The sequence below is a fragment of the Stenotrophomonas sp. CFBP8994 genome (assembly GCF_034044835.1).
GTDB lineage: Bacteria > Pseudomonadota > Gammaproteobacteria > Xanthomonadales > Xanthomonadaceae > Stenotrophomonas > Stenotrophomonas rhizophila_A.
The window spans coordinates 228,139-285,809 of record NZ_JAXCWT010000001.1 but is presented as its reverse complement, the minus strand read 5'-3'; the positions used below and the strand labels follow the sequence as shown (position 1 = coordinate 285,809).

The window sequence follows — 57,671 nt, the reverse complement described above, 5'->3', positions numbered from 1 at the left end:
CCGGGTGGCGGTGGTCGGCATGGGCGGGGTGGGCTCGTGGGTGGTGGAAGCACTGGCGCGCACGGCGGTGGGGCACCTGACCCTGATCGACGCCGACGACATCTGCGTGTCCAACACCAACCGCCAGCTGCCGGCGCTGGCCGGGCAGTACGGGCGCAACAAGGCCGAGGCAATGGCCGAGCGCTGCGTTGCGATCAACCCGGACATCAGCGTTGATGCGGTTGCCTCGTTCCTGACCGTGTCGAACATGGTCGAGCTGCTCGACCGCGACTTCGACCTGGTCATCGACGCCTGCGACAGCTTCCGGGTCAAGGTGGAAACCATTGCCTGGTGCCGCCGCCGCAAGCTGCCCATCCTCACCGTGGGCGCGGCCGGTGGCCGGACCGACCCGACCCTGGTGCGCATCCGTGACGTCTCGCGCACCGAGCACGACGCCATGCTGGCCCTGATCCGCAAGAAGCTGCGCAGCGATTTCAACTTCCCGAAGAACGCCTCGCGCTACTTCGGCGTACCGGCGGTGTACTCGCTGGAGAACGTGAAGTACCCGCAGGCCGATGGCAGCGTGTGCGGCGTGCGCCCGCAGCTGGGTGCCGATGCCGCGTTGAAGCTGGACTGCGGCGCCGGGCTGGGCGCGGCCACGCATATCACCGGCGCGTTCGCGTTCGCGGCGGTGGGCAAGGCGTTGGAGATGCTGTTGAAGAGCAAACCTGCACGGGTCTAGCGCATCGAGCTACTGCCTTGCGTTTTCGCCCCCGTATTCGCCTTACGAATTGGCGCGGCGATTCCTCACCTGTGTGCCCGGTTTTCGATGATGCAGGCAAACGATTCAAGCAGACACAATTGACGGCATTGGAAGCGATCTGGAGTCGCTTTATTTGTGGTCAAGGAGGGTCTGATGCGCGTCCTTTGCGCGGCATTGTTGTTGCTGGTGGGAAGTGGGGCCGGTTATCTCTGGCTCCGAGCCTCCGAATCAGTCGTGGATGCACCATTCAAGTCCGTGCGGATCGGCGCGGCTGCAGAAGCGACGCAGGTGCGCAACGGTTACCGCAGCAACCCGGCGTCCCCGGAGTCGGCAACGCGCAGGCAGTTGATCCAGGGTCGTGCCTATTACATCAAGTCCCCACCGATGGATCTTGAAGGTGATGCCTTGGAATTCGTCAGCCAGAGGCTGGCGGCAGCTCGAGGCGGAAGCGGTCTGGCCAGCTATGAAATTCACCTCCGCATTGATTCATGCAAGCGGGTAATGAAGCCTGGCGACCAGGGTGTCTATCTTGCCTATGCGCGGGAAGGCCTTGGTCAGCAATATATGCGCGGTGTGGAGAAGGAGCTTCAGAACTGCGCCAAGCTTCTATCCAGCGGCGATCTGCTGGATGAAAACTGGCTCGAACAGGCTGCCCAGCAAGGCGAAGTTGAAGCGCAGCTGCTATATGCCCAAGATCCCGCCGCAACGCTTGGGACCTTCGGTGATCTTCTGGCAGACCCCGAGCGAGCATTTGAGTACCGCAGCATGGCGGTCTCCCTGCTCCAGCGCGCGCTGCAGTCAGGAAGCCTGGATGCCCTCGATGCGCTTGGCGACATCTATCAGCGCGGCATCCTTGCACCCAAGGACCCTTCTGCCGCATACGCACACAAGCTCGCACTCCAGCAGACGGACGCCTTGCCGTCCCGCAGCACGGAGTTGGCTGAGCTCCGGAGCGTCCTTACTCCGGCTGAAATCTCGGCAGCGGAGGTTGCTGCGAAGGAACTCAAGAAAACCTGCTGCATCTAATGGAGAAATGTTGCATGAAGCGTTGGGAAATTGTGGAGAGGTCTGTACCACCTACGAGATGACCGGCAGCAGGGACTGGAATGCCATCGACCGAAAGAGTATTACGGGTGCAAGACCCGGTGGCGGCAATGGCACTGGTGGCGGAGGCTCCGGAGGCGGTGGTTACACCGGACCCATCGGCGGAGGCAGTTATGGTGGTGGCGGTTACACGGGCAGCGTCACCGTCGGAGGTCCAACCCCTGAAAAGCCGTCGCGTCCTACACATCAGGACTGAGTCTTCTTCGTGTCGTCGGCCTGGGTCAAAGCCACGCAGGGCGTGGCTCTACCTGAGGGCGAACAGCCGGCGTGCGTTGGCGGAAGTCTGGTCGGCAATTGCCTCCACCGTTTCTCCGCGCAACTTCGCTACGGTTTCTGCAATCACCGTCAGCCGCGCCGGCTCATTGCGCTGGCCGCGGATGCCGGCGTCCGGCTGGTCCGGCGCATCGGTTTCCAGCAGCAGCTGCTCCAGCGGCAGCTGTGCCACCAGTCGCTGCAGGCGCTGGGCGCGGTCATAGGTCAGCGGGCCGCCGAGGCCGACCAGGAAGCCAAGCTTGTGCAATTGCGTGGCCTGTTCCGGGCTGCCGGGAAAACTGTGGATCACCCCGCGCAGGCCGCCCACCTGTTTGATGGCGGCGATCACCGCATCCACCGCGCGCCGGGCATGCACGATCACCGGCAGGTCGAACTCGCGCGCGATCCGCAACTGCCCGTCGAAGTAAAACTGCTGCCGGTCGGCATCCAGGCCTTCCACGAAGAAATCCAGTCCGCATTCGCCCACCGCACACGGCTGCTCGCGGGCGATCCACTCGCGCAGCTGGTCCAGGTGCTCCGGGCGATGCTGGTCCAGGAACATGGGGTGCAGCCCATATGCCGGATACAGCCCGTCGGCCAACTGGCAGGTCTCACGCAGCTTGGGCCAGCTGGCGGCGGTCACGGCGGGCACCACCTGTGTTCGAACACCTGCCGCCTGAGCGCGCGCGATCACCTGGGCGCGGTCGTGGTCGAATTCGTCCGCGTCCAGGTGGCAGTGGCTGTCGATCAGGCTCACGCGTCGCGCCGGTCCAGGCGCGGCGGCAGGGTGTCGCTGCGGCGCTTCCAGTTGGCCAGCAGCAGCGTGCCCAGCCCGAACAGGATTTCATCCACGAACGGAATCGGGTCTGGAATGAACAGCGTTACCGCGAACAGCGCCGCGGTGATCTTGAACAGCGTGGGGTAACGCAGTCCGCGCGCCCATTTCATGACGGGTAGCAGCAGGGGACCGGGCATCGCACTCTCCTCGACAAGTGGTGTAAACGCTATCACGAGCCCTGCGACGACAGAACCTGAATGGGGAGGCGGGTCGTAAGCGTCATGTGGAGATACCGTTCAGGGTTCGCATGCTGGAATCCGCATCAAGAACGTTGCGGATCGCCCGCAGGGAGTCGGATATGAAAAGCACAACTACTACTGTCCTGGTCGCTGCAGGCGCCCTGCTGGTCGGGGGCATCGCCACCGCCGCCTTCATGAAAAGCGGTAGCTCCACCGACCCGGTTACCGCCGCGCAGACCCGCCCGAGCCTGGACACCACGCCGCTGGCCGACGATGGTGCGCGCACCGACGAACTCGCCGTGGACAAGGCCGGCCGGTTGGAATACGCCGACGTGGTCAAGGTCGATCCGCTGACCCAGAAGGAAAAGGCCTACGCCACCGTGATCGGCACCGAGCCGGTGCGTGAGACCTCCACCACCCAGACTCCGCACGAGGTCTGCAACGACGTGGTGGTGCAGGAACGCCTGCCCGAGCGCGACGGCAATGTCGGCGGCACCGTGGCCGGCGCCGTCATCGGCGGCCTGCTGGGCAACCAGGTGGGCGGCGGCAATGGCCGCAAGGCTGCCACCGCCGCCGGCGCCGTTGCTGGCGGCGTGATCGGCAACCAGGTGGACAAGCGCCATGTCGGTGGCCGCGTGGTCAACCGCACCGAGCGCCAGTGCCACACCGAGACGGCCACCTCCGAATCGACCAAGGTCACCGGCTACAACGTGACCTACCGCAATGAAGACGGCACCACTGGCACCATGCGCATGGCCAGCAAGCCGGGCAACCGCATCGCCATGGGCACCACCAGCAACGTCACCGGCTACAATGTGACCTACCGCTACGACGGCGTTGAAAAGACCGTCAAGATGGCCAACAAGCCCAGCAGCGACCGCCTGCCGGTCGTCGACGGCCAGCTGGTCACCCAGACCGCCGCGCTGGATACCGCCCGCCAGTAATCGGGGCGCTGTGCAGCAGGTACGAAGAGGCCGGCATCTTGCCGGCCTCTTTCGTTCTGCGAAGATGGCCCCCGGCTTACCAACGGGGTACCCCATGAGCATTTTCGATCTGCGCCTGGAAACCGACCGGCTGATCCTGCGCCCGCCACGCGCGGAGGACTTCGACGCCTTCCTGCAGTTCTGCACCGATCCGCAGGTGATGCAGCACCTGGGCGGGGTGCAGGCGCCGTCCCAGGCCTGGCGCAGTTTCAGCTGCCTGGCGGGCAGTTGGCACCTGTATGGCTTCTCGATGTTCTCGGTGATCGAGAAGAGCAGCGGCGACTGGGTGGGGCGCATGGGGCCGTGGCAACCGCTGGACTGGCCTGGGACCGAAGTCGGCTGGAGCATCCGCCACGCCAGCTGGGGCAAGGGCTACGCACCGGAGGCGGCGGTTGCCGCCATCGACTGGGCGTTCGACACGCTCGGCTGGGACGAGGTGATCCACACCATCGATGCGGCCAATGAGAACTCCAAGGCCGTCGCGCGCAAGCTCGGCAGCACGCTGCTGCGCATGGGCGAACTGCCGCCGCCGCACGATGGCAAGCCGATCGAGATCTGGGGGCAGTCGCGCCACCAGTGGCGTCGAACGGGGACGCAGGAGGTTAAGTCCACTTAACCACCTCAGTCCCCTTTTTGGGCCATGCTCGGCGCGGTCGTCCGTTCGGCCCAGCTGGAGGGTGTGCATGGTTGCCGTGGTTCCCGATCCGATTCCCGCGCGCATGAAGGGCCTGAACCGGGCCGAGATATGCGACGCCAACTTCATCGAATTCGTGCAGCACTGGGATGGCCCCGCCGCCCCACGCCCCGCCGGCGATGCGCCGATCCTGCCGGGCAGCACGCTGGACGCGCAGGGCTTCGATGCGCTGTTCGAGTCGCAGCTGGTCAGCCGCCATCTGGACCTGATGGCGCGCGTGCTGCGCGTGCAGAACAAGGTCTTCTACACCATCGGTTCGTCCGGCCACGAAGGCAATGCGCTGGTGGCGCGGCTGGCCCGGCACACTGATCCGGCGTTCCTGCATTACCGCTCCGGCGCGTTCATGGCCGAGCGCTTCCGCCAGCTGCCGGGCATGGACCCGGTGATGGACGCGGCGCTGTCCTTCGCTGCCAGCCGCGACGATCCGGCCAGCGGCGGGCGCCACAAGGTGTGGGGCAGCAAGCCGCTGTGGGTGCTGCCCCAGACCTCCACCATCGCCTCGCACCTGCCCAAGGCGCTGGGCACCGCGCTGGCCATTGAAACCGCGCGCCGCATCGGCCATGGCCTGCCGATTCCCGACGACAGCGTGGTGATCTGTTCCTTCGGCGATGCTTCGGCCAACCATGCCACCGCGCAGACCGCGTTCAACACCGCCGCCTGGGCCGCTTACCAGCGCCTGCCGGCACCAGTGTTGTTCGTCTGCGAGGACAATGGCATCGGCATTTCGGTGAAAACGCCGGACGGGTGGATTGCCGACAGCTTCAGTCACCGGCCCGGCCTGGACTACTTCTTCGCCGATGGTCTGGACCTGGCCAGCGGCCACGCGCAGGTGCAACACGCGCTGGAGCATTGCCGCCGCACCCGGCGCCCGACGTTCCTGCACCTGCGCACCACGCGGTTGATGGGCCACGCGGGGACGGATTTCGAGATCGAATGGCGGCCGCTGCCGGAGCTGTGCGCGGCAGAGGCGGCCGATCCACTGCTGCGCTCGGCGCAGATCGCGTTGGAGTCCGGTTGGATGACGCCCGCCCAGGTGCTGGCGCGTTACGAGGCGATGCGCGCGCGCTGCTTCGCTGCCGCCGACGCGGCCGACCAGCGGCCCAAGCTGGGCGAGCTGGCCGAGATCATGGCGCCGCTGGCGCCCTACACCCCCGCGGCCGTGCATGCCGAAGCCCGCCGCGTGCCGGCGGCGGAGGCGCGCGAGGCGATGTTCGGCGGCGCGGGGCAGTTGCCGGAACGGCAGCCACCGCGGCACCTGGCGATCCAGATCAACCAGGCCCTGCACGACCTGCTGTGCAAGTACCCTTCGTCACTGCTGTTCGGCGAGGACGTCGCGCAGAAGGGCGGGGTGTACACGGTCAGCAAGGGGCTGCTGAAAGCCTTCGGCCCGCGCCGGGTGTTCAACACGCTGCTGGATGAAACCATGATCCTGGGCATGGCCCAGGGCCTGGCCAATCTTGGCATGCTGCCGATCCCGGAAATCCAGTACCTGGCCTACCTGCACAACGCCGCCGACCAGCTGCGCGGCGAGGCCTGTTCGCTGCAGTTCTTTTCCAACGACCAGTACCGCAACCCGATGTTGGTGCGCATTGCCGGGCTGGGCTACCAGAAGGGCTTCGGCGGCCACTTCCACAACGACAACTCGATCGCCGCGCTGCGCGACATCCCCGGGCTGGTGGTGGGCTGCGCCTCGCGCGGTGATGACGCGGCGATGATGCTGCGCACGCTGGCGGCGCTGGCCCAGGTCGATGGGCGGGTGGCGGTGTTCCTGGAGCCCATCGCGCTGTACATGACCAAGGACCTGCACGCACCCGGTGATGGCCAATGGTTGTTTCCGTACCCTGCGCCGGACCAGGCGCTGGTGCTGGGCGAGGGGCGGGTATACGCAGCCGAGGCCAACGACCTGGTGATCTTCACCTACGGCAACGGGGTGCCGATGAGCCTGCGTGCGGCGCGCACCATTGAAGCCGAACTCGGCTGGCAGGTGCGGGTGGTCGACCTGCGCTGGCTGGTGCCGCTCAACGCCGGCTTCATTGCCGGGCAGGCTGCCGATGCCCGGCGGGTGATGGTGGTGGACGAGGGCCGGCACAGCGCGGGGGTGGGGGAGGGGGTGATCACCGCGCTGGTCGAGGCCGGCTTCGGCCACCTGCCGCTGCAGCGGGTGTGCGGGGCCGATACCTACACACCGCTCGCGGGGGCAGCAATGTGCGTGCTTCCAAGCGACAATGCAGTAACAAGCGCCGCGCGGGTGTTGGCGCAGGACCATTGACGCATGTGTGGACTGGCAGGAATGTTGCTGGCCGCCCCGGTACGGGAGCAGGCCGCGTTGGAACAGCAGGCGCGCCGCATGGGCGATGCGCTGGTGCACCGTGGTCCCGATGACAGCGGGGTGTGGGCCGACGCGGCCAGTGGCATCGCGCTGGCGCACCGCCGGCTGAGCATCCTGGACCTGTCGCCGCTGGGCCACCAGCCGATGGCGTCCGACGACGGCCGCTATGTGCTGGCCTACAACGGCGAGGTCTACAACTTCGCCGCGCTGCGGCTGGAGCTGGAGGCGCGCGGCCATGCTTTCCGTGGGCATTCCGACACCGAAGTGCTGCTGGCCGCGTTCGTGGCCTGGGGCCTGGACGAGACCCTGCAGCGTGCCAATGGCATGTTCGCCATCGCCCTGTGGGACCGCGCCGAGCAGTGCCTGTGGCTGGCCCGCGACCGGGTCGGCAAGAAGCCGCTGTACTACGGCTGGGCCGGCGACACGCTGGTGTTCGGCTCGGAGCTGAAGGCGCTGTGGCAGCACCCCGCGTTCGACAACGATATCGACCGCGACGCGCTGACCCTGCTGATGCGGTTGGACTATATTCCGGCCCCGCACTGCATCCACGAACGCTGCTTCAAGCTGATGCCGGGGCGTGTGCTGCGCCTGGATGCCGCCGCGGTGGCCGCCGGTGCGGCCGCGCACCGCCCCGACCAGCAGCAGCTGCCGTTCTGGAATGCGCGTGAGCGCATGCAGCAGGCGCTGGCCTCGCCGTTCGTGGGCAGCGACGAGGATGCCGAGAACCAGCTCGATGCCCTGCTGCGCGATGCGGTCGGGCTGCGCATGGTGGCCGACGTGCCAGTGGGCGTGTTCCTCTCTGGCGGTACCGATTCGTCGGTGGTGGCGGCACTGATGCAGTCGCAGTCGTCCACGCCGATCCACAGTTTCAGCATCGGGTTCCAGGGCTCCGACCACGATGAGGCGCCGCTGGCCAAGGCCCTGGCCACCCACCTGGGCACCGACCACACCGAGCTGTATGTCAGCGGCGCCGATGCGCTGGCGGTGGTGCCGACGCTGCCGGCAATGTTCGACGAGCCGTTCGCCGATGCCTCGCAGGTGCCGACCGCGCTGGTGGCACAGCTGGCGCGCAGCGCGGTGACCGTGGCGCTGTCCGGCGACGGCGGCGATGAGCTGTTCTTCGGCTACAGCCGCTACCAGCGCGCGCTGCGCAACTGGACGCTGCTGGGCCGGGTGCCGGCGCCGCTGCGGCGCTGGATGGCCGCCCATTCGCAGACCCAGGGCGAAGCCTCGCGCACCGGTGGCCTGGCTGCGCTGCTGGCCGAAACCGGGGCGCGCGGCATCGGCGATGTGTACCGCAACCGCATTTCGCGCTGGCGCGACCCGGTGTCCGCGGTGATCGGCGCGCGCGGCGCGGGCAGCTTCTATGACCTGGCCGACCCGCTGCACGGCGCCGGCTCGCCGGCCGACGCGATGATGCTGGCCGATTTCAGTACGTACCTGCCCGATGACCTGCTGTGCAAGGTGGACCGCACCAGCATGGCGGTCAGCCTGGAGGCGCGGGCGCCGCTGCTGGACTGGCGCGTGGCCGGGTTCGCCTGGTCGCTGCCGCTGTCGATGAAGCAGCGCGATGGGGTGAGCAAGTACATGCTGAAGCGGGTGCTGGGCCGTTACGTGCCGCAGGACATGGTGCACCGGCCCAAGCGCGGCTTTGGTGCGCCGGTCAGCGCATGGTTGAAGGGCGACCTGCGCGGCTGGGCCGACGAACTGCTGGATCCGGCGCGGTTGGCGGCCGAAGGCGTGTTCCATGTGGATGCCATTGTTCCCCTGTGGAAGCAGTTCCAGCAGGGCGAGCGCAAATGGCATACCCATCTGTGGAACGTGCTGATGTTCCAGGCCTGGCAGGCGCATTGGAAAGAGGCGAGGGCGGCGGTTCCGCGCGCGTGACCGGCACCGCGCCGGACACGCATGGCGTGTCCCTACGCCCGGGGATGGCAGCGTAGCGACACGCCATGCGTGTCCCACGGACGCCTTCACCGTGCGCAACACCTGTCATGCCTACGCTGGTCGTTCCCCCCCGAACGGAGCTCCTTCATGGCAACCCCCACCATCGCCGTGCTGGTCGGCAGCCTGCGCACCGGCTCGCACAACCAGGCCCTGGCCCATGCGCTGGAGAAGCTGGCCGCCGGCAAGGCCAGTTTCGAGTACGTGCAGATCGGCGACCTGCCGCTCTACAACCAGGACTTCGACAAGGCCTACCCGGCTGAAGGCCTGCGCCTGAAGGAGCAGATCAAGAAGGCCGACGCCGTGCTGTTCGTCACCCCCGAATACAACCGCTCGGTGCCGGGCGTGCTCAAGAACGCCATCGACATCGGCTCGCGGCCGTACGGCCACAGTGCCTTCGCCGGCAAACCCGCCGCGGTGATCGGTGCTTCGATCGGCGCCATAGGCACCGCACTGGCCCAGCAGCACCTGCGCAACATCCTGGCCTACCTGGACATGCCGGTGCTGGGCCAGCCCGAGGCGTTCGTCCACTTCAAGGAAGGGCTGATCGACCCGCAGGGCGGGATCAGCAACGAGGGCACCCGCGACTTCCTGCAGGGCTTCGTGGACAAGTTCCTGGCCTGGATCGCCACCCACGGCGGTCAGCATTGAACCCGGTGGTTCTGCGATAATGAGAGGCAAGGCGCACGACCCACGGTCGTGCGCTACCCGACAGGGTCGGCATCCGGCCGGTCACGCGGACCTGCAACCGGTAGGGCACGACCGTTGGTCGTGCCGTCTGCGCCCGATACGCACGGCTATCCACCGCTTATCCACAGGGTTGTGCATGGCTGTGGCGGCCGCTCCGTGCCTACCATGTCCCTCGCTCCACTCTGCAGGAAGAACACCCCCTCATGTCCGCCCGCTCCGGCTTCCGTTCCGACCGCAAAGACCGCGGTGACCGCTTTGATCGCGACGAGATGCGCATCGACGCGCTGCGCGTGCCTCCACATTCGATCGAGGCCGAACAGGCGGTGCTGGGCGGCTTGATGCTGGCCCCGGAAAGCTACGACCGGATCAACGACCAGCTGACCGAAACCGACTTCTACCGGCGCGACCACCAGACCATCTACCGGGCGATCCGCGAGCTGTCCGAGCGCGACCGCCCGTTCGATGCGGTGACCCTTGGCGAGTGGTTCGAATCGCAGGGCAAGATGGAACTGGTCGGCGATGGCGCCTACCTGATCGAACTGGCCAGCACCACGCCGTCGGCGGCCAACATCTCGGCCTATGCCGAGATCGTGCGCGACAAGGCGGTGCTGCGGCAACTGATCCAGGTCGGCACCGACATCGTCAACGATGGTTTCCAGCCGGAAGGCCGCGAGAGCAGCGAACTGCTGTCGGCGGCGGAAAAATCCGTGTTCGCCATCGCCGAGCAGGGCGCGCGTGGCCGCACCGATTTCGTGGCGATGCCCGGCGCGCTGAAGGACGCCTTCGAAGAGCTGCGCAACCGTTTCGAGAACGGCGGCAACATCACCGGCCTGCCCACCGGCTACGCCGACTTCGACGCGATGACCGCCGGCCTGCAGCCGACCGACCTGATCATCCTGGCCGCGCGACCGGCCATGGGCAAGACCACCTTCGCGCTGAACATCGCCGAGTACGCCGCCATCAAGTCCAAGAAGGGCGTGGCGGTGTTCTCGATGGAAATGTCGGCGTCGCAGCTGGCCATGCGCCTGATTTCTTCCAACGGCCGCATCAACGCCCAGCGCCTGCGTACCGGCCAGCTGGAAGACGAGGACTGGAGCCGGGTCACCGGCGCCATCCGCATGCTGAAGGAAACCAAAATTTTCATCGACGACACGCCGGGCGTGTCGCCGGAGATCCTGCGCTCCAAGTGCCGCCGCCTCAAGCGCGAGCATGACCTGGGGTTGATCGTGATCGACTACCTGCAGCTGATGAGCGTGCCGGGCAACAGCGAAAACCGCGCCACCGAAATCTCGGAAATCTCGCGTTCGCTCAAGGGCCTGGCCAAGGAACTGAACGTGCCGGTGATCGCGCTGTCCCAGCTCAACCGCTCGCTGGAAACCCGAACCGACAAACGCCCGGTGATGGCCGACCTTCGCGAATCCGGCGCAATCGAGCAGGACGCGGACATGATCGTGTTCATCTACCGCGACGATTACTACAACAAGGAAAATTCCCCGGACAAGGGGCTGGCCGAGATCATCATCGGCAAGCACCGAGGCGGCCCGACCGGCTCGTGCAAGCTCAAGTTCTTCGGCGAATACACCCGCTTCGACAACCTCTCGCACGATTCGGTGGGGTCGTTCGAATGATGACGGGCGCACGACCAACGGTCGTGCGCTACCGGGGGGGGGCCGGACGGACCCATGCCCGACCGGGTGTGCCGGACGGACCCGGTAGGTACCGACCGTTGGTCGGTACGCGTTTCGTCGGCGGATCCGGGGTTTCGTCGCAAACCGGTTGAACCCGGGCGGGCAGGGCGGCAACGTGGTCCTGCCGCGGCAAGGTGCCGCCCTGGAGACCCGTCATGAAGACCCTGTTCGCGCTCGGCGTATGGTGCCTGCTGTTCGTGCTGTGCTGGCCGCTGGCGATCCTGGCCCTGCTGGCCTGGCCGTTCGTGTGGCTGCTGAGCCTGCCGTTCCGGCTGGTCGGCGTCACCTTCTCGGCGCTGTTCGCGTTCCTGGGTGCACTGCTCATGCTGCCCGCACGCCTGCTGGGTGGCGGCCGCATGGCGACAGCACGGTAGAGCCGACTGTCAGTCGGCCATAGCACGGTAGAGCCGACTGTCAGTCGGCTATCGCGCGCAGCGCGATGTTCCGGGATCGCGCCTACGGCAGCCGACTGACAGTCGGCTCTACGCGGGGCAATGCGTCGAGTGGACGGCGTACGCCCACAAAAAACCCCGCCGAGGCGGGGTTTTTCATTGCATCACGACGGGGCCGGTCAGTTGGCCTTGTGGATCGCGCGCTTGCTCACGGCCATGGCGGCGTCGTGGACGACTTCCGACAGGGACGGGTGGGCGTGGCAGATGCGGGCCAGGTCGTCGGCCGAACCACTGAACTCCATGGTCAGCACGCCTTCGTGGACCAGCTCGGACACGTTCGCGCCGACCAGGTGCATGCCCAGGATGCGGTCGGTCTCGGCGTGGGCCAGGACCTTGACGAAGCCAGCCGGCTCGATCATCGCCACGGCACGGCCGTTGGCGGCGAACGGGAAGCTGCCGGCCTTGTACGGAATGCCTTCAGCCTTCAGCTGCTCTTCGGTCTTGCCTACCCAGGCCAGTTCCGGCTCGGTGTAGATGACCCACGGAATGGTGTCCATGTTGACGTGGCCCGGCAGGCCCGCGATCAGCTCGGCCACCGCGATGCCTTCCTCGAAGCCCTTGTGCGCCAGCATCGGGCCGCGCACGCAGTCGCCGACCGCCCACACGCCATCAACGCCGGTGTGGCAATGGTCGTCCACTTCGATCTGGCCACGCTCGTTGACCTTCACGCCGGTGCCTTCGGCCAGCAGGCCCTTGGTCGCGGCGCGGCGGCCGACGGCCACCAGCAGCTTGTCCACCACCAGGCTCTTTTCGCCTTCGGCGTCGGTGTAGGTCAGGGCGACTTCCTTCTTCTTGCCCTTGCCGGTCACTTCCGCCTTGGAAACCTTGGCACCCAGGCGGATGTCCAGGCCCTGCTTCTTGAATTCCTTGGCGGCAACCTTGCCCACTTCGGCATCGGCTGCGGCCAGGAAGGTCGGCAGCGCTTCCAGGATGGTCACTTCGGCGCCGAGGCGCTTCCACACGCTGCCCAGTTCCAGGCCGATCACGCCGGCGCCGATCACGGCCAGGCGCGCCGGCACTTCGGTGAAGTCCAGGCCGCCGACGTTGTCGACGATGGTCTCGCCGTCGAACTTGGCGAACGGCAGTTCGATCGAATCCGAACCGGCGGCGATGATCACGTTGGTGCCCTTGAGCTCGACGACTTCGCCGTCGTGCTGGGTGACCTTGACCACATTGCCCGGCTGCAGCTCACCGAAACCGTAGTAGGCGGTGACCTTGTTGGCCTTGAACAGCATGGCGATGCCGCCAGTGAACTGCTTGACGATCTTGTCCTTGCGGCCAACCATCGCCTCGACGTCCATCTTGGCGTCCTTGAAGCTGATGCCGTGGTCGCCAAAGATGTGGCCCATGTTCCAGAACTGGCGCGAGGAGTCCAGCAGCGCCTTGGATGGGATGCAGCCCACGCGCAGGCAGGTACCGCCCAGCGCCGGCTTGCCATCCTTGCCCAGGGCAGCGTCGATGCAGGCGGTCTTCAGACCCAGCTGCGCGGCGCGGATGGCGGCGTGGTAGCCGGCCGGACCGGCACCGATGACGACAACGTCGAATTGTTCAGCCATTGAAAATTCCTTGATGCTTTACCAGAACCCCTCCGCGCAGGCGCGGAGGGGCGGGAGGTCTTACAGGCCGAACAGCATGCGGCCCGGGTTTTCCAGCTGGTTCTTGATGTCCACCAGGAACTGCACCGAATCCTTGCCGTCGATGATGCGGTGGTCGTAGGACATCGCCAGGTACATCATCGGCGCGATCACGACCTGGCCGTTCTGGGCGATCGGACGCTCCTTGATGGCGTGCATGCCCAGGATGGCGCTCTGCGGCGGGTTGATGATCGGGGTGGACAGCAGCGAACCGAAGGTGCCGCCGTTGGTCACGGTGAAGGTGCCGCCCTGCAGTTCTTCCAGGCTCAGCTTGCCGTCACGGGCCTTCTTGGCGTAGTCGGCAATGGTCTTTTCGATGTCGGCGAACGACATGCGCTCGACGTTGCGCAGCACCGGCGTGACCAGGCCCTTCTCGGTCGAGACCGCGATGGAGATGTCCGAATAGCCGTGGTAGATGATGTCGTCGCCGTCGATCGAGGCGTTGACCAGCGGGAAGCGCTGCAGCGCGTTGGCGGCGGCCTTCACGAAGAAGCTCATGAAGCCCAGCTTGATGCCGTGCGCCTTGACGAATTCGTCCTGCAGGTCCTTGCGCGCGGCCGACACCTTGGACAGGTCGACTTCGTTGAAGGTGGTCAGCATGGCGGTGGAGTTCTTGGACTCCATCAGGCGTTCGGCGATGCGCTTGCGGATGCGGGTCATCGGCACGCGTTCTTCCGGACGTGCGCCACCGGCCTTGCCGGCGCCGCCGTTGCGGGCGAAGTTGACGATGTCTTCCTTGGTCACTGCGCCACGACGGCCGGTGCCGTCCACATCGGCCGGGTTCACGCCTTCGGTGATGGCGCTGAAGCGCGCACCCGGGGGCAGGGCATCGGCAGCGGACTTCGACGCCGGGGCCGGCGCGGCAGCAGCGGCCGGAGCAGCGGCAGCGGCCGGCGCAGCAGCGGCCGGCTTGGCTTCAGCAGCAGCCGGAGCCGGGGCAGCAGCCGCGGCACCTTCCTCGATGACCGCCACGACCTGGCTGGAGGTCACGGTGGCACCCACCTCGAACTTGATTTCCTTCAGCACGCCATCAACCGGCGACGGCACTTCCAGCACGACCTTGTCGGTTTCCAGGTCGAGCAGGTTTTCGTCACGCTTGACGGCGTCGCCGACCTTCTTGTGCCAGGTGGCGATGGTGCCGTCGGCGACGGATTCGGGCAGTACCGGGGCTTTGACTTCGGTGGCCATGCGGGGGCTTCCTGGTTTGTCTTTTCTGGAATGAGGGGAAAGTTATTCAGCGACCGCGTCGTTGAACGGGTTGACCAAGGCATCGGCGACCAGCTTCTGCTGTTCGATGATGTGGTCGGCCATGTGACCGGCAGCCGGGGAGGCCGAACGGGCGCGACCGGCGTAGTGCAGGCTCTGGCCATCGGCCAGGCAGAACTGCAGGTGGTGGCGGATCTGGTACCACGCGCCCTGGTTCTGCGGTTCTTCCTGCGTCCACACCACGTCGGTGGCCTTGCCGTACTTCTTCAGTTCGGCCGCCAGCAGCGCGCGCGGGAACGGGTACAGCTGTTCCACGCGGATGATGGCAACGTCGTCCTGGCCGCGCTTGGTCTGGTCTTCCAGCAGGTCGTAGTAGACCTTGCCCGAACACAGCACCACGCGCTTGACCTTCTTGGCTTCTGCGTTGGCATCGCCGATCAGGTGCTGGAACTCCCCGTTGGCCAGCTCGTCCAGGGTCGACACGGCCAGCTTGTGGCGCAGCAGCGACTTGGGCGACATCACCACCAGCGGCTTGCGGGTGGTCAGGTGCATCTGGCGGCGCAGCATGTGGAACGCCTGCGCGGGGGTCGACGGCACCACCACCAGCATGTTCTCCAGCGCGCACAGCTGCAGGAAGCGCTCCAGGCGCGCCGAGCTGTGTTCCGGGCCTTGCCCTTCATAACCGTGCGGCAGCAGCAGGGTCAGGCCGGTGATACGGCCCCACTTGGCTTCGCCGGCAGCGATGAACTGGTCGATCACCACCTGGGCGCCGTTGGCGAAATCACCGAACTGGCCTTCCCAGATGCACAGGGTGTTGGGATCGGTGGTCGAGAACCCGTACTCGTAGGCCATCACCGCTTCTTCGCTGAGCAGCGAATCGATGATGCTGGCCTTCTCCGGCGAATCCACCAGCTGCCGCAGCGGCAGGTAGTAGTTGTCGGTCTTCTGGTCGTGCAGGATCGCGTGGCGGTGGGTGAACGTACCGCGGCCCACGTCCTGGCCGACCAGGCGCAGTGCATGGCCTTCGTCGAGCAGGGTGGCGTAGGCCAGGTTCTCGGCAAAGCCCCAGTCGCCCGGGATCTCGCCGGCGGCCATCTTGCGGCGGTCGTCGTACACCTTGGCCACGCGCGAGTGCAGTTCCACTTCGGCCGGCACGGTGTTGATCAGGTCGGCCAGCTGCTTCAGCTTCGCCGGGTCCACCTTGGTGGAGACCGGGTCGGACAGCTTGCCTTCCAGCAGCTTGGGCCAATCCACGAACAGCGCGCTGCTCGGCGGGGTCTTTTCGACCTTGGCCAGCTCGGTGGTGACTTCACCGGCGTCCAGCTTCTCGCGGTAGGCATCGACCATCGCCTTGCCGGCACCGGCGGCGATCACGCCGGCCTGTTCCAGCTGCGCGGCGTACAGCTCGCGGGTGGTCTGGTGCTTACGGATGACCTGGTACATCAGCGGCTGGGTGATCGCCGGTTCGTCGGCCTCGTTGTGGCCCCAACGGCGGTAGCACATCAGGTCGATGACCACGTCCTTGGCGAACTTCTGGCGGAACTCGAAGGCCAGCCTGGCGGCGAACACCACCGCTTCCGGATCGTCACCGTTCACGTGCAGCACCGGGGCTGCGATCATCTTGGCCACGTCGGTGGCGTAACGGGTCGAGCGGGTGTCTTCCGGGTTCGACGTGGTGAAGCCAACCTGGTTGTTCACCACGATGTGCACGGTGCCACCGACGGCGAAGCCGCGGGCCTGCGACATCTGGAACAGTTCCATCACCACGCCCTGGCCGGAGAAGGCCGCGTCGCCGTGGATCAGGATCGGCATGACCTGCTTGCGGGCGGTGTCCTTGCGGCGCTCCTGGCGCGAACGCACGGAACCGGCCACGACCGGGTCGGCGATTTCCAGGTGCGACGGGTTGAACGCCAGCGCCAGGTGGACCGGGCCACCGTCGGTGGCCACGTCGGCCGAGAAGCCCATGTGGTACTTCACGTCGCCGGCGGAGGCGTGCTCGTCGTGCTCGAACTTGCCTTCGAACTCGTCGAACAGCTTGCGCGGGTTCTTGCCCAGGGTGTTGACCAGTACGTTGAGGCGGCCACGGTGGGCCATGCCGATCACCACGTCCTTGACCCCATCCTTGCCGGCGTCACGGATGATGGTGTCCATCATCGGGATCAGCGAATCGCCGCCTTCCAGCGAGAAGCGCTTCTGGCCGACGTATTTGGTGTGCAGGTAGCGTTCCAGGCCTTCGGCAGCGGTCAGGCGCTCCAGCGTGCGGCGCTGGGTGTCAGCGTCCAGGCTGTAGTTGCCACCGGCCAGTTCCAGGCGCTGGTAGATCCACTGGCGCTGCTCGACCTCGGAGATGTGCATGAATTCCGCACCGATCGAGCCGGTGTAGGTCTTCTTCAGGCGCTCCAGCAGGTCGCGCAGCTTCATGCGCGGCTGGCCACCGACACCGCCGGTGCTGAACTCCGCGTTGAGGTCACCCTCGGACAGGCTGTGGAACGGCAGGCCAAGGTCCGGCGAGTTGACGGCCTGGGCCAGGCCCAGCGGGTCCAGGCGGGCGTCCAGGTGGCCGCGCGACCGGTACGCCGTGATCAGGCGACCGACATTGCGCTCGCGTTCGTCGCTGGCACCGGAGTTGCCACCGCCCTTGACGGCGTTTTTGGCGGCGTCGGCGATATGGGCGATGACGGCCGAATGCGGAATGTCACCGGCTTCGCGGCCCTTGAAGCCGTCGAAGTAGGTCTTCCATTTGGGATCGACACTGTCCGGAGAAACGAGGTACTGCTCGTACAGATCCTCGATATAGGAGGCGTTGCCGCCGGCGAGCTGCGAAGACTGCGCAAACTGCTTCAGTAGATTGTCCACGATGGAGGGTCGGATTCGCTTGTGGGGTAAGGCTTCGATGATCCGGCAGGGAAAATGAATAGCCCTGCACGGGCGGTATCTAACGGTCCAAATTGTACCCCCATCGAGACAGGAAGGGGCACCGGAACGGCCTGTGGCGGGGCCGTGGTGTCATTCCCAGACAGGTTCAGGACCCGGAACGGGACTAGAAGCCGAGCGCGCGCAGCTCGCTGCAATCGCGCGAACGTTCCCATACGCGCTGCAAACCGTCCTGCAACGGCCGCGAACGTGCGGGCATGGCGAGCCCGGCTTCACCGTCGTAACGGAGCCCACTCAGACGAAAGTAGTAGTCGCCGGCATCGTTGAGCAGGCAGGCCGAGGCGAGGGCGCGGTCGATCGGGTCGGTCACCTGGCGCACCCGGAACACGGTGGGCAGGCGCTGGACCAGGCCCAGCAGGGGCGAGCCGGCCTGGGCAATGGCGGCCGCGTCGTGGACGATCAGCCGGACCTGCTTGTCGTGGCGGGCGGTGGCGAAGCGGCGCAGGGCCTCCAGCACCGGCGGTGCATCGAGCAGGCCGGGGTCGAGTACGCGGCTGTGCAGCCACAGCTGGCGGCGGGCGCGCTCGACCACGGCGGTGGTGATGGCCACCGCCTCTTCGGCGTTGTCGATGGCGACCGCGCCGCCCGGCAGGCGGCGCAGGTGCGGGTCGGCGCTGCCGGGCCCGCTCATGTCAGGCGCCGGCGCCGCCGTCGGGGGTGCCGACGGCCTGGTCGTCCTCGCTGTCGTCGGTGTCGTCGAAATCGACGATCACTTCGACGCCATCGTCGTGGATGGTCACTTCGTGCACGTTGGCTTCGACGTCTTCATCCTCGAGGACCTCGACGGTTTCGGCGGCGTCGATGATTTCGTATTCGCCCACCGCGTCCTCTTCGTACTCGTCTTCGTCGTCGAACGCGTCGCCGTCGAGCAGCTGATAGTAGCCACCGGCCACCAGCGCGTGCAGGGCGTCGCGGCCCTTGGCCGAGAGCTTCTGGTACAGGGCACCACCGATCTGTTCGGCGGCGGCCAGGGCCTGGGCATCCTTCACCGGCAGGGCGAATTCAAGGCCGCTGCAGTAAAGGCTGGCACCCCGCTTGGCCCGGCGCCAGGCCAGGCGGGCCCACGGGTGGCGGCCGAGCTCGATGCCTTCGGCCAGGGCGGCTTCGATGTGTTCGCGCGGGAGCGGTTCGCCGGAGGCGACCACGTCACCGGCGGCGCGGTAGGTGGTGATGAAACGGCCGAACCAGTCGCCGAGGCGGTCGGGGTCGTTCATGCGGATGGCGTTGAGCGCCTGGACCACGCGGCCCATGGCCACGGCGTCGATTTCGTTGGGGTCTTCGGGCACCTTCAGGTCCGGGTCCTGGTAACGGATGGCCTCGTCGGCATCCATGATCAGGGTGTCCAGGTAGTCGCTGATGAGCTCGGCGGAGGCGGGCGCGCGCATGCCGAAGGAGAAGGTCAGGCAGGGGTCTTCGGCCACGCCGTTGTGGGGGACGTTGGGCGGCAGGTACAGCATGTCGCCGGGCTCGAGCACCCAGTCGTGGGTGGGCTTGAAGCGGCGCAGCAGCTTGAGTTCGACGTCGTTGCGGAACTCCAGCGGGGGGCGCTTGCCCTTGGTGGATTCGCTTGCGTCGATCTGCCAGCGGCGGTGGCCATGGGCCTGCAGCAGGAACACGTCGTACTGATCGACGTGGGCGCCGACCGAGCCGCCGGTGGCGGCGAAGCTGATCATCACATCGTCCATGCGCCAGCGCGGCAGGAAGTCGAAGTGGCTGATCAGGGCGCGGACATCCGGGTCCCATTTGTCTACGTCCTGGACCAGCAGGGTCCAGTCGTGGTCGGGCATGCCGGGGAATTCTTCTTCCTGGAACGGGCCGGTGCGCACGGACCAGCCGTCGGTGGCGCGGTCGTGGCTGATCAGGCGGGCGAGGGCGGTCTCCTCGCAGGCCAGGCCGGCCAGATCTTCGGGCTGGAGCGGGGTTTCAAAATCGGGGAAGGCGCCGCGGATCAGCAGCGGGCGTTTCTGCCAGTAGTCGCGCAGGAACGTCGCGGCGGGCATGCCCAGCGGCAGGCCGGGGCGGGCCTGGACTTCGATGACGGGGGTTTTGGTCTTGCGGACGGCCATGGGGGAATCCTTGAAGCGTGTAGACGGAATGCGATTGGCGCAGCAGACGAAGCGCGCGCTCGTCCCGCCATTGTCCGCTGGTTGAACAGGATCTGCACCTGCGCCGCACTGTCGCGCGTGCCCCGGTAGCGCCGACCGTTGGTCGGCCCACGCGGCGCCAAACGAAAACGGGGCACCGGATATTCCGGCGCCCCGTCCGGGGTCACTGCCTGATCAACGCGATCAGATCGCCTTGGCCAGATCGGCGGCCAGGCCGATATACCCACCCGGGGTCAGCTCGCGCAGGCCCTGCTTGGCGTCTTCCGGCAGGTCCAGCGATTCCACGAACGCCTTCATCGATTCGGCGGTGATGCCCTGGCCGCGGGTCAGCGCCTTGAGCTGTTCGTAGGGGTTGGGCAGGCCATGGCGGCGCATCACCGTCTGCACGGCTTCGGCCAGCACTTCCCACGCGGCGTCCAGGTCGGCGTTGAGGCGTTCGGGGTTCACGGTCAACTTGCCCAGGCCCTTGGCCAGCGAGTCCAGGGCGACCTGGCTGTGGCCGAAGGCGGTGCCCACCGCGCGCAGCACGGTGGAATCGGTGAGGTCGCGCTGCCAGCGGCTGATCGGCAGTTTTGCGCTGAAATGTTCGAACAGGGCGTTGGCGATGCCTAAGTTGCCTTCAGCGTTTTCGAAGTCGATCGGGTTGACCTTGTGCGGCATGGTCGACGAGCCGACTTCGCCTTCTTTGAGCTTCTGCTTGAAGTAGCCCAGCGAGATGTAGCCCCAGATGTCGCGGGCCAGGTCGATCAGGATGATGTTGGCGCGGCGGGCGGCGTCGCCGATTTCGGCGATGTTGTCGTGCGGCTCGATCTGGGTGGTGTAGGGGTTGAACACCAGGCCCAGGCTTTCGACGAAGCGCTTGGCGAAGGCCGGCCAGTCCACGTCCGGGTAGGCGATGGCGTGGGCGTTGTAGTTGCCCACCGCGCCATTGATCTTGCCGGTCAGCTCGACCGCGGCGATCTGGCGGCGCTGGCGCTCCAGGCGGGCGACCACGTTGGCCACTTCCTTGCCCAGGGTGGTGGGCGAGGCGGTCTGGCCGTGGGTGCGCGACAGCATCGGCTGTTCGGCCTGGGCATGGGCCAGGGCGCGCAGGCGGGCGGCGATGTCGTCCAGCGACGGCAGCAGCACGGTGCGGCGGGCTTCTTCCAGCATCAGGCCGTAGCTGAGGTTGTTGATGTCTTCGCTGGTGCAGGCGAAATGCACGAACTCCAGGGCCGGGGCCAGCTCGGCGTCATCCTTGAGCTGTTCCTTGATGAAGTACTCCACGGCCTTGACGTCGTGGTTGGTGGTGCGCTCGATTTCCTTCACCCGGGCGGCGTGGGCCGGGGCGAACCCGTCGGCCAGGGCGCGCAGGCGCGCGGCGGCAGCGGCCGGAAACGGTGCCAGCTCGGCGATGCCCGGTTCGTTGGCCAGGGCCAGCAGCCACTCCACTTCGACCTTCACGCGGGCCTTGATCAGGCCATATTCGGAGAAGATCGGGCGCAGGGCGTCGACCTTGCCGGCATAGCGGCCATCAAGCGGGGAAAGGGCGAGCAGGGCGAATTCGGACATGGCGGGCGCAGGCGATGACGGCGGGGGCCGTCATTCTACGCTGCCCCGGGGTCCTCGTCGGCCTCTTCGGGCGCCAGCCGTACGGTGACGGCCTGGATCCGGTGGCCGGCCATGCGCTTGACGGTGAACAGCTGGCCGTCGATGCGCACTTCCTCGCCTTCTTCGGGCAGGCGCTGCAGCTGGTGCACGATCAGCCCGCCGACCGAATTGAGGTGCTCGGGCGCGGCCAGGTCGCGGCCCAGCAGGCGTTCCAGGCGGAAGATGGAGGTGGAGCCGGCTACCAGCAGGGTGCCGTCGGCGCCCCGGGTGGGGGCATCCTTGACCACGTGCGGGTGCTCGTCCTCGATATCGCCGACCACCACTTCGAGCAGGTCTTCCAGGGTGAAGTAGCCCAGGATGCGGCCGTGTTCCTCCACGCACAGGGCCATGTGCGTGGTACCGGTGCGGAAGCGTTCGAGCACGGCGGTGACCGGGGTTTCCAGCGCGATCAGGTTGGCCGGGCGCAGCAGGGCGCGCAGGTCGTCGGTGGGCTGTCCGCGGGCGATCTCCACCAGCAGGTCCTTCATGTGCAGGATGCCCAGCACTTCCTCGCCATCGCTGTCGAACCACGGGTAGCGGCTGTAGCGGCTTTCGGCGAATTCGGCCATCACCCCGGCGAGACCCATGCCCTGGCGGAACACGCGCATGTGTTCGCGCGGGCGCATCAGGTCGCCGGCCACCAGTTCGGGCAGCTCCAGCGCGTGGCTCATCAGGGTCAGGTCCTGGTCCGGTGCGCCGGCGCCGGGCTGCTGGCGGGCGACGATCAGCTTGAGCTCTTCGCGGGAGTAGCGGTGCGAGGTGTGCTCGACATCGCCCCAGCCGGCCAGCCGCAGCAGCGCGTTGGCGCTGTGGTTGAGCAGCCAGATGGCCGGGAACATGGCCCAGTAGAACAGGTACAGCGGCGCGGCGGTCCACAGCGACATGGCTTCGGGGCGGCGGATGGCCATGGACTTCGGCGCCAGTTCGCCCAGCACGATGTGCAGGAACGAGATCAGGCTGAAGGCGATGATGAAGGCGGTCAGGCGTGCGCCTTCCGGGCCCATGCCGAGCGCATCGAACAGCGGCTGCAGCAGGTGCGCGAACGCGGGCTCACCGACCCAGCCCAGGCCCAGCGAGGACAGGGTGATGCCGAGCTGGCAGGCCGAGAGGTAGGCATCCAGGTGCGAATGCACGTTGAGCAGCAGGCGGCCGCGCCAGCCGTGCCTGGCAGCCAGGCCGACGGCCTGGGTGTGGCGCAGTTTGACCAGGGCGAACTCGGCGGCCACGAAGAAGCCGTTGAGCACTACGAGGAACAGGGCCAGCAGCAGGAGCAGCAGGTTGCCGACGATCATGCGCGCCCTCGGCGCCATGCGCTGCTGGTGACGGCGGGGAAGAAACAGGTAGGCCACGACCGTTGGTCGTGGCACGCACTACAGTGGGGGTCGTCGCCCATGGGAAGCGGGATACTGTCTGAATGAACACGAATTCCGAGTCTAGCCGATGCCAGCTGCCGTTGGGATTCATTCCCGCTTGGGAGTATCGTGACCGCAGCCGCCAGCCAGGGAATGAAGGCCCGTTGCCAGCCGCCGTTCCCTTTCCCAATTGAAAGAATCGCGGAGTGATGCAATGAGCAAGGGTTTCAGGACCGAGCACGACAGCATGGGCGAACTGCAGGTGCCTGCAGATGCGCTGTGGGGCGCGCAGACGCAGCGCGCGGTGGACAACTTCCCGGTCTCGGGCCAACGCATGCCGCGCGGTTTCATCCGCGCGCTGGGCCTGGTGAAGGGCGCCGCAGCGGCGGTCAACGCCGAGCTGGGCCACCTGCCGAAGAACATCGGCAAGGCCATTGAAAGCGCTGCAGACGAAGTGGCCGAGGGCCGCCACGATGCGCACTTCCCGATCGACATCTACCAGACCGGGTCGGGCACGTCGTCGAACATGAATGCCAACGAGGTCATCGCCACGCTGGCCAACCGCGCGGGCAAGGCGGGCAAGACCACGGTGCATCCGAACGACCACGTCAACCAGGGCCAGAGCTCGAACGATGTGATCCCGACGGCGTTGCGGGTATCGGCGCTGCTGGGCGTACAGGAGCAGCTGCTGCCGGCGCTGGTGCACCTGCGCAAGACCATCGACAAGCGGGGCCGCGCGCTGCGCAAGGTGGTCAAGACCGGTCGCACGCACCTGATGGATGCAATGCCGCTGACCTTTGAACAGGAATTCGGTGCCTGGTCGGCGCAGCTGTCATCGGCGCAGGAGCGCCTGGAAGACAGCTTGAAGCGGCTGCGCCGGCTGCCGCTGGGCGGCACGGCGATCGGCACGGGCATCAATGCGGACCCGCGCTTCGGCGAGCGGGTGGCCAAGCGCCTGAAGCAGCAGACCGGGGTGCGCTTTGACAGCGCGGAAAACAAGTTCGAGGGCCTGGCGGCGCAGGACGATGCGGTGGAGCTGTCGGGCCAGCTCAATGCGCTGGCGGTGGCGCTGATCAAGATCGCCAACGACCTGCGCTGGATGAATGCCGGTCCGCTGGCGGGCCTGGGCGAGATCGAGCTGCCGGCGCTGCAGCCGGGCAGTTCGATCATGCCGGGCAAGGTCAATCCGGTGATTCCGGAGGCGACGGTGATGGTGTGCGCGCAGGTGATCGGGCACCACACGGCGATCACGGTGGCGGGGCAGACGGGCAACTTCCAGTTGAACGTGACGCTGCCGCTGATCGCGGCGAACCTGCTGGATGGCATCGGCCTGCTCTCCAACATCTCGCGGCTGCTGGCCGACACGGCCATCGCCGGGCTGAAAGTGCGCGAAGACCGCGTACGCGAGGCGCTGGGCCGCAACCCGATCCTGGTGACTGCGTTGAACCCGATCATCGGGTACGAAAAAGCAGCCGCCATCGCCAAGCGTGCCTACAAGGAGCAGCGGCCGGTGCTGGATGTGGCCAAGGAAGACAGCGGGTTGTCCGAAGCCGAACTGCGGCGGTTGCTGGATCCGGCGGCGCTGACGGCTGGCGGCATTCATGCCGGTGGTGGTGGTGGCGGTGGTTAAGCGCTAACACCCAACAGCCAACAGCAAACAGCAAACAGCAAACAGCAGCGTTTCCATCTCTGCGAGCGGGGCGGCCGTCGGGCAGCCCCCTACGGGACACGCCGTAAACCCGTCCATGGGGGCTTGGCAAAAACATCCATGTTTTTGACAGTCCCTACGGGGGCTGCCCGCCGGCCGCCCCAGACGGTGGGTAGTGTGCGGATGCAAAAAGCAGCCACGCAGGGCGTGGCCCTACGCGGTCGCGATGGCTGCTGCGGGGTAGGGTCGGTTCCCAAACGACCGCACGGAACGCCACCACGTTCGATGACGCATGAAAACAATCGGCGTTGCCGTTGATCTCCGTTGCGCACCAGCCACCTGTCTGAGGGTCGGCGGGTGCGGGGGTACGGGGGCTTTGCGAAACATGGATGTTTCGCAAGAGCCCCCATGGACGGGTTCACGGCGCCCCCCGTACCCCCGCACCCGCCGGCCCTGCGCGCAGAATCCCGCAGACCAAGGCTCTGGCGTTTGACTTACGCGCTTACCGCCGATCCGCCATCAAATTGTCGAACGTCTCGGTGTAATCCTTGAACTGCGGAACACGCGTGACCAGATCCGGCGGGATCGGCTGCATGCCCGGCGGCACCTGGATCTTCACCGCGCGCTTGTCCGGGTCGTACGGGGCATCGGTGAGCGTGTTTTGGCGCAATACCTGCAGCTGGCCGAACATCTGCTGCAGCAGCGCGTGCTGGCTGTCGTCGAGCGGAATTTCGATCTCGTCGATCTTCATGTGGCCGTTGGGCAGCACGATGATGTTCGGCGCCGGCGCGCGGCGCACGGTGACCATGCCGTCGCTGACGGTGATCTTCGGCTTGCCGCGCTCGGCGCGGTGGTTGCGGTATTCCTGGTCGCAGCCGGTAGCGGCAAGGCAGAACAGGGCCAACAGCAGGAGGTACAGCTTCTTCATGGCCGGCAGTGCATAAAAAAGGGGAGGGCTAGTGTAGCCCTCCCCCGTGCAGCGGGCCTGCCTGCGACCGGATGTCGCAGCTGCCGACGGCTCAGTTATGGCAGTCGTCGACGTCGCTCTGGTCCATGGTGGCGTAAGGCTTGAACGCCGGCAGCGCCGCCGCCAGCGCCTGCTGCTTGGCCATCATCGTCGGCAGCAGCTCGCACAGCTGCTTGGCGCTGGCTTCGATCTTGGCCGCTTCGGCGTTCACCTTTTCCTCGATGCCCTGGGTGTCGCCGGAGAACACCCCGCGCAGCGCTTCGCCAGCGGCCTTCACGCCCAGGCTGGCACCGGCCACGCCGATGTCCATGCCTGCGCCGGCCAGCTTTTCCACCTGCCTGCGGTAGTCCAGCAGCAGCGCCCGCTGCTGGGCATCGATCGTGACCGCCTTGCCGTTGATCAGCAGGTCGCCTTGCGGGCTGATCTCGGCCTTGTCGTTCTGGTCGTTGGAAATCTTGATGTTGCCCTGGGCGATTTCCACCCGCGCCTTGTCCGTGGCGTCCTTCACCTTCTTGCCGATCGAATCGGCATCCACCACCGGCTTGCCCGTGGCCGGGTCGGTCTTGTTTGAATCCGTGTTGCTGCAGGCTGCCAACGGCAGGCACAGCAGCAGGGTGGGCAGCAGCAGTCGCATGTTCATGGTGGGGTCCCCTTATTTGCCGCGCGGCAGCTGCAGCTTGCCGCGCACGTCGCTGTGGTTGATGTCGCCGCTGCCACTGTTGGCCACCGTCAGGTCGCCGGCTACATCGCGGACCGTCACGTCGCCCGAGCCGTGCCGCTCGACCTTGACGCTGCCGCCCACCGCGCGGGCTTCGAAATCGCCCGAGCCGATGTTGCCCAGGCTGACGTTGCCCTTGACCTGGCGCAGGTCCACATCGCCCGAACCGACCGTCTTGATATCGACATTGCCGGCGACCCCGTCCAGGGTGAGGTCGCCCGAGCCGATCGTGCCGACCGTGGCGTTGCCGCGCAGGTTGCGGGCGGTGAAATCGCCCGAGCCGATCGACAGCAGGTTCAGTGCACCGGCGCCGTCGAGCTCCACATCGCCCGAGCCGATCGCCGCCGTCACCAGGCCCTTGATGTCGCGCAGCTTGATGTCACCCGAGCCGACATCGGCGCTGAGCGAATGCGCCCCGGTCACGCTGGCATCGCCCGAGCCGACCTTCATCTGCACCAGCACATTGGCCGGGATCGTGCCGCGCAGGTCCAGGTAGGCGTAGTTGCTGCCGCCCGTGTTCCAGTTCAGGCCCTGGTTTTCGCGCTGCAGCTGCACCACCAGCTTGTCGCCGACCTTCTTCTGGGTAACGGTCAGCTGGCCCAACCAGTCCGCATTGGAGGCGCAGGCGCGGCCACTGAGCTGGGCCGCGCCCGGGCCGGCCTGCAGCACCAGGTCGTGCTGGTTCACTTCGAACACCACGGCCTTCGCGCCGGCGACGTCGAGCTTGAGGTCACGCGGGGCGTTGAACCGGCACTGCGGTTCATCGGCCAGTGCGGTCAGCGGCAGCAACAGCAGGGAAGCTACGACGAGCTTGCGGATCATGGGCGGGTCCTCGAAGGAAGCGGGGTCAGATTTCGCCGGCGCGGCGGCGCAGGCGGATGGCGATGATGATGAACGCGACACCGAAGGCAGCGCCGATCCACAGCTCGGGCAGGGCGAGTGCGGCCAGCTGGCTGGACGGCGACAGCGCCGCGGCCACGTTGTCGCTGTCGCGCATCACCGACTGCAGCTGGTCGGTGCGGTAGAACAGGTCGCTGCCCGGCAGCGTGCCCAGCAGCAGGCGGCCGACGATGTGCTGCCAGAACCAGCCGCTGGTCATGTTGAACAGATTCATGACGTGGGTGGTGCTGACGATGATGCCGGCAAACAGCGGCAGCATGACGGCCCACAGGAACGGCTTGGACTTGGCCCACGCCGACCACATCAGCAGCCAGCCCACGGTCGGCAGGGCCCACAGCAGGTACACCGGCAGCCAGGACAGGTGGCTGGCCACGAACGCCAGCGGGCTGGCCGGGCCCCAGATCAGGGTCAGCGGGTTGCCGCCATGGGCCAGCACCACCACCGAGAGGATCGCCATGAAGCCGAACATGGTCAGCACCGAGGCGATCACCGCGATCACCGGGGCCACCAGCAGCGCGCTCAGCGCCTTGGACAGCACGGTCTGCGTGTCCGACAGCGGCAGCGACTTCCAGAACAGGATGCTGCGGTCGCGGCGGTCGTCGTACAGGGCACCCAGGCAGTAGAAGAACACCACGAAGGCCAGCACCACGAACGGCCACAGCGAGCTCAGTACCAGGGTGGCGTCCAGGGCATTGCCGAGGTCGGCCATGCCCTTGGCATCCATGTGGGCGGTCAGCAGCTTCAGGTCCAGGCCGTTGACATTGATGTTGGTGTTGTCGATGTGCAGGTCACCGCTCTCTGCCGCGCGGCGCAGGCCCCACAGGCCGAGCAGGATGCCGATCAGGCTCATCACCAGCGAAATGCCGCCGGCGATCAGCGGTGCCCACAGGAAACCGCCGCGGTTTTCCCAGTACTCACGCTTGAGCAGCCACTTGAAGGTACTGGCCTTGCTGATGGGGTGGAAGTGGACGGTGTTCATGCGTAGGTTCCCTTCATGATGGCCACGAACAGATCCGCCAGCCCCGGGCTGCGGATTTCGCCAAGCGGAGTGAGCTGGGCGCGCGGCACCCCGTCGAACAGCAGTACGGTCTTGCCGAACGGCAGGCTGCGCTCGTCGATCGGCTTCAGCGCACGCGCCGATTCCAGCGTTTCGGCCGACACCAGCACTTCGGTGTAGCGCTCGCCGACGTCTTCCATGTCGGTGGTGAGCACGATGCGGCCGTCGCGGATGAACATCACGTCGGTGAGGATGTGTTCGATCTCTTCCACCTGGTGGGTGGTCACGATGATCGTTTTCTGCTCGTCGAAGTAGTCTTCCAGCAGGCGCTGGTAGAACTCCTTGCGGTACAGGATGTCCAGGCCCAGGGTGGGCTCGTCCAGCACCAGCACCTTGGCGTCGATGGCCATCACCAGCGCCAGGTGCAGCTGCACGATCATGCCCTTGGACAGTTCACGTACGCGCTGGCGCGGCTGCAGCTTGGTGGAGGCCAGGAAGCGTTCGCAGCGGGCACGATCGAAGCGCGGGTGGACCCCGGCGACGAAATCGATCGCCTCGCGCACCTTCATCCAGCGCGGCAGCACCGCCACGTCGGCGATGAAGCACACATCATTCATCAGCGCGTTGCGCTGCACGGTCGGGTCCAGGCCCAGCACGCTCAGCTCCCCCTCGACCTGGGTCAGACCCAGCAGCGCCTTGAGCAGGGTGGTCTTGCCCGCGCCGTTGGGGCCGATCAGGCCGGTGATCCGGCCCGGGGCGATGGTGAAGCTGGTGTTGTCCAGCGCGAGCGTGGATTTGTAGGCCTTGCGCAGGCCACGAGCGGAAATGACGACATCACTAGCAACGGCATTCATGAGGATTTCCCCTGGGGCAGCAATTCGTCGAGGCGCAGGCCCAGGCGCTGGATGCGCTCCAGGACCAGCGGCCATTCTTCATTGAGGAACCGGTCGCGCTCGCTGCTGCGCAGCTGCGTGGCCGCTTCTTCGGTCATGAACATGCCCAGGCCGCGGCGCTTCTCGACCAGGCCTTCATCGGCCAGTTCCTGGTAGGCGCGCGAAACGGTGATGGGATTGAGCTGGTACTCGGCGGCCACCTGTCGAACCGAAGGCAGCGCGTCGCCGGGCTTGATGATGCTGTCGAGCATCATGGCAATCACGCGTTCTTTCAGCTGACGGTAGATCGGAGCACCATCGCTCCATTGGATATCGCTCATGGTCAGCTCCGTGGGTTCAGCGACTGTGCGAATGAGAAGTAAGGCATGGACAGGGAGCTGTGCAGCCGGCGGGGAGGCGTGGGGGCGCCGTCGGCGTTCCCTGCCTGGATGACGCCTGCGTCCTGCGGGCTTTCAAACGCACCGGTGGCGGTCTCGCTGCCACGGTCACCGGCAGGGATGCTGAACCAGCCCAGCAACAGCAGCGCGGACGCGGCTGTCAGGGCTTTGGCGGAGTGGTGGCGCATGCGGTTCATGGGCTTCCCCTGCATCAGGTGACTGGTGTTGTATGCAACTATAACACCGGCACAGCCAAGTGCAATACCCGACATGCCCCAACTGATGGCAGGGGCATGACGGTGGCGGCGCGATCGCGTTAACGCATTGATTATCAAGCGATTGATGGTGCCGCAGTGCGCGGGCATCAGTCTGCCGGTATTCAGCCGCGTGACGGCCATGTACGTCAACCGCGCACTGAAACGCCCGGTGATATAGTCCGCCTTCCCCTGCAGGACAGGGTTTTCCAGCCTCTTTACCGGAGTTTCCAATGCCCCAGTCCCACCGCGCGACTTCCCCGTTCCACGCCACCCGGGCGCGCGCCCGCCGCTGGGGCAGTGGGCTGCTGCTGGTCGGGATGCTGGGCGCCGGGTCCGCCCAGGCCGCAGATCTGCTTGACCTCAACTACCGGCCCCTGGCCGGCAAGACCGAGGTGAACCTGGAAAAGCAGTACGGCGGCAAGGTGCTGCTGGTGGTCAATACCGCCAGCAAATGCGGCTTCACCCCGCAGTACGAGGCGCTGGAAGGGCTGCAGACCCGATACGCCGCGCGCGGCTTCTCGGTGCTGGGCTTCCCGTCCAATGATTTCAAGGGCCAGGAGCCGGGCAGCGAGAAGGAGATCCAGGAGTTCTGCACGCTTACCTATGGCGTGAAGTTCCCGATGTTCCAGAAAGTGCAGGTCACCGGCACCGACGCCACGCCGCTGTACCAGCGCCTGACCGCCGCCACCGGCGTTGCGCCCGGCTGGAACTTCCACAAGTATCTGCTATCGCGCGATGGCCGGGTGGTGGCGCAGTTCTCCAGCAAGGTCAAGCCGGACGACAAGGAACTGGTGGCGGCAATCGAACGTGAGCTGTCCGTTGCGCCTGCAAAGCGCTGACATCCTCGACATCTCGCACGTGCGTGCGACAATGATCGCTTTCGCGCCGACGTCGGCGTCCAGTCACTTCCAGGAAAGCAGCAAATGAAGATGGGAATGCGCGGCGCTGCGGCGTCGGTTCTGATTCTGGCGATGGGTGCCACCGGTACCGTGATGTCGCAACAACCGGCCGCAGGCGCGGCCGCCAAGGAGACTTCTGCTTTGACCTCCCAGCGTGAAAAAGTCGGCTACGCCATTGGTATGGACGTGGCCAAGTCCTTCGAGCCGATTGCCGACCAGATCGACATCGCGGCCCTGCGCCGCGCGGTGACCAACGCCTTCGAAGGCAAGCAGCCGCTGATCACCCAGGAACAGGCGCAGAAGACCGACCAGGCGCTGCGCATGGCGATGGCCGTCAAGGCCGGCCAGCCGGTTCCGGGCATGGCCCCGGGCACCGAGCCGCCGAAGGTGGACCGTGAACAGGTCGGCCTGATGCTGGGCAGCTATGCCGTGGGCCCGTCGCTGGCGCCGTTGAAGGACCAGGTCGACCTGGACGCGCTGTTCGACGCCGTGCAGACCGCGTTCGCCAAGGGCACCCCGAAGATGACCGCCGAACAGGCCCAGGCCACGATGGAAGGCTTCATGGCCGCCCAGCAGGCGGAAATGCAGGCCAAGGCCGCCGCCCAGGGCGAGACCAACCGCCGCGCCGGCAATGACTTCATGGCCAAGAACAAGACCGTGCCGGGCGTGGTCACCACCGCGTCGGGCCTGCAGTACCAGGTGATCCGTCCCGGTTCGGGCGAGCGCCCGCTCCCCACCAGCAAGGTCAAGGTGCATTACGAAGGCAAGCTGCTCGACGGCACCGTCTTCGACAGCAGCATCCAGCGTGGCCAGCCGATCGAGTTCGGCCTGGACCAGGTGGTCAAGGGCTGGTCGGAAGGCGTGCAGCTGATGCCGGTCGGCGCCAAGTACCGCTTCTGGATCCCGGGCGAGCTGGCCTATGGCGAGCAGGGCACCCCGGGCGGTCCGATCGGTCCGAACGCGACGCTGACCTTCGACGTCGAACTGCTGGGCATTGCTCCGTAAAACGGAACTGGAGTCAACACGGACATGCGCGTCTCAATCTTCGGTACCGGCTACGTCGGTCTGGTCACGGGTACCTGCCTGGCCGATGTCGGCCACCAGGTGGTCTGCGTCGATATCGACCAGGCCAAGGTGGATGGCCTCAACCGCGGCGTCATCCCGATCTATGAGCCGGGCCTGGAGCCGATGGTCAAGGCCAACCATGCCGCGTTGCGGCTGGCCTTCACCACCGACGCCGAGGCCGCGATCGCGCATGGCCAGGTGATCTTCATTGCCGTGGGCACGCCACCGGACGAGGACGGCAGCGCCGACCTGCAGTACGTGCTGGCCGTGGCCCGCACCATCGGCCGGCACATGCGTGTGCCGACCGTGGTGGTGAACAAGTCGACCGTGCCGGTAGGCACGGCCGACAAGGTCCGTGCCGCCATCGCCCAGGCGCTGGCCGAGCGCGGCGAGGAGATCGCCTTCGACGTGGTCTCCAACCCCGAATTCCTCAAGGAAGGCGACGCCGTGGCCGACTGCATGCGGCCGGACCGTATCGTGATCGGCGCGGCCAATGCCGAGTCGGTGGCGCTGATGCGCCGCTTGTACGCGCCGTTCAACCGCAACCACGACCGCGTGGTGGAGATGGACGTGCGCTCGGCCGAGCTGACCAAGTACGCTGCCAACGCCATGCTGGCGACCAAGATTTCGTTCATGAACGAAATCGCCAACATCGCCGAGAAAGTCGGTGCCGATGTCGAACAGGTCCGCCAGGGCATCGGCTCGGACCCGCGCATCGGCTGGCACTTCATCTACCCGGGCGCCGGTTACGGCGGCTCGTGTTTCCCCAAGGACGTGCAGGCGCTGGCCCGCACCGCGCAGCAGTACGGGCATGAGCCCAAGCTGCTCAATGCGGTGGAAGCGGTCAACGATGCGCAGAAGGGGCACCTGTTCCAGCTGATCCAGCGCCACTACGACCGTGGCGAGGATGAGGGCGTGCGCGGCCGCACCTTCGCGGTGTGGGGCCTGGCCTTCAAGCCGAACACCGATGACATGCGCGAAGCCTCCAGCCGCCGCCTGCTGGCACAGCTGTGGGAAGGCGGTGCCACCGTCCGCGCGTACGACCCGGAAGCCACCGACGAGGCCCGCCGCATCTTCGGCGAGCGCGACGACCTGGTGTTCTGCGACAGCGCCAATGACGCGCTGGATGGCGCCGATGCGCTGGTGGTGGTTACCGAATGGAAGCAGTTCCGCAGCCCGGATTTCGCCCACCTGCGTGACACGCTGAAAGACGCCGTCGTGTTCGACGGTCGCAACCTGTACGACCCGCAGGAGATCGAAGCCGCGGGCCTGGCCTATTACGGCATTGGCCGGGGACGTTCGCTGCATGCATGATTCCACTCCCACCGCGCGTGAGCAGGCGCTGGAAGCGCGCCTGGTCGAACTTGAAATGCGGGTGTCCTTCCAGGAACAGGCCTTGGCCGAGCTGAGCGAAGCCCTGGCCGATGCCCGCATCGAGGGCAGCCGCAACGCGGACCTGACCCGCCTGCTGCTGGAGGACCTGGGCAAGGTCCGCAACGCGCTGTATTCCGATTCGGGCGAAGAACCGCCGCCCCCGCACTACTGATCGACCCAACGTCATGAGCGATACCCTCCGCGACCAGCTGCTGGGCCTTGGCTTCAAAGCCGCGCCCAAGCCCGAACGCAAGCCCGACGCCCGCCGCGATGGCCGGCCCTCCAACGCGCCGCAGGGTGCCCGACCGCAGGCCAAGGCCGGTGAGGGCGCCCGTGGGCCGCGCGATGGCCAGCGCCCGCCGCGCGAGGGCGATGCCCGTCGTGGCCCCCAGGGCAAGGGCCGCCCCGGCGGCAACGCACGTCCCGGCCAGGGCCAGAACCCCGGCCAGGGCAAGCCGCGCTCGCGCGAGGACATCGACCTGGCCAAGGCCTACGCGATCCGTGCGCAGAAGGAAAAAGACGACCGGATCGAAGCCGAGCGGCTGAAGCAGGAAGAGGCGCGCGTGCGCCGCGAAGCCAAGGTCAAGCTCGACGAGCTGCTCAAGGACAAGGCGCTCAACGATGAAGCGGCTGACATCGCGCGGCACTTCCCGTACGGCGGCAAGATCAAGCGCATCTATGTCACCGCCGAGCAGCTGCGCCAGCTCAACGCCGGCGAACTGGGCGTGCTGCAGAGCACCGGCCGCTACCTGCTGGTGACCGCAGCGGTGCTGGACGAAGCCGAAGCGATCTTCGCCCCGGCCGTGGCACTGCGCGTGGACCCCAACGCCCCGGCCGAAGACGACCCGTACGCCGATCCGGCCTACCAGGTGCCTGACGACCTGGTCTGGTAAAAAAAGCGGGTATCGACCGACGGTCGATACCTACCTGACGGGATGAATGCGGTAGCGCACGACCGTTGGTCGTGCGGCAAAGGAGTGTGCATGCAGGAAAGCCAATTGCGACAAACCTACGTCCCGCATATCGACGGCCTGCGTGCGGTCGCCGTGTTGTCGGTCATCCTGTACCACCTCAAGGCGAGCTGGCTGCCCGGTGGCTTCACCGGTGTGGATGTGTTTTTCGTGATCTCCGGCTTCGTGGTCAGCGCCTCGGTCGATCGCCTGCCGGCGCTCGGCGGCTGGCAGGGCCTGATGCGTTTCTACGCGCGCCGCATCCGCCGGATCGTGCCGGCGCTGGTGGTGTGCCTGCTGGTCACCGCGCTGTTCAGTGCGCTGTTCATTCCAGAATCCTGGCTCAGCGAAACCAGCGACAAGACTGGCCGCCGCGCATTTTTCGGGCTGAGCAACTGGGTGCTGGCCGCCACCGGCAACGACTACTTCTCGCCGCGCACCGAATTCAATCCGTATACCCACACCTGGTCGCTGGGCGTGGAGGAGCAGTTCTACCTGCTGTTCCCGCTGCTGTTCCTGGCGTGGTCGCGGGGCGGGCGGACGCGCGCGCTGTCGCTGGGATTGTTCGCCGTCGCCACCGTTGCGTCGCTGGCCTACGCGCTGCGGCTGGTCGGGCAGGGCGGGCAGGAGATCCAGGCGTTCTACGTCACCACCACGCGGTTCTGGCAGCTCGGTGCTGGCGTGCTGCTGTACCAGGCAATGACGCTGGCCGGTCGTTTCGATGCGGCGCCGCTGGCGCGTGGACTGTCGTGGCGTTCGCCTTTGCTGCTGCTGGCGGTGGCGGGGCTGGGCTACGGGTTGTGGGCGGCGCGACCGGGCCACTCGCCGTGGCCGGACGGGCTGTGGCCGGTGCTCTCCACGGTGGCGCTGCTGGGGCTGCTGCAGCGACATCCGCAGGGCTGGACCGGGCGCGCGCTGGCCAGCCCGCCGATGGTCTGGGTCGGCAAGCTCTCCTACTCGCTGTACCTGTGGCATTGGCCGGTGTTCGTACTGTTCCGCTGGACCGTGGGGCTGGAAACCGTGCTGGCCGGGGCGTGCGCGGTGGCGCTGGTGTTCGCGCTGGCGTGGCTGTCCTGGCGCTGGGTGGAGCAGCCGCTGCGGCATGGCTCGCGCGGCCCCCGGACCAACGGGCGCTGGGTACTGCTGGGGTTGGCCGTACTGGTACTGGGCGCCGGTCTGCAGTCGGTGCTGGTCAAGCAGCAGCGACACATTTCCTTCAGTACGGTGAGCCGGCATCCGTTGGACTGGTACCCGTATGCGAAGGGGCTGAAGAAGGAAGTGCCCGACTGCCGCGTGGTCGAATCCAGCATTCCGGTCGCCGGGGGACAGGCGCGGCTGCTGCAGCGGGGCGAGTGCAAGGGCGGCAGCGGGGCGGCGGACGTGTTGTTCGTGGCCGGCGATTCGCATGCCCTGGTCTATAACGAGCTGCTGCGGCGCAAGGTGGTGCAGGACGGCGGGCAGGTTCGCCTGTACGGCAGTGGCGGTTGCGCGCTGGTGGGCATGCAGGCCTGGCGGGGTCCGAACCCGGGCTGCGAGGTGTACACCCGTAATGTGCTGGAGGATATACAGGCTGCCGCGCGTGCCGGTGACGTGCTGTTCCTGCCCGGGCTGCGCATTCCGCGCCTGGCCGAGCAGTACCAGCTGTTCGATGCGGCCCAGGTAGCCGCCGATCTGGCCAGCCCGGCGGCGGTGCAGGGGCGGGCTGCCGAGGTAATCGCCTCGATCGAACAGCTGCGTCCCTTGGCCGAACGCGGCGTGCGGATCGTGCTGGAAGCGCCCAAGCCGGTGCTGCCTGCACCGCCGTACCGCTGCTCGGATGCGTTCAACCGCCACAACCCGATCTGCGTCAATGGCATGCAGATTCCGCGCGCGCAGGTGGAGGCAATGCGCGCGCCGGTGCTGGACAGCCTGCGCCAGGTTGCCGCCGCGTTGCCGGGTGCAAGCGTGTGGGATCCGTTACCGGCGTTGTGCCCGGGCGACGTGTGCAGGCCCGACGCAGACGGCAGGCCGCTGTATTTCGACGCCGACCACCTGAGCGGCTACGGCAACCGGGTGTTGTTGCCCGGTTTCAGCCGCCACCTGCAAGCGGTGCGGCAGGGCAGATAACGCTTATCGGTGCATTGACGCATGGACCTCAGGCGGAAACGCGCCTTTGTCTCCGCAACAGCGGCAGGCTGATCGCGAAGAAGCACAGCAGTGCACCGGCGAACGCAAACCCCGCGCCGGCCAGGAATGCGGTGCGGCCCTGGTCGATGTTCCACAGCTGGCCGGCGATCAACGCGCCGAGCACGCCGCCGACGCCTGACGAGAAGCCATACAGCAGCCCCTGGCCGTGCCCGTTGAGCCGGCCCGGGAAGTAGGTCGCCAGCATCTGCATGGCCGCCGCGAAGAAGGCCGCAAATCCCAGCGCATGCGCGGTCTGCGCCACCAGCATCACCCCCAGGTGGTCCGGGAACAGTGCGGTGACGGTCCAGCGCAGGGTGGAGCTGACCAAGGCGATCAGCAGCATCCAGCTGGCGTCATAGCGGCGGAAGAAGCGGCCGATGGTGAAGAACACGCCGACCTCGAACACCACGCCGATCGTCCACAGCAGCCCCAGCGTGGAGGTCGCATAGCCGTGGTGATCCATGTAGACCGAAAAGAACGTGTAGTACGGCCCGAACGACAGCTGTTCCATGAACGCGGCCAGGAAGAACGCCAGCACCTGCGGTTTGCGCACGATCTGCCAGAAGCCGCTGGCATCGCCATCCGCGCGATGGAAATCGCGCGCGTAGTAGTTGGCAAACGCCGAGCCCACCAGCAACGCGAACAGCGGCAGCATCAGCCACGGCAGCAGGTGCGCGTTGCCGGCACCGCCGCTGCCTTCGATCAGCCAGCCAAAGCCCATCACCACCGCGATGAAGCCCAGCGAGCCCCACACCCGGATCAGCCCGTAGCGGTGGCTGTCGTTGCCCAGGTGGGTGAGGGTGATCGATTCGAATTGCGGCATCACCGCGTTGTAGAAGAAGCAGAACACCACCATGGCCGGGTACATCCACGGCAGTGGCAGCGGCAGCAGGAACGCGCAGAAGGTGAGCAGGGTCAGCACGCTGCCCACGCGCAGCCAGCGGATCGGGTGCCGCGAGGCGGCGGCAATCGAGGTCCACGTCGTGGGCGCCACGATGCGGGTGGCGTACCAGATCCCCATCATGACGCTGATCGCGGTCACGCTCATCCCGCGCGCGGTCAGGAACAGCGACCAGTACGGGGTGAATGCGCCGAGCGCCGCGTAGTAGAACAGGTAGTAGCTGGAGAGGCGGGCGACCGGAACCGCGTTCATTCCGGATCGTAATCCAGGTTGGAGGCCAGCCAGCGTTCGACCTGCGCGCGTTCCACGCCCTTGCGTTTGGCGTAATCGCCGACCTGCTCGCGGGTGACCCGGCCGACCACGAAATACTGGCTCTGCGGGTGGCTGAAGTAATAGCCGGAAACCGCCGCGGTGGGCAGCATCGCAAAGCTCTCGGTCAGCTGCATGTCCGCGTTGTTTTCCGCATCGAGCAGGCGGAACAGCGTGGCTTTCTCGCTGTGCTCGGGGCAGGCGGGGTAGCCCGGCGCCGGGCGGATGCCGCTGTATTGCTCGGCAATCAACGCGTCGTTGTCCAGTGCCTCGTCCGGCTGGTAGCCCCAGTAATCGGTGCGCACCTGCTGGTGCAGGCGCTCGGCCAGGGCTTCGGCCAGGCGGTCGGCCAGCGCCTTGAGCAGGATCGCGTTGTAGTCGTCGTGGTCGGCCTCGAAGCGGGCGACGTGCGGGTCGATCCCGATCCCGGCGGTGACCGCGAACGCGCCGATCCAGTCCTGGCGGCCGCTGTCGGCCGGCGCAATGAAATCGGCCAAGCAGAAGTCCGGGCGCTCCACCGGCTTGTCCACCTGCTGGCGCAGGAAGTGCAGTACGGCCGGGCCATCCTCGGTGGTCAGGTGCACATCGTCGCCCACGCTGTTGGCCGGCCACAGTCCGAACACCGCCTTGGCGGTCAGCCAACGCTCGTCGACGATGCGCTTGAGCATCGCGCGCGCATCGCGGTACAGCTCGCTGGCCTGGGTGCCCACGATCTCGTCGGTGAGGATGGCCGGGTACTTGCCGGCCAGTTCCCAGGCCTGGAAAAACGGGGTCCAGTCGATCACCCCCACCAGATCGGCCAGCGGGTAGTCATCCAGCACGTGCAGGCCCGGCCTGCGCGGGGCCGGCGGCTGGTACTGCGCCCAGTTGCCGTCGAAACGCTGCGCGCGGGCCTTGGCCAGGGTCACCAGGCGTTTGGCATCGCCGCGGTTGCGGTGGCGCTGGCGGATGTCGGCGTAGTCGGCCTCGTTGGCGGCCACGAAGGCCTCGCGCAGTTCGCTGGAGATCAGCGACTGGGCCACGCCCACTGCCCGCGAGGCATCCTTCACCCACACCGTGGGCGCCTTGTAATGCGGGTCGATCTTCAGCGCGGTGTGCGCGCGCGAGGTGGTGGCGCCGCCGATCATCAAGGGCAGGGTGAAGCCCTGCCGCTCCATCTCGCGGGCCACGTGGCTCATTTCTTCCAGCGACGGGGTGATCAACCCGGACAGGCCGATGATGTCGGCGTTCTCGGCGCGGGCCGCGTCCAGGATCTTCTGCGCCGGCACCATCACGCCGAGGTCGATCACCTCGAAGTTGTTGCACGCGAGCACCACGCCGACGATGTTCTTGCCGATGTCATGCACATCACCCTTCACCGTGGCCATGATGATCTTGCCGTTGCTCTTGGCGGTATCGCCGCTGCGCGCCTTTTCGGCTTCGATGAAGGGCAGCAGGTAGGCCACCGCCTTCTTCATCACGCGCGCGGATTTGACCACCTGCGGCAGGAACATCTTGCCGGCGCCGAACAGGTCGCCGACCACGTTCATGCCGTCCATCAGCGGTCCTTCGATCACGTCCAGCGGGCGGCTGGAACGGATCCGTGCCTCCTCGGTATCGGCTTCGACCCAAGCATCCAGGCCGTGCACCAGCGCATGCGCCAGGCGCGCGTCGATCGGCTTTTCGCGCCAGGCCAGGTCTTCGCCCTTGATCTCGCCCTTCCTGCCCTTGTAGCGCTCGGCGATCTCCAGCAGGCGCTCGGTGCCATCCGGACGGCGGTTGAGGATCACGTCCTCCACGCGCTCGCGCAGTTCGGCATCCAGGTCGTCGTAGATCGGCATGGCGCCGGCGTTGACGATGCCCATGTCCATGCCCGCCGCGATGGCGTGGTACAGGAACACCGCATGGATGGCCTGGCGCACCGTTTCGTTGCCACGGAACGAGAACGACACGTTGGACACGCCACCGGACACATGGCAATGCGGCAGTGTGCGCTTGATGATGCGGGTGGCTTCGATGAAGTCCACCGCGTAGTTGTCGTGCTCTTCGATGCCGGTGGCCACGGCGAAGATGTTCGGGTCGAAGATGATGTCCTGGGGCGGGAAGCCGACCTGGTCGACCAGGATCCGGTAGGCACGGGTGCAGATTTCCACCTTGCGCGCGCAGGTATCGGCCTGGCCCTGCTCGTCGAAGGCCATCACCACCGCGGCCGCGCCGTAGCGCAGCACCTTGCGTGCGTGTTCGATGAACAGCGCCTCGCCTTCCTTGAGCGAGATCGAATTGACCACGCTCTTGCCCTGCAGGCACTTCAGCCCGGCTTCGATCACGCTCCACTTGGACGAATCGACCATCACCGGGATGCGCGCGATATCCGGCTCGGACATGATCAGGTTGAGATAGCGGGTCATCGCCTTCTCGGAATCGATCAGGCCTTCGTCCATGTTGACGTCGAGGATCTGCGCGCCGCTGGCGACCTGCTGGCGGGCCACTTCCACCGCTTCTTCGTAGCGCTCTTCCTTGACCAGCTTGCGGAACTGCGCGCTGCCGGTGACGTTGGTGCGCTCTCCGATGTTGACGAACAGCAGGTCCGGGGTGATGACCAGCGGTTCCAGCCCGGACAGCCGGGTGTGGCGCGTAGGTGCGTTCATGCCGCCTGCTCCTGCGCGCCGGGTAGTGCGCGCGGCCGCAGGCCGGCCACGGCCTGGGCGATGGCACGGATGTGGTCGGGGGTGGAACCGCAGCAGCCACCCACCAGGTTGAGCAGGCCGTCCTCGGCGAAACCGCGCAGGGTGGCGGCCATTTCGTCCGGGGTCTCGTCGTACTCACCGAAGGCGTTGGGCAGCCCGGCGTTGGGGTGGGCGCTGACGTAACAGTCGGCCACCTGGCCCAGGGTTTCCACGTGCGGTCGCATCGCGTCGGCGCCTAGCGCGCAGTTCAGGCCGATCGACAGAGGGCGCGCGTGGGCGAGCGACGCGTGGAAGGCGTCGGCGGTCTGGCCCGAGAGGGTGCGCCCGGAGGCATCGGTGATGGTGCCGGAGATCATGATCGGCAGGCGCGCGCCGCGCGCATCGAAAGCTTCTTCGATGGCGAACAGCGCGGCCTTGGCATTGAGCGTGTCGAAGATGGTTTCCACCATCAGGGTGTCTGCGCCGCCGTCGATCAGGCCATCGATGGCCTCGCGGTAGGTCTCGCGCAGCGCATCGAAGCTGGTGTTGCGGAAACCGGGATCGTTCACGTCGGGGCTGATCGAGGCGGTGCGGCTGGTCGGCCCCAGCACGCCGATGACGAAACGCGGTTTATCCGGGGTGTTGGCTTCGACCGCATCGCAGCAGGCGCGCGCGACGGCAGCGCCGGCCTTGTTCAACTCGTACACCAGGTGTTCCAGGTGGTAATCGGCCTGGCTTACCGAGGTGGCATTGAAGGTGTTGGTTTCGACCAGGTCGGCCCCGGCCTGCAGGTACGCGGTGTGGATATCTGCGATCACCTCCGGGCGGGTCAGCAGCAGCAGGTCGTTGTTGCCCTTGAGGTCGTGGCCTTCCGGCGTGCCGTGGTCGCAGCCGGCGCCGTGCTGGTGGTCGAAGCCACCGGCGAAGCGTTCCCCGCGGTAATCGCCTTCCTCCAGCCCGTGCCGCTGGATCATGGTGCCCATCGCACCGTCGATGATCAGGATGCGCTGGGCCAGCGCGTCTTCAAGGGCGCGGACACGATCGGGGTGCAGCCAGGGCAGGGACATCGCGGGGAAACCTCAGGGCTTGCTGGCAATCAGCGAAATGACTTCAAAATGCGGCGGACGCTTTTCGCGGGTCACCGTTTCCAGGCTGGAGACCACCAGGCCGGCCTTCTCGGCGAACTTACGCAGTTCCTTGTCCGAGAAACCCAGGTTGACGTGGCCATAGGCCTCGACGGCGGCCTTGTGCTCGTGGCGGGCCAGGCTGCAGAGCAGCAGGCGGCCACCGGAGCGCAGCACGCGCGCGCCTTCGGCCACGGCCTGGGCCGGCTTGGCGGCGTAGGTCAGTGCATGCATCAGCACCACCAGGTCGAAGCTGCGGTCCTTGAAGGGCAGGGCATGCATGTCGCCCTCGCGCACTTCCACGTTGGCCAGGCGGCGCAGGCGTTCGCTGGCGGCGGCCACGACGCGGGCGCTGGTGTCGATGCAGACGTAGCGCTTGGCATGCGGGGCCACCAGTTCCGCCAGCACGCCATCGCCGGAGGCGATATCGAGCACGTCCCCGGTTTCCAGCAGCGGCAGCGCGGTGCGCGCCAGCGCTTCCCAGGTGCGGCCCGGCGAGTAATGGCGTTCCATGTCGCCGGCCACGCTGTCGGCCCAGTTCTGGTCGGCGGCGCGACTGGCCAGCACGCTGGCCACGCGTTCAGCATCCTGGCGCAGCAGCGGGTCGTCGCTGCCGGTGCTCAGGGCGTGCCACAATGCGCGTTGGGCCGGGTCCAGCGCGGCATCGTCGAAGCGGTAGTACGCCGACACGCCTGCGCGCCGGTCGCGCACCAGGCCGGCTTCCTTGAGGCGGGCCAGGTGGGTCGACACCCGCGGCTGGGCCAGGGTGGTGATGGCCGACAGCTCGGCCACGGTGAGTTCTTCCTGCTCCAGCAGCGCCAACAGGCGCACGCGGGTGGCGTCGGCGAACACTTTCAGCCGGACCGACCAGTCCTCGAGATCCATAAATATCTACCTATCGCGATATAGAGATATTTTCGTCCTTTGGCGCCATCGCGGTCAAGTCAGCCCGGATTGGGTGGCCCCCGGTACAATCGCCGCACCTGGACGCGCCCGGCGCGGCCATATCGACATGTTCCTGGGAGGGTTTCGTGGATTTCAGTTTCACCGAAGAGCAGCTGATGCTGCAGGACGTTGCGCGCCGCATCGCGCAGGAAAAGATCGCGCCGAGCGCCGAGCACCATGACCGTACCGGCGAGTTCCCGCTGGACAACATCCGCCTGCTGGGCGAAAACGGCCTGATGGGCATCGAAGTGCCGGCCGAGTACGGCGGCGCGGGCATGGACCCGATTGCCTACGTGCTGGCGATGGTGGAGGTTGCCGCGGGCGACGCCGCGCATTCGACCATCATGTCGGTCAACAACTCGCTGTTCTGCAACGGCATCCTGACCCACGGCAGCGAGGCGCAGAAGCAGAAGTACGTGCGCGCCATCGCCGAGGGCGAGGCCATCGGCGCGTTCGCGTTGACCGAGCCGCAGTCCGGTTCGGACGCCACGGCCATGCGTTGCCGCGCGGTCAAGCAGGCCGACGGCACCTATGTGATCAACGGCAAGAAGAGCTGGATCACCTCCGGTCCGGTGGCCAGGTACATCGTGCTGTTTGCCATGACCGACCCGGAGCAGGGGGCGCGTGGCATCACTGCGTTCATGATCGACACCGACAAGGCCGGCTTCCACCGCGGCAAGACCGAGCCGAAGCTCGGCATCCGCGCCTCGGCCACCTGCGAGATCGAGTTCCAGGATTACGTGGCGGCGGCCGAAGACGTGGTGGGCAAGGAAGGCGAGGGCTTCAAGATCGCGATGGGCGTGCTGGACGCCGGCCGTATCGGCATCGCGTCGCAGGCAATCGGCATCGCACGTGCGGCCTATGAGGCCACGATCGAATACGTGAAGGACCGCAAGGCCTTCGGCGCGGCGATCGGCACGTTCCAGATGACCCAGGCCAAGATCGCCGACATGAAGTGCAAGCTGGACGCAGCACTGCTGCTGACCCTGCGCGCGGCATGGGTGAAGGGCCAGGGCAAGCGTTTCAGCAACGAAGCGGCCATCGCCAAGCTGACCGCTTCCGAAGCGGCGATGTGGATCACCCACCAGGCCGTGCAGATCCACGGCGGCATGGGTTACTCCAAGGAAATGCCGCTGGAGCGTTACTTCCGTGATGCCAAGATCACCGAGATCTATGAAGGCACCTCGGAAATCCAGCGCCTGGTCATCGCCCGCAACGAAACCGGTCTGCGCTGAGGCGGCTTCTCGCTGTACTGACCAAAGCATCGGGGCCCTTTTGGGGCCCCGATTGCTTTTGGGGTGTCTGACTGCATGGTGTACCTGGGTACCGGGCTGCGCCCGGTAGCTTCATGCATCTGGGCGAACAGCCGTTGGCCATGGGTTTGCCGGAGTTGGCGAGCCGGTGCGGGTTTGCGGGGGGCGCCGTGAATCCGTCCCTGGAGGCTCTTGCGAAACATCCATGTTTCGCAAAGCCCCCGCAAACCCGCCCCGGCCCGCCTTTGAAAGTAGGCAGGAGGCCAAGGAAAAAGCACAGGGCACCGAGCCAGCCGGTAGGGTTGGTTCCCAAACAACCGCCGTGAAAATTTCCACGTTCGATAACGCATTGAACTGATCGAAGCAGGTGCCGGCATCGCCGGCACACCGGCTTTTCCCGTGGCAACGACCCGCCTAGCCAGAGATCGTCCCAGCCGCAGGCTGTTCGCACAAATGCATCAGCAGCCGGGCAGCGCCCGGCAACACAGCAAGCGGGCAACCGCAAAAAAAAAGGCCCCGGATCGCTCCAGGGCCTTTCGCGTTTCAATCAAACAGAGATCAACGATCCGGGCGATGCGCCGCGGTGGCTTCGCCCTGGCGTTCCAGGAACTCCTTGGACGGTTCGTCCAGCTTGTCGCCCAGCATGCGGCGGACCACCACGAAGAACACCGGGATCATCAGCAGGCCCAGGAAGGTGGCGAATACCATGCCGCCGATCACGCCCGTACCGATGGCGTGACGCGCGTTGGCGCCGGCACCGGTGGAGATCGCCATCGGGATCACGCCCATGATGAACGCGAACGAGGTCATCAGGATCGGCCGGAAGCGCAGGCGCGAGGCTTCGATGGTCGCCTCGCGCAGGTTCTTGCCTGCTGCGCGCTGCTCCACCGCGAACTCCACGATCAGGATCGCGTTCTTCGCCGCCAGGCCGATCACCGTGATCAGGCCGATCTTGAAGTACAGATCGTTGGGCAGGCCACGGGCGAGCGAGAACGACAGCGCACCCAGGACGCCCAGCGGTACCACCAGCAGCACCGCCACCGGGATCGACCAGCTTTCATACAGCGCCGCAAGGCACAGGAACACCACCACGATCGACAGCACCAGCAGCAGCGTGGCCGCATTGCCCGCCAGGATTTCCTGGTAGGACATGCCCGACCAGTCATAGCCGAAGCCTGCCGGCAGGTCGTCCTGCACGATCCGCTCCATTGCCTGCATCGCTTCGCCCGAGCTCTTGCCCGGTGCCTGCGAACCGACGATGTTGATCGCCGAATAGCCGTTGTAGCGGCTCAGCGATGGCGGTGCCGACACCCATTCGGACTTCACCACCGTGCTCAGCGGAATCATCGCCGGCGTACCGTCGGCGTTGGTCTGCAGCGAGCTGGGCGTGTAGAAGCTGTTCAACGACTCGGCACCGGTGCGGAACGGACCATCGGCCTGCATGGTCACGCGCTTGATGCGGCCCTGGTAGAAGAAGTCGTTCACGTATACCGGCGCCAGCATCAGCTGGATGGTGCTGTACACGTCCGACACTGACAGGCCCATCGTCTGCGCCTGCACGCGGTCCACGTGCAGCTGCAGCTGCGGCGCGTTTTCCAGTCCGTTCGGGCGCACGCCGGTGAGCAGTTCCTTCTCCTCGGCTGCCTTGCCCAGCAGGATGTTGCGCGCCTGCGTCAGCTGTTCGAAGCCGGCACCGCCGCGGTCCTGCAGCCACATGTCGAAGCCGCCGAACTGGCCCAGGCCCTGCACCGTGGGCAGGTTGACCACGAAGATCTGCGCCTCCTTGATGCCGTAGAACGCGCCGTTCATGTTCTGGATGAACTCGGGCACCGTGATGTCACGGTCCGCCCACGGCTTGAGCCGGATGAAGCCCATGCCCACGTTTTCGCCCGAGCCGACGAAGCTGAAACCGGCCACCTGCAGCATGCCTTCGAAGCCATCCTGCTTTTCCAGGATGCCGCGCATCTGCGCGAAGGTCGCATTGGTCTGCGCCTTGGTCGAGCCCGGCGGCAGCTGCACGATCGCCAGCGCATAGCCCTGGTCTTCTTCCGGCAGGAAGCTGCCCGGCATGCGGGTGAACAGGAAGCCGCACAGCACGGTGAGCACCACGAACAGGATCATCCAGCGCGGCGCATGCTTCACCGCCGAGGTGATGTGGCCCACGTAGGTGCCACTGATCTTGTCGTAGTACTTGTTGAAGGTGCGGTAGACCACGTTCGGTTCGCCGTGCGTGGCCTTCAGGAAGGTCGCGCACAGCGCCGGGGTGAAGCCCAGCGCCAGGAACGCCGAGAACGCCATCGCGATGGCGATGGTCAGCGCGAACTGCTTGTAGATCTCACCGGCGGCACCGCCCTGCAGCGCCGACGGAATGAACACCGCCGCCAGCACCACGGTGATGGCCACCACCGCGCCGGTGATCTGGGTCATGGCCTTCTGGGTGGCGGCCTTCGGCGGCAGCTTCTCCTCGGTCATGATGCGTTCGACGTTCTCGATGACCACGATGGCGTCATCGACCACGATGCCGATCGCCAGCACCATCGCAAACAGGGTCAGCTGGTTGATGGTGAAGCCGATGATGCTCATGCCCAGGAAGGTGCCCAGCAGGGCGACCGGGATGACCAGCGTGGGGATCAGGGTGGCGCGGAAATTCTGCAGGAAGATCAGCATCACCAGGAAGACCAGCACGATCGCTTCGATCAGGGTCTTGACCACTTCCTCGATCGAGATCTTCACGAACGTGGTGCTGTCGTACGGCGAGAACCAGGTGACCCCGGTCGGGAAGGTGGATTCCAGTTCATCCATCTTCGCGGTGACCGCGTTGGCCACGTTCAGGGCGTTGGCGCCCGGCAGCAGCTGGATCGCGAAGGCACCGGTCGGCTTGCCGTTGTACTGGGTATCGAAGCCGTAGTTGTTGGCACCGAAGGCGATGCGCGCCACGTCCTTGAGCAGTACGCGCGAACCGTCCGCGTTGGCCCGCAGGATGATGTTCTCGAACTGGTCAGGCGAGCTGAAGCGGCCCTCCGCCGACACCGTGGCGGTGAAGTAGTGGCCTGCCGGCGACGGATCGGCGCCCAGCGAACCGGCTGCGAACTGCACGTTCTGGGCCTTGATCGCCGCCAGTACCTGGGTGGCCGAGAGGTTGTAGCCCTGCATGCGTTCCGGATTGAGCCAGATGTTCATGGCGTACTCGGAACCGAACTGCTGGGTGCTGCCCACGCCGGGAATACGCGAGATCTGGTCGAGCACGCGCGAACCCACGATGTCGTTGAGCGCATCGCGGGTGATCGCTTCGCTGTCCGACTGCAGCGCCACCACCATCAGGAAGCCGGCGTTGGCCTTGGCCACCACCACGCCCTGCTGGGTCACTTCGGTGGGCAGGCGCGGCGTGGCCAGCGACACCTTGTTCTGCACCTGCACCTGGGCGATGTCCGCGTCGGTACCGGTTTCGAAGGTCAGCGTGATGGTCGCGCGGCCGTTGGAGGCCGACGAGGAGCTGAAGTACAGCAGGTGATCGATACCGGTCAGCTGCTGCTCGATCACCTGGGTGACCGACTTTTCGGTGGTGTCGGCGCTGGCGCCGGGGTAGGTGGCGCTGACCGTCACCTGGGGCGGTGCGATGCTCGGGTAGGACTCCACGCCCAGACCCAGGATCGAGATCACGCCCGCAAGCGAGATCAGGATCGCGACCACCCAGGCGAATACCGGGTGTTCAATGAAAAATTTAGGCATGACGGAAGGTCCCGTTATTGCTTGGTCGGTTCGGCAGCCGGAGCGCCATCGGAGGGCTTGGCGGCCGGATCAGCGGCGGCATCGGCCGGCGCGGTGCCCGCGGCAGGGGCGGCGCCCGCAGCCGGTGCGGCACCCGCAGGCGCTGCGCCAGGTCCGTTGGCGGCGGTCGGGGTCCACGGCTTGGCCGAGGCCGGCGAGCCTTCCTTGACCTTCTGCACGCCAGCCACGATCACCTGGTCGCCCGGTTCGATGCCGCTGGTGACCAGCCAGTTGCTGCCCTGCTGGCCTTCGGTGACCACGTTCTTGCGCACCACCTTGCCGTCCTTGCCGACCACCATCACGAAGCCGCCGGTGGTGTCGCGCTGCAGGGCCTGCAGCGGGACGAGGAACGCATTTTTGCGCTCACCCAGTACGGCCTGGAAGCTGACGAAGGCGCCCGGCAGCAGGATCTGCTGCGGGTTGGGCAGTACTGCGCGCAGCGTCACCGCGCCGGTGGACGGGTCGACCACGGCCGAGGAGTAATCCAGCGTGCCCGGCTGGTCGTACATCGTGCCGTCGGACAGCTTCACCTGCACGGTCGACTTGCCATCGCCGCTCAGCGACACCGCGCCGGCGGCCTGCGCACGGCGCAGCTGGGTCAGCTCGTCGGAGCTCATCGAGAAGTTGACGAACAGCGGGTCCAGCTGGTCCACGGTGGTCAGCAGGGTGATGTCGCCCTGGCCGACCAGCGCGCCTTCGGTGACCTGCTGCTTGCCGGCGCGGCCGGCGATGGGCGAGGTGACCTGGGCATAGCCGAGGTTGATCTTCGCGTTGGCCAGCGAGGCCTGCGCCTGCTGCACGGCAGCGGCGGCGGTGCGCTCGGTGGCTTCGGCGGCGTCCAGGTCGGACTTGGAGACGAACTGCTTGGGGGCCAGCGAGCGGGCGCGCGCGGCGGCGGCCTTGGCATTGGCATAGGTGGCCTGGGCCGACGCGAGCTCAGCCTGCGATGCATTCAATGCGGCCTGCAGCGGCGCCGGGTCGATCAGGAACAGCACCTGGCCCCGTTTGACGTCCTGGCCTTCCTGGTAGACGCGCTTGAGCAGCACGCCCGGCACGCGGGCGCGCACGTCGGCGCTGCGGTACGGCGACAGGCGGCCCACCAGCTCACGCTGCAGTGGCAGCGTATCGGCCTTGGCTTCGATCACGCCCACTTCCGGCGGCGGGGGCGTCTGTTGTTCCGGCTTCTTGCAGGCGGTCAACGCAACGGCGACAGCGCACGTCAGGGCGAGGGTGCGGAGTGGGGCGATCATCAGGAGAAACTCCGGTGTTGGTTTGAATGCGGTAAGCGGATCGCCTCGGGCGCAGCGAACGCGCGCAGGAAACTGTCCACGGAAAATTCGGCCCACCGGCGCCGCTGTGACGCGTCGGCACGGTGGGGGGTGTGAAAGCGCTGCTTCTCGAAATCCTGTCCCGCGATCATGCTCAATAGCAGTTCGGCCATGAAGTGCGGGTCGTCATGGCGCAGAAGCCCCTCGTGGATGCGATGTTGGATCCATTCAGCAAGGTGAAACGTCAATGCTTCCGCCCCATCCCGATACAGGGAACGTGCCTCATCGGGAAAACGGGCCGCCTCTCCGGCGATCAAGCGGCGGGTCTGGACCACATGCGGCTCGTTGAAGTGGTCCAGGTAATCGAAGGCGAACTGCAGCAGGCAGCCGCGCAGGTCATCGCCTTCCAGTGCCCGAAGCCCGGCCGTGGCCCGGCACAGGTGCCGCTGCAGCACCCGGCGCAGCAGTTCCTGCTTGCTGCCGTAGCGGCTGTAGAGGGTCTGCTTGGAACATCCGGCCTGCTGGGCCACCGACTCCATGCTCAGCTGCATGCCCTGGGTGGCCATCAGATCGCGCACGGCATCGAACACGCGATGATCGCGCGCGTCCAGCGAGGCGGCGGCAGGAGAGGGGGAGTTCACGCGGTGGACTATACCGTCCAGTTCAGAATTGGAGAAGCGTTGTGTTCGGTACTGGCATGCGATGTAAACGCCACCCAACTGAAAAACCTTATTCCGTCCTGCAGCAAGGCCTTTTCATGCGGTAGGGCTACAATTTCATCTTTCCAACTGGGCAACACGCACCGCTCTGCCATGAAACCGCAAAAAACAGCAGCCAAGACCGTGAAAAAAACGACCAAACCAGCCGATACGCAGACTGTTTCACCAGTGGGCTTCTCGCTGGAACCGGTGTACACGGCCTTGCGCAAGCGTTACCCGGCGGCCGGGCAGGCCGAGGCAGTGGCGTTCGCCGCAGACTTCTACAAGCGCATGGAAGCGGACGAGTTCCCGCACCACACCGCTGAAGAATGGGCCGCACTGGCCGGCGACACCCTCGAATTCGCCCGCGTGCGCAAGGCCGGCAAGGCCAACGTGCGCGTGTTCAACCCGACCCTGAAGGCCAACGGCTGGGAATCTGCCCACACCGTGCTGCAGATCGTCAACGACGACATGCCGTTCCTGGTCGACACCGTGACCATGACCCTGGCCGAACATGGCGTGGGCGTGCACGTGCTGGGCCACCCGGTAATCCGTTTCTCCCGCGACAAGGCCGGCAAGCTGTCGACCGTGGGCGAAGGCACCGCCGAATCGGTGATGCTGCTGGAAATCGACCGCCAGCCGGCCGACGCCATGGCCGATGTCGAACAGGCCATCGTCAAGGCGCTGGATGAAGTGCGCGCCATCGTCGGCGACTGGGAGGCGATGCGCAGCAAGGCGCTGGCCCTGGCCGACGACCTCGGCACCCGCCAGCTGCCGGTCGACGACGCCTCGCGCGCCGAAGCCCAGGCATTCCTGCGCTGGGCCGCCGAAAACCACTTCACCTTCTTCGGTTACCGCGAATACCGCGTGGAGAAGCAGGGCAAGGAAGACGTGCTGGCGCCGTTGAATGACACCGGCCTGGGCCTGATGCGCGGCAAGGACAAGTCCGCTGCACGCCCGGTCAAGACCCTGGCCGCACAGGGCCTCAACGCCACCACCGGGTTGAAGGACGCGCTGATCCTGACCAAGACCAATGCGCGTTCGCGCGTGCACCGCGCCGGCTACATGGATTACATCGGCGTGCTGGAATTCGACGCCAAGGGCAGGATCATCGGCGAGCAGCGCTTCCTGGGCCTGTTCACCTCCAGCGCCTACAACCGCCGCCCGTGGGAGATCCCGCTGGTGCGCCAGCGCCACGAATACGTGATGAGCAAGTCGGGCCTGGCCCCGGCCAGCCACAGCGGCAAGGCACTGCGCCACATCCTGGAAACCCTGCCGCGCGAAGAGCTGTTCCAGTCCAGCGAGGAAGAGCTGTACCGCACCGCCATCGGCGTGCTGGGCCTGCAGGAGCGCGTGCGCAGCCGCCTGTTCCTGCGCCGTGACAAGTACAGCCGTTTCATCTCCGCGCTGGTGTACCTGCCGCGCGAGCGTTTCAACACCGACGTGCGCCTGCGCATCGAAGCGATGCTCAAGGACGCGCTGCAGGGCGAATACGTGGACAGCTCGGTGGTGCTGGGCGAATCGCCGCTGGCCCAGGTGCACCTGATCGTGCGCCCGAAGGCTGGCCAGACCCTGGAAGTGGATACCAGTGCACTGGAACAGAAGCTTGCCCAGGTGCTGCGCAACTGGCAGGACGACCTGCGCGAAGCGCTGGTGGCCCGCCATGGTGAAAGCGAAGGCCTGCGCATTGCCGCCCGCATCGGCAAGGCACTGCCGGCCGGTTACATCGAAGACTCGAGCACCGAGATCGCTGCCAACGACGTCAGCCAGCTCGACGCGCTGACCGGCCCGGACGACCTGCGCCTGAGCCTGCAGGCCGTGCACCGCGAAGAAGGCGATGGCCTGCGCCTGAAGCTGTACCGCCAGCTGGATGACATTCCGCTGTCGGACGCGCTGCCGATGATGGAAAACATGGGCCTGCGCGTGATCGCAGAGCGCCCGTACCGCCTGAGCGTGGACAACGCGCCGGTGTACGTGCAGGACTTCGAAGTGGAATCGCTGGCCGGCGCGATCGACGCTGCTGCCGCCGATGCCGCCTTCGGTGAAACCTTTGCCCGCGTCTGGCACGGCGATGCCGAGAACGACGGCTTCAACCGCCTGGTGCTGGCCGCTGGCCTGCATTGGCGCCAGGTTGCGATGCTGCGCGGTTACTGCAAGTACCTGCTGCAGACCGGCGTGCCGTTCTCGCAGGCCTACGTCGAAGCTACCTTCACCCGTTACCCGCTGCTGGCCCGCCTGCTGGTGGAGCTGTTCGAAGCCCGCTTCGACCCGGCCACCGGGCACGAGGACAAGGTCGCCATCGCCGATGGCCAGGCCGACCTGCGCGCGCACCTGACCGTGCTGGCGGGTGGCGACGAAGCCACCCTGAAGGTCATCAAGACCGTGGTCGATGCCCGCAAGGGTGACCGCAAGGCGCAGATGGACGCGGCGCGCGACGCGCTGGTCAAGCTGATGGACCGCGTCTCCAGCCTCGACGAAGACCGCATCCTGCGCAGCTTCATGGGCGTGATCGACGCCACCCTGCGCACCAGCTACTACCAGACCGATGCACAGGGCCGCCCGGGCCACGTGATCAGCTTCAAGTTCGATTCGGCGCTGGTGCCGGACCTGCCCAAGCCGCGCCCGTACCGCGAAATCTTCGTGTACGGCCCGCGCGTGGAAGGTACCCACCTGCGCTTCGGGGCGGTTGCCCGTGGCGGCCTGCGCTGGTCGGACCGTCGCGAAGACTTCCGCACCGAAGTGCTGGGCCTGGTCAAGGCGCAGATGGTCAAGAACACGGTGATCGTGCCGGTCGGTGCCAAGGGCGGCTTCTTCGCCAAGACCCCGCCGGCCAGCGGTGACCGCGATGCGGTGTTCGCCAACGGCGTGGCCTGCTACAAGCTGTTCATCCAGGGCCTGCTGGACATCACCGACAACATCGTCAACAACAAGATCGTGCCGCCGGTGGACGTGGTCCGCCACGACATGGACGACCCGTACCTGGTGGTGGCTGCCGACAAGGGCACCGCGACCTTCTCCGACATCGCCAACGGGCTGGCCATCGACCACGGCTTCTGGATGGGCGATGCGTTCGCTTCCGGTGGTTCGGTCGGTTACGACCACAAGGGCATGGGCATCACCGCGCGTGGCGCGTGGGAGTCGGTCAAGCGCCACTTCCGTGCGCTGGGCCGTGACAGCCAGACCCAGGACTTCACCACCGTGGGTGTCGGCGACATGTCCGGCGACGTGTTCGGTAACGGCATGCTGCTGTCGCGCCACATCCGCCTGCTGGCCGCGTTCGACCACCGCCACATCTTCCTGGACCCGAACCCGGACGCGGCGACCTCGTTCGTCGAGCGGGAGCGCATGTTCACCGTGCCGCGTTCCAGCTGGGCCGACTACGATGCGAAGCTGATCAGCAAGGGCGGCGGTATTTACCCGCGCACGCTGAAGTCGATCGAGATCACCCCGCAGGTGCGTGAGGCGCTGGGCCTGGACGACAACGTCAAGGCACTGTCGCCGAACGACCTGATGAGCGCCATCCTCAAGGCGCCGGTGGACCTGCTGTGGAACGGCGGCATCGGCACCTACGTCAAGGCCGCCACCGAGCAGCACAGCGACGTCGGCGACCGCGCCAACAACGCGCTGCGCGTCAACGGTGGTGAGCTGCGCTGCAAGGTGGTGGGCGAGGGCGGCAACCTGGGCATGACCCAGCTGGGCCGCATCGAAGCTGCCCAGGCTGGCGTGCTGCTGAACACCGACTTCATCGACAACTCGGCCGGCGTGGATACCTCCGACCACGAAGTCAACATCAAGATCCTGCTCAACGATGTGGTGCGGGCCAAGAAGCTGACCGTGGACGCACGCAACAAGCTGCTGGCGTCGATGACCGACGAAGTGGCCGACCTGGTCCTCAACGACAACTACCGCCAGAACCAGGCCCTGAGCCTGATGGAGCGGATGGCGGTCAAGCGCCTGGGTTCCAAGCAGCACTTCATCCGCACGCTGGAAAAGCAGGGCCTGCTGGATCGCCAGATCGAGTTCCTGCCGACCGATGCCGAGCTCTCGGCACGCAAGGCGCGTGGCCAGGGCCTGACCCGTCCGGAGCTGTCGGTGCTGCTGTCGTATTCCAAGCTGGTGGCGTTCCAGCAGCTGCTGGAATCGGACATCCCGGAAGACCCGTACCTGTCCAAGGAACTGCTGCGTTACTTCCCGACGCCGCTGCAGAAGAAGTATGCCGATGCGATGGAGCGTCACCGCCTGAAGCGCGAGATCATCGCCACGGCCGTGACCAACCAGACCATCAACCGCATGGGCGCCACGTTCCTGATGCGCATGCAGGAAGACACCGGCCGCACCATCGCCGAGGTCGCCAAGGCCTACACCATCAGCCGCGAAACGCTGGATGCACGTGCCCTGTGGGCGCAGATCGATGCGCTCGACGGTACCCTGCCGGAGTCGGTGCAGATCGATGCGCTGGAAGTGATCTGGAAGCTGCAGCGTTCGTTCGTGCGCTGGCTGCTGTTCCGCCCCGGCGCGATGCCGGGCATCACCGAGGCGGTGAACCGCTACCAGGCCGCGTTCAACGACATCCGCGAAGCCTCCGGCGTGCTGCCCGATTCGCAGCGCCCGGCCTACGAGGCCAGCGTGCAGGAGTGGAAGGAAAAGGGCCTGCCGCCGGCACTGGCGCAGCAGCTGTCCGAGCTGCAGTTCCTGGAACCGGCGTTCGACATCATCGAACTGGCGCGTACCCGCAAGCTCAAGCCGGTGGACGTGTCCAAGGTCCACTTCCGCCTGGGCGACGCGCTGCAGCTGCCGTGGCTGTTCGAGCAGATCGATGCGCTGGAGGTCAACGGCCGCTGGCACGCCGTGGCCCGTGGCGTGCTGCGCGACGAGCTGGCCGCCCACCACCGCAACCTGGCCGCCCAGGTGCTGTCGATGAAGGGGGGCAGTGCCGAAGCCAAGGTTGCGGCCTGGATCGGCCGTGACGACAGCAGCCTGCGCTTCACCCTGTCGATGCTGCAGGAGCTGGCCGAGCAGAAGACGCTCGACTACCCGACGGTCTCGGTGGCGGTACAGCGCCTGGGCCAGCTGGCGGCCCACGGCGCGTAACCTGCGCTGATGCGTGAAAGCAGAAGGCCCCGCCATTGGCGGGGCCTTTTTGTTGAATCACGACCAACGGTCGTGATCTACCGGTAGGTATCGACCGTTGGTCGATGCGGTCGCTGGACGCGTTCGTGCGGTTCACGCCCGCGTACGCACGAACGGCGCTCGCCCGGGTATGCTCTCGGCCATGCCCCACCGGGAATCTCCATGAGCGACACCCCCCGCATCGCGTTCCTTGCCAGCAACACCGAGGCGGCCCAGTCGGCCCGCGCGGCCGCGGTGGCACGCTATGGCGACCACGCGCCGGATGCTGCCGAGGTGCTGTGTCCCCTGGGCGGCGACGGTTTCATGCTGCAGACCCTGCACCGGCATGGGCATCTTGGCCTGCCGGTCTTCGGCATGAAGCTGGGCACTGTGGGCTTCCTGATGAACCAGTACAGGGCCGAGGACGACATCCAGGCGCGCATCGCCCGTGCCGAACCGGCCAACCTGCGCCCGCTGGAAATGCTGGCGCTGACCGAATCGGGCACCACCACCGGCTCGCTGGCCTATAACGACGTGTCGCTGCTGCGCCAGACCCGGCAGGCCGCGCACATCGGGGTCGACCTCAACGGCCAGGAGCGGGTGGCCGAGCTGATCGGCGATGGGGTGCTGGTGGCGACCCCGGCCGGCAGCACCGCCTACAATTACTCCGCACACGGCCCGATCCTGCCGCTGGGCTCGCACACCATCGCACTGACCCCGCTGGCGCCGTACCGGCCGCGGCGCTGGCGTGGCGCGATCCTGAAGGCCGATACCGAAGTGCGCTTCCGCGTACTCGACCCGTACAAGCGCCCGGTCAGCGTGACCGCCGATTCGCACGAGACCCGCGACGTGGTCGAAGTGACCATCCGCGAGTCGCGCGAGCGCCGGGTGACCCTGCTGTTCGATCCGGAACACAACCTGGAAGACCGGATCCTCAGCGAACAGTTCATGTTTTGAAGGATTTTTGACCGCCATGGGCGACAACACCCCCCGTTTGCTGACCGTTGCCGTGACCTCGCGCGCGCTGTTCGACCTGGAAGAGGGCCACGCGCTGTTCGAGGCCGAAGGCGTGGACGCCTATGCCGAGTACCAGCGCAAGCATGAGGACGATGTGCTGCGCCCTGGCGTGGCGTTCCCGGTGGTGCGCAAGCTGCTGGCGCTCAACCAGGGCCAGTCGCCGGAATCGCCGCGGGTGGAGGTCATCCTGCTGTCGCGCAATTCCGCCGATACCGGTCTTCGCATCTTCAATTCCATCCAGCATTACGACCTGGGCATCATCCGCGCCACCTTCACCGCGGGCGAGCCGACCTGGCCGTACGTGAAGCCGTTCGGGACCGATCTGTTCCTGTCGGCCAACCCGGAATCGGTGCGGCGTGCGCTGCGGCATGGCATCGCCGCGGCCACGATCCTGCCCAAGCCGCACGGCGAGACCCTGGCGGCGGCCGAACCGGTCGACATGAGCCAGCCGCTGGGCCAGCTGCGCATCGCCTTCGATGGTGACGCGGTGATCTTCGGCGATGAAAGCGAGCGCATCTCGCGCGAGCAGGGCGTGGAAGCGTTTGGCCGGCACGAGCGCGAAAACGCCCGCGAGCCGCTCAGTGGCGGTCCGTTCCGCAACTTCCTGTCGGCGCTGCACACCCTGCAGGCGGTGTTCCCGTCGGGCGAGGATGCGCCGATCCGGACCGCGCTGGTCACCGCGCGCTCGGCCCCGGCCCATGAGCGGGTGATCCGTACTTTGCGCGAATGGGGCGTGCGCCTGGACGAAGCGCTGTTCCTGGGCGGCCGCCACAAGGGCCCGTTCCTGGAAGCGTTCGGCGCAGACATCTTCTTCGACGATTCGCAGCACAACATCGACAGCGCCCGCCAGCACCTCAGCGTGGCCGCCGGCCATGTACCGCACGGCGTGGCCAACGATTGACGGCGGTCACGACCAACGGTCGTGACCTACCGGTCGGGCGGATACATGGGTAGGTCACGACCGTTGGTCGTGACACCGACTAATCGAGCGGCAGCTCGATATTGACCAATTTCCAGCGCAACCCCTGCCGCTGCAGCACGAACACCACCGGCGCGCCCTGCGCCGTATGGGTGGTGGCGGTGAATCGTGACGTGGACTCGAACCGATGCGTAGCGCCCTCCAGCGGCCGCGCCGCCCGCGGCGCCGCGTACGCGTCATTGCTCTCCAGGTCATTGCTGGCCCGCTTCCACAGCGTATGGCCTTCCATCAGCGCGCCGATCCCGGTCGGCGTCACCATCGCATCCACCGCCGTGCCGCTCAGCTTCTGCCCGGCGGTCAGCAGCAGCGCGCCGACCAGGTTGGACTGCACGTCCGGCCCGGCGCGGCGCACCACGTAATCGTCCAGCTGCGCGCGCAGGTTGGCGCGCAGCATCGGGAAGTCCACGTAGCGGTCCAGCTGGGAGGTATCGCGCTGCTCGATCGCCCCGGCCAGCCCGCGCAGGGCCAGATAGGGCCCGCTGACCAGCCAGCCTGCCAGCAGCACCACGACAAGCCCCAGCAGCAGAAGCAGCTTTTTCATGCCGCCAGCTTGCCGAAGCCCACGTCAAGGCCGGGTAGAGTGCTCAAAACTCCAGATCCAGCGCCGCGCACAGATAATCGACAAACGGTCCCAACGCCACCAGATCCTTCGCCAGCGTCTGCCGCAGCTTCGGCCCGGTCATGGTCGCATCATCCAGCGAGCGCCAGAACACCCAGTTGCGATGCTTCAGGTCGTCGATGAATTCGAAATCCGGCTCGAACCCGCGCGGTGGCCGCACCAGCTTCTCGCTTTCCTCGAAATCGAACTTCTTCCGCAGCGCCGGCGCATGCGCCGCCGCCTTCCACGCGCCGGGATTGTCCACGATGAAATGGCGCACCTTGCGCTGGGTGGCCGGCTCGGGATGCCACAGGCCAGCGCCAACGAAGCACCCGCCCGGTTGCAGGTGGATGTAGAACGACGGCGCCGGTACCTGCTTGCGCCGCTCATGGAACAGCCGCGCGCCCTGCCAGGTCTTGTACGGCGACTTGTCGTTGGAGAACCGCGCATCACGGTAGATGCGGAACAGCGAGCCGCCCACGCCGCGCGGGTCGGCGCGGAAGTGCCTGCTCACCGCCGCCAGGTCCGGCTGCAGGTCGCTGATCAGCTGCAGGAACGGCTGGCGCACGTGCTCCTCGTACTTCGGCTTGTGCGCGTTGAACCAGGTCTTGTCGTTGTTGCGCGCCAGCCCGCGCAGGAAGGTGAAGCTGGCGGGAGTGAAATAGGTGCTCACAGGCTCTGCTCCAGATCGGTGCCCCAGTCGCGCAGGTGCTGCAACAGGGCAAGTTTGGCCGGGTCGGCGGCATGCTCCAGCGCCAGCGTCTCCAGCTGCGCGCGGAACTCGGGCAGGGTCTGCTCGCCCAGCCCGGCATCGCCGAGCAGGCGCTGCCGCCGGTAGTCGTTCCAGCGCCCGCGTTCGCCGGCATCCAGCGTCTGCGGGTGGTTGCGCGCGCGGTAGCGGAACAGCAGCTCCGGCATGCGCGGGTCTTTCAGTCGCTCGGCGAAACCGGCCAGCTCGGCGGGCGGGCTGGTGCGCAGGCGGGACATCAGCGCTTTGTCGCCGTCGGCCAGGAAGCCGTCGTACAGCGAGGCATCCACATCGCTGACCGTGGCCACGCGCTCGCCGCCGTAGACCTGACGTACCTTCTCGA

The 57,671-nt window shown here is 66.6% G+C and carries 46 protein-coding genes (2 of these 46 only partly in view); 20 read left to right on the top strand and 26 right to left on the bottom strand.

Annotated features, from left to right (window positions below; translation table 11 throughout):
• Together SOM39_RS01390 and SOM39_RS01385 are read left to right on the top strand one after the other, a co-directional pair.
• Nucleotides 1-721 carry the 3' portion of a tRNA threonylcarbamoyladenosine dehydratase gene (locus tag SOM39_RS01390; RefSeq protein ID WP_093532586.1) on the top strand. The gene continues 80 nt to the left of window position 1, outside the view, so only the last 721 of its 801 coding nucleotides appear in the window; its start codon lies beyond the left edge, outside the window; the stop codon is at nt 719-721.
• 174 nt (nt 722-895) lie between these two features.
• Nucleotides 896-1,768: a hypothetical protein gene (locus SOM39_RS01385; RefSeq protein WP_320457261.1), complete on the top strand. Its 873-nt coding sequence runs from the start codon at nt 896-898 to the stop codon at nt 1,766-1,768.
• Nucleotides 1,769-2,090: 322 nt separating this feature from the next.
• On the opposite strand, the gene SOM39_RS01380 is transcribed toward SOM39_RS01385, so the two are convergent.
• Nucleotides 2,091-2,855, bottom strand: a complete 765-nt coding sequence (locus SOM39_RS01380) for a TatD family hydrolase (RefSeq protein ID WP_320457260.1) — start codon at nt 2,853-2,855, stop codon at nt 2,091-2,093.
• Nucleotides 2,852-3,073, bottom strand: a complete 222-nt coding sequence (locus tag SOM39_RS01375; RefSeq protein ID WP_068853007.1) for a DUF6116 family protein — start codon at nt 3,071-3,073, stop codon at nt 2,852-2,854. Before SOM39_RS01375 ends, SOM39_RS01380 begins: the two co-directional genes overlap by 4 nt.
• Before the next feature lie 161 nt (nt 3,074-3,234).
• Here SOM39_RS01375 and SOM39_RS01370 point away from each other — a divergent pair, with 161 nt between their 5' ends.
• The 7 genes from SOM39_RS01370 to SOM39_RS01340 all read left to right on the top strand — a co-directional run bounded on the left by SOM39_RS01370 (nt 3,235) and on the right by SOM39_RS01340 (nt 11,817).
• Nucleotides 3,235-4,059: a glycine zipper 2TM domain-containing protein gene (locus tag SOM39_RS01370; protein ID WP_068853004.1), complete on the top strand. Its 825-nt coding sequence runs from the start codon at nt 3,235-3,237 to the stop codon at nt 4,057-4,059.
• Nucleotides 4,060-4,153: 94 nt separating this feature from the next.
• Nucleotides 4,154-4,714, top strand: a complete 561-nt coding sequence (locus tag SOM39_RS01365; RefSeq protein ID WP_320457259.1) for a GNAT family N-acetyltransferase — start codon at nt 4,154-4,156, stop codon at nt 4,712-4,714.
• Nucleotides 4,715-4,781: 67 nt separating this feature from the next.
• A complete protein-coding gene (locus tag SOM39_RS01360) occupies nt 4,782-7,061 on the top strand; it encodes a thiamine pyrophosphate-dependent enzyme (RefSeq protein ID WP_320457258.1) in 2,280 nt (759 codons plus the stop codon).
• A 3-nt stretch (nt 7,062-7,064) separates the two neighbouring features.
• On the top strand, nt 7,065-9,008 hold the full coding sequence (gene asnB / locus SOM39_RS01355; protein ID WP_320457257.1) for an asparagine synthase (glutamine-hydrolyzing): 1,944 nt from the start codon (nt 7,065-7,067) through the stop codon (nt 9,006-9,008).
• Between the two features lie 147 nt (nt 9,009-9,155).
• Nucleotides 9,156-9,716, top strand: coding sequence for an NAD(P)H-dependent oxidoreductase (locus SOM39_RS01350; protein ID WP_320457256.1), 561 nt, complete (start codon nt 9,156-9,158; stop codon nt 9,714-9,716).
• Nucleotides 9,717-9,958: 242 nt separating this feature from the next.
• Nucleotides 9,959-11,383, top strand: coding sequence for a replicative DNA helicase (locus SOM39_RS01345; protein WP_068852994.1), 1,425 nt, complete (start codon nt 9,959-9,961; stop codon nt 11,381-11,383).
• A 215-nt stretch (nt 11,384-11,598) separates the two neighbouring features.
• Nucleotides 11,599-11,817 carry a hypothetical protein gene (locus tag SOM39_RS01340; RefSeq protein WP_068854698.1) on the top strand — a complete coding sequence of 73 codons (219 nt, stop codon included), beginning with the start codon at nt 11,599-11,601 and terminating at the stop codon, nt 11,815-11,817.
• 197 nt (nt 11,818-12,014) lie between these two features.
• Here the strand turns inward: SOM39_RS01340 and lpdA are convergent, their stop codons facing one another.
• From lpdA to SOM39_RS01305, 7 genes are all read right to left on the bottom strand, one after another.
• A complete protein-coding gene (gene lpdA / locus SOM39_RS01335; protein ID WP_068852991.1) occupies nt 12,015-13,451 on the bottom strand; it encodes a dihydrolipoyl dehydrogenase in 1,437 nt (478 codons plus the stop codon).
• Between the two features lie 60 nt (nt 13,452-13,511).
• Nucleotides 13,512-14,717 carry a dihydrolipoyllysine-residue succinyltransferase gene (gene sucB / locus SOM39_RS01330; protein WP_320457255.1) on the bottom strand — a complete coding sequence of 402 codons (1,206 nt, stop codon included), beginning with the start codon at nt 14,715-14,717 and terminating at the stop codon, nt 13,512-13,514.
• A 42-nt stretch (nt 14,718-14,759) separates the two neighbouring features.
• Entirely contained in the window at nt 14,760-17,591 is a 2,832-nt protein-coding gene (locus SOM39_RS01325; RefSeq protein WP_068852984.1) for a 2-oxoglutarate dehydrogenase E1 component, read from the bottom strand.
• Between the two features lie 184 nt (nt 17,592-17,775).
• Nucleotides 17,776-18,300 carry a hypothetical protein gene (locus tag SOM39_RS01320; RefSeq protein WP_320457254.1) on the bottom strand — a complete coding sequence of 175 codons (525 nt, stop codon included), beginning with the start codon at nt 18,298-18,300 and terminating at the stop codon, nt 17,776-17,778.
• A gap of 1 nt (nt 18,301) precedes the next feature.
• Nucleotides 18,302-19,735 carry a cupin domain-containing protein gene (locus SOM39_RS01315; RefSeq protein WP_320457253.1) on the bottom strand — a complete coding sequence of 478 codons (1,434 nt, stop codon included), beginning with the start codon at nt 19,733-19,735 and terminating at the stop codon, nt 18,302-18,304.
• Between the two features lie 222 nt (nt 19,736-19,957).
• Nucleotides 19,958-21,325, bottom strand: a complete 1,368-nt coding sequence (gene purB, locus SOM39_RS01310; protein ID WP_320457252.1) for an adenylosuccinate lyase — start codon at nt 21,323-21,325, stop codon at nt 19,958-19,960.
• Between the two features lie 35 nt (nt 21,326-21,360).
• Nucleotides 21,361-22,695: a hemolysin family protein gene (locus tag SOM39_RS01305; protein WP_414715833.1), complete on the bottom strand. Its 1,335-nt coding sequence runs from the start codon at nt 22,693-22,695 to the stop codon at nt 21,361-21,363.
• A 274-nt stretch (nt 22,696-22,969) separates the two neighbouring features.
• Between SOM39_RS01305 and SOM39_RS01300 the strand changes: the two genes are divergently transcribed.
• Nucleotides 22,970-24,385 carry a class II fumarate hydratase gene (locus SOM39_RS01300; RefSeq protein ID WP_068852975.1) on the top strand — a complete coding sequence of 472 codons (1,416 nt, stop codon included), beginning with the start codon at nt 22,970-22,972 and terminating at the stop codon, nt 24,383-24,385.
• Nucleotides 24,386-24,905: 520 nt separating this feature from the next.
• Here SOM39_RS01300 and SOM39_RS01295 read toward each other — a convergent pair.
• From SOM39_RS01295 to SOM39_RS01265, 7 genes are all read right to left on the bottom strand, one after another.
• Nucleotides 24,906-25,331: a hypothetical protein gene (locus tag SOM39_RS01295; RefSeq protein ID WP_068852972.1), complete on the bottom strand. Its 426-nt coding sequence runs from the start codon at nt 25,329-25,331 to the stop codon at nt 24,906-24,908.
• A 91-nt stretch (nt 25,332-25,422) separates the two neighbouring features.
• The gene (locus tag SOM39_RS01290) at nt 25,423-26,010 is read right to left on the bottom strand and encodes a DUF2884 family protein (RefSeq protein ID WP_320457250.1); all 588 of its coding nucleotides are present in this window, start codon (nt 26,008-26,010) and stop codon (nt 25,423-25,425) included.
• Between the two features lie 12 nt (nt 26,011-26,022).
• Nucleotides 26,023-26,910: a GIN domain-containing protein gene (locus tag SOM39_RS01285; RefSeq protein ID WP_320457249.1), complete on the bottom strand. Its 888-nt coding sequence runs from the start codon at nt 26,908-26,910 to the stop codon at nt 26,023-26,025.
• Nucleotides 26,911-26,935: 25 nt separating this feature from the next.
• Nucleotides 26,936-27,967: a hypothetical protein gene (locus tag SOM39_RS01280; protein ID WP_217536116.1), complete on the bottom strand. Its 1,032-nt coding sequence runs from the start codon at nt 27,965-27,967 to the stop codon at nt 26,936-26,938.
• Complete coding sequence (locus tag SOM39_RS01275) at nt 27,964-28,839, bottom strand: ABC transporter ATP-binding protein (protein WP_210130589.1); 876 nt, start codon at nt 28,837-28,839, stop codon at nt 27,964-27,966. The genes SOM39_RS01280 and SOM39_RS01275 overlap by 4 nt, the downstream gene beginning before the upstream one ends.
• Complete coding sequence (locus tag SOM39_RS01270; protein ID WP_068852958.1) at nt 28,836-29,198, bottom strand: GntR family transcriptional regulator; 363 nt, start codon at nt 29,196-29,198, stop codon at nt 28,836-28,838. Before SOM39_RS01270 ends, SOM39_RS01275 begins: the two co-directional genes overlap by 4 nt.
• A 2-nt stretch (nt 29,199-29,200) precedes the next feature.
• On the bottom strand, nt 29,201-29,743 hold the full coding sequence (locus SOM39_RS01265) for a hypothetical protein (protein WP_320457248.1): 543 nt from the start codon (nt 29,741-29,743) through the stop codon (nt 29,201-29,203).
• Nucleotides 29,744-29,829: 86 nt separating this feature from the next.
• Between SOM39_RS01265 and SOM39_RS01260 the strand changes: the two genes are divergently transcribed.
• The 6 genes from SOM39_RS01260 (at nt 29,830) to SOM39_RS01235 (ending at nt 35,906) form a co-directional block, all read left to right on the top strand.
• On the top strand, nt 29,830-30,351 hold the full coding sequence (locus tag SOM39_RS01260; RefSeq protein WP_068854696.1) for a glutathione peroxidase: 522 nt from the start codon (nt 29,830-29,832) through the stop codon (nt 30,349-30,351).
• Nucleotides 30,352-30,435: 84 nt separating this feature from the next.
• A complete protein-coding gene (locus SOM39_RS01255; RefSeq protein ID WP_217536114.1) occupies nt 30,436-31,416 on the top strand; it encodes an FKBP-type peptidyl-prolyl cis-trans isomerase in 981 nt (326 codons plus the stop codon).
• 24 nt (nt 31,417-31,440) lie between these two features.
• Entirely contained in the window at nt 31,441-32,790 is a 1,350-nt protein-coding gene (locus tag SOM39_RS01250) for a UDP-glucose dehydrogenase family protein (RefSeq protein WP_068852950.1), read from the top strand.
• A complete protein-coding gene (locus SOM39_RS01245; RefSeq protein ID WP_068852947.1) occupies nt 32,783-33,022 on the top strand; it encodes a SlyX family protein in 240 nt (79 codons plus the stop codon). Before SOM39_RS01250 ends, SOM39_RS01245 begins: the two co-directional genes overlap by 8 nt.
• 13 nt (nt 33,023-33,035) lie before the next feature.
• Nucleotides 33,036-33,743 (top strand): DUF2058 domain-containing protein, encoded by a 708-nt coding sequence (locus tag SOM39_RS01240; protein ID WP_210130588.1) that lies wholly within the window; start codon nt 33,036-33,038, stop codon nt 33,741-33,743.
• Nucleotides 33,744-33,833: 90 nt separating this feature from the next.
• Nucleotides 33,834-35,906, top strand: coding sequence for an acyltransferase family protein (locus SOM39_RS01235; protein ID WP_414715832.1), 2,073 nt, complete (start codon nt 33,834-33,836; stop codon nt 35,904-35,906).
• Between the two features lie 28 nt (nt 35,907-35,934).
• Here the strand turns inward: SOM39_RS01235 and SOM39_RS01230 are convergent, their stop codons facing one another.
• The 4 genes from SOM39_RS01230 to SOM39_RS01215 are packed head-to-tail and all read right to left on the bottom strand — an operon-like array spanning nt 35,935 to nt 41,830.
• Entirely contained in the window at nt 35,935-37,119 is a 1,185-nt protein-coding gene (locus SOM39_RS01230; protein ID WP_320457246.1) for an MFS transporter, read from the bottom strand.
• Nucleotides 37,116-39,803, bottom strand: coding sequence for a methionine synthase (gene metH / locus SOM39_RS01225; protein ID WP_320457245.1), 2,688 nt, complete (start codon nt 39,801-39,803; stop codon nt 37,116-37,118). Before metH ends, SOM39_RS01230 begins: the two co-directional genes overlap by 4 nt.
• Nucleotides 39,800-40,888 (bottom strand): homocysteine S-methyltransferase family protein, encoded by a 1,089-nt coding sequence (locus SOM39_RS01220; RefSeq protein WP_320457244.1) that lies wholly within the window; start codon nt 40,886-40,888, stop codon nt 39,800-39,802. The genes metH and SOM39_RS01220 overlap by 4 nt, the downstream gene beginning before the upstream one ends.
• A gap of 12 nt (nt 40,889-40,900) precedes the next feature.
• Nucleotides 40,901-41,830 (bottom strand): ArsR/SmtB family transcription factor, encoded by a 930-nt coding sequence (locus SOM39_RS01215; protein ID WP_068852932.1) that lies wholly within the window; start codon nt 41,828-41,830, stop codon nt 40,901-40,903.
• Nucleotides 41,831-41,949: 119 nt separating this feature from the next.
• On the opposite strand from SOM39_RS01215, the gene SOM39_RS01210 reads away from it, so the two are divergent.
• Nucleotides 41,950-43,125, top strand: coding sequence for an acyl-CoA dehydrogenase family protein (locus tag SOM39_RS01210; RefSeq protein ID WP_414715849.1), 1,176 nt, complete (start codon nt 41,950-41,952; stop codon nt 43,123-43,125).
• A 576-nt stretch (nt 43,126-43,701) separates the two neighbouring features.
• Here the strand turns inward: SOM39_RS01210 and SOM39_RS01205 are convergent.
• The 3 genes from SOM39_RS01205 to SOM39_RS01195 are packed head-to-tail and all read right to left on the bottom strand — an operon-like array spanning nt 43,702 to nt 48,820.
• Nucleotides 43,702-46,872: a multidrug efflux RND transporter permease subunit gene (locus SOM39_RS01205; protein ID WP_320457243.1), complete on the bottom strand. Its 3,171-nt coding sequence runs from the start codon at nt 46,870-46,872 to the stop codon at nt 43,702-43,704.
• A gap of 14 nt (nt 46,873-46,886) precedes the next feature.
• Entirely contained in the window at nt 46,887-48,161 is a 1,275-nt protein-coding gene (locus tag SOM39_RS01200) for an efflux RND transporter periplasmic adaptor subunit (RefSeq protein ID WP_320457242.1), read from the bottom strand.
• A complete protein-coding gene (locus SOM39_RS01195; RefSeq protein ID WP_184127090.1) occupies nt 48,161-48,820 on the bottom strand; it encodes a TetR/AcrR family transcriptional regulator C-terminal domain-containing protein in 660 nt (219 codons plus the stop codon). Before SOM39_RS01195 ends, SOM39_RS01200 begins: the two co-directional genes overlap by 1 nt.
• Nucleotides 48,821-48,991: 171 nt before the next feature.
• On the opposite strand from SOM39_RS01195, the gene SOM39_RS01190 reads away from it, so the two are divergent.
• From SOM39_RS01190 to SOM39_RS01180, 3 genes are all read left to right on the top strand, one after another.
• Complete coding sequence (locus SOM39_RS01190; protein ID WP_414715831.1) at nt 48,992-53,968, top strand: NAD-glutamate dehydrogenase; 4,977 nt, start codon at nt 48,992-48,994, stop codon at nt 53,966-53,968.
• A 201-nt stretch (nt 53,969-54,169) separates the two neighbouring features.
• The gene (locus SOM39_RS01185) at nt 54,170-54,943 is read left to right on the top strand and encodes an NAD kinase (protein ID WP_093532538.1); all 774 of its coding nucleotides are present in this window, start codon (nt 54,170-54,172) and stop codon (nt 54,941-54,943) included.
• Nucleotides 54,944-54,959: 16 nt separating this feature from the next.
• Nucleotides 54,960-55,904, top strand: coding sequence for a 5'-nucleotidase (locus SOM39_RS01180; protein WP_068852910.1), 945 nt, complete (start codon nt 54,960-54,962; stop codon nt 55,902-55,904).
• Nucleotides 55,905-55,983: 79 nt separating this feature from the next.
• On the opposite strand, the gene SOM39_RS01175 is transcribed toward SOM39_RS01180, so the two are convergent.
• The 3 genes in view from SOM39_RS01175 to sbcB are tightly spaced (at most 43 nt apart) and all read right to left on the bottom strand, a layout consistent with a single transcriptional unit that may run on beyond the window.
• Nucleotides 55,984-56,523, bottom strand: a complete 540-nt coding sequence (locus SOM39_RS01175; protein ID WP_320457240.1) for a DUF2939 domain-containing protein — start codon at nt 56,521-56,523, stop codon at nt 55,984-55,986.
• A gap of 43 nt (nt 56,524-56,566) precedes the next feature.
• The gene (locus tag SOM39_RS01170) at nt 56,567-57,253 is read right to left on the bottom strand and encodes a DUF2461 domain-containing protein (RefSeq protein ID WP_320457239.1); all 687 of its coding nucleotides are present in this window, start codon (nt 57,251-57,253) and stop codon (nt 56,567-56,569) included.
• Nucleotides 57,250-57,671: the 3' portion of an exodeoxyribonuclease I gene (gene sbcB, locus SOM39_RS01165; RefSeq protein ID WP_320457238.1), read on the bottom strand. The gene runs 1,018 nt beyond the window's last position; the window shows 422 of its 1,440 coding nt (coding positions 1,019-1,440); its start codon lies beyond the right edge, outside the window — the gene reads right to left on this strand; the stop codon is at nt 57,250-57,252. The genes SOM39_RS01170 and sbcB overlap by 4 nt, the downstream gene beginning before the upstream one ends.

What these genes read in the sequence shown, in the direction of transcription:
- SOM39_RS01385 (WP_320457261.1), top strand. Translation starts at nt 896, where the DNA reads ATGCGCGTCCTTTGCGCGGCATTGTTGTTGCTGGTGGGAAGTGGGGCC.
- SOM39_RS01375 (WP_068853007.1), bottom strand. Translation starts at nt 3,073, where the DNA reads ATGCCCGGTCCCCTGCTGCTACCCGTCATGAAATGGGCGCGCGGACTG.
- SOM39_RS01370 (WP_068853004.1), top strand. Translation starts at nt 3,235, where the DNA reads ATGAAAAGCACAACTACTACTGTCCTGGTCGCTGCAGGCGCCCTGCTG.
- SOM39_RS01365 (WP_320457259.1), top strand. Translation starts at nt 4,154, where the DNA reads ATGAGCATTTTCGATCTGCGCCTGGAAACCGACCGGCTGATCCTGCGC.
- SOM39_RS01360 (WP_320457258.1), top strand. Translation starts at nt 4,782, where the DNA reads ATGGTTGCCGTGGTTCCCGATCCGATTCCCGCGCGCATGAAGGGCCTG.
- asnB (WP_320457257.1), top strand. Translation starts at nt 7,065, where the DNA reads ATGTGTGGACTGGCAGGAATGTTGCTGGCCGCCCCGGTACGGGAGCAG.
- SOM39_RS01350 (WP_320457256.1), top strand. Translation starts at nt 9,156, where the DNA reads ATGGCAACCCCCACCATCGCCGTGCTGGTCGGCAGCCTGCGCACCGGC.
- SOM39_RS01345 (WP_068852994.1), top strand. Translation starts at nt 9,959, where the DNA reads ATGTCCGCCCGCTCCGGCTTCCGTTCCGACCGCAAAGACCGCGGTGAC.
- SOM39_RS01340 (WP_068854698.1), top strand. Translation starts at nt 11,599, where the DNA reads ATGAAGACCCTGTTCGCGCTCGGCGTATGGTGCCTGCTGTTCGTGCTG.
- lpdA (WP_068852991.1), bottom strand. Translation starts at nt 13,451, where the DNA reads ATGGCTGAACAATTCGACGTTGTCGTCATCGGTGCCGGTCCGGCCGGC.
- sucB (WP_320457255.1), bottom strand. Translation starts at nt 14,717, where the DNA reads ATGGCCACCGAAGTCAAAGCCCCGGTACTGCCCGAATCCGTCGCCGAC.
- SOM39_RS01320 (WP_320457254.1), bottom strand. Translation starts at nt 18,300, where the DNA reads ATGAGCGGGCCCGGCAGCGCCGACCCGCACCTGCGCCGCCTGCCGGGC.
- SOM39_RS01315 (WP_320457253.1), bottom strand. Translation starts at nt 19,735, where the DNA reads ATGGCCGTCCGCAAGACCAAAACCCCCGTCATCGAAGTCCAGGCCCGC.
- purB (WP_320457252.1), bottom strand. Translation starts at nt 21,325, where the DNA reads ATGTCCGAATTCGCCCTGCTCGCCCTTTCCCCGCTTGATGGCCGCTAT.
- SOM39_RS01305 (WP_414715833.1), bottom strand. Translation starts at nt 22,695, where the DNA reads ATGATCGTCGGCAACCTGCTGCTCCTGCTGCTGGCCCTGTTCCTCGTA.
- SOM39_RS01300 (WP_068852975.1), top strand. Translation starts at nt 22,970, where the DNA reads ATGAGCAAGGGTTTCAGGACCGAGCACGACAGCATGGGCGAACTGCAG.
- SOM39_RS01295 (WP_068852972.1), bottom strand. Translation starts at nt 25,331, where the DNA reads ATGAAGAAGCTGTACCTCCTGCTGTTGGCCCTGTTCTGCCTTGCCGCT.
- SOM39_RS01290 (WP_320457250.1), bottom strand. Translation starts at nt 26,010, where the DNA reads ATGAACATGCGACTGCTGCTGCCCACCCTGCTGCTGTGCCTGCCGTTG.
- SOM39_RS01285 (WP_320457249.1), bottom strand. Translation starts at nt 26,910, where the DNA reads ATGATCCGCAAGCTCGTCGTAGCTTCCCTGCTGTTGCTGCCGCTGACC.
- SOM39_RS01280 (WP_217536116.1), bottom strand. Translation starts at nt 27,967, where the DNA reads ATGAACACCGTCCACTTCCACCCCATCAGCAAGGCCAGTACCTTCAAG.
- SOM39_RS01275 (WP_210130589.1), bottom strand. Translation starts at nt 28,839, where the DNA reads ATGAATGCCGTTGCTAGTGATGTCGTCATTTCCGCTCGTGGCCTGCGC.
- SOM39_RS01270 (WP_068852958.1), bottom strand. Translation starts at nt 29,198, where the DNA reads ATGAGCGATATCCAATGGAGCGATGGTGCTCCGATCTACCGTCAGCTG.
- SOM39_RS01260 (WP_068854696.1), top strand. Translation starts at nt 29,830, where the DNA reads ATGCTGGGCGCCGGGTCCGCCCAGGCCGCAGATCTGCTTGACCTCAAC.
- SOM39_RS01255 (WP_217536114.1), top strand. Translation starts at nt 30,436, where the DNA reads ATGAAGATGGGAATGCGCGGCGCTGCGGCGTCGGTTCTGATTCTGGCG.
- SOM39_RS01250 (WP_068852950.1), top strand. Translation starts at nt 31,441, where the DNA reads ATGCGCGTCTCAATCTTCGGTACCGGCTACGTCGGTCTGGTCACGGGT.
- SOM39_RS01245 (WP_068852947.1), top strand. Translation starts at nt 32,783, where the DNA reads ATGCATGATTCCACTCCCACCGCGCGTGAGCAGGCGCTGGAAGCGCGC.
- SOM39_RS01240 (WP_210130588.1), top strand. Translation starts at nt 33,036, where the DNA reads ATGAGCGATACCCTCCGCGACCAGCTGCTGGGCCTTGGCTTCAAAGCC.
- SOM39_RS01235 (WP_414715832.1), top strand. Translation starts at nt 33,834, where the DNA reads ATGCAGGAAAGCCAATTGCGACAAACCTACGTCCCGCATATCGACGGC.
- SOM39_RS01230 (WP_320457246.1), bottom strand. Translation starts at nt 37,119, where the DNA reads ATGAACGCGGTTCCGGTCGCCCGCCTCTCCAGCTACTACCTGTTCTAC.
- metH (WP_320457245.1), bottom strand. Translation starts at nt 39,803, where the DNA reads ATGAACGCACCTACGCGCCACACCCGGCTGTCCGGGCTGGAACCGCTG.
- SOM39_RS01220 (WP_320457244.1), bottom strand. Translation starts at nt 40,888, where the DNA reads ATGTCCCTGCCCTGGCTGCACCCCGATCGTGTCCGCGCCCTTGAAGAC.
- SOM39_RS01215 (WP_068852932.1), bottom strand. Translation starts at nt 41,830, where the DNA reads ATGGATCTCGAGGACTGGTCGGTCCGGCTGAAAGTGTTCGCCGACGCC.
- SOM39_RS01205 (WP_320457243.1), bottom strand. Translation starts at nt 46,872, where the DNA reads ATGCCTAAATTTTTCATTGAACACCCGGTATTCGCCTGGGTGGTCGCG.
- SOM39_RS01200 (WP_320457242.1), bottom strand. Translation starts at nt 48,161, where the DNA reads ATGATCGCCCCACTCCGCACCCTCGCCCTGACGTGCGCTGTCGCCGTT.
- SOM39_RS01190 (WP_414715831.1), top strand. Translation starts at nt 48,992, where the DNA reads ATGAAACCGCAAAAAACAGCAGCCAAGACCGTGAAAAAAACGACCAAA.
- SOM39_RS01185 (WP_093532538.1), top strand. Translation starts at nt 54,170, where the DNA reads ATGAGCGACACCCCCCGCATCGCGTTCCTTGCCAGCAACACCGAGGCG.
- SOM39_RS01180 (WP_068852910.1), top strand. Translation starts at nt 54,960, where the DNA reads ATGGGCGACAACACCCCCCGTTTGCTGACCGTTGCCGTGACCTCGCGC.
- SOM39_RS01175 (WP_320457240.1), bottom strand. Translation starts at nt 56,523, where the DNA reads ATGAAAAAGCTGCTTCTGCTGCTGGGGCTTGTCGTGGTGCTGCTGGCA.